Origin of the sequence: Synechococcus sp. H55.10 (assembly GCF_047502715.1) — a bacterium.
Taxonomy (GTDB): domain Bacteria; phylum Cyanobacteriota; class Cyanobacteriia; order Thermostichales; family Thermostichaceae; genus Thermostichus.
On the sequence record NZ_JANSJJ010000044.1, the window covers coordinates 1 to 50,434 of the forward strand.

The window sequence follows — 50,434 nt, forward strand, 5'->3', positions numbered from 1 at the left end:
CTCCATAAAGCATCCTGTCGATAGCTGTATCCAGCCTACCGGTTCCCTGGCCCGCGTTTACTCTAGCTCAGATGGGGATCAAGTCGGGGCGGGGCTGGGATCCCAGCAGCTTTCTCAGCAACGAAGCTACAAAAAGCCCCATTTTGAACCAGAGCGTTGTCTTCCTCGGCTCTTATCCTCGATGATGGGCTGTGGCCGCTACCCCCCCCCCACCATGGATGAGCCGATCCCGCTGCTGGATTTGACGTTGCAATACCGCGCTCTGGCTGCCGACCTGCTGCCCCAGGTGGAAGCGTTGCTGGCCTCGGGGCAGTACATCGGCGGCGGGGCGGTGCGGCGCTTTGAGGAGCTCTTCTCCCAGTTTTTGGGCGGCGGGGATCTGGAGACTGTCGGCTGCAATTCCGGCACCGATGCTCTGGTGCTGGCTCTGCGGGCTTTGGGCATCCAAGCGGGCGATGAGGTCATCACCACTGCCTTTAGCTTTTTTGCCTCTGCCGAGGCCATCGACTTGGTGGGGGCGCGTCCGGTGTTTGTGGATGTGGATCCCTGTACTTTCAACCTGGATCCGCAGCTTCTGGAAAAGAGCATCTCCCCCTGCACCAGGGCGGTGGTGGTGGTGCATCTGTTCGGTCAGGCGGCCAACCTGACCGAGATTGTCGCCATTGCCCGCCGACATGGGCTGGCGGTGATAGAAGATTGCGCCCAGGCGGTGGGAGCTTGTTGGGGGGGCAGGCCGGTGGGCACCTGGGGCGATCTCGGCTGCTTCAGCTTTTTTCCCACCAAGAACTTGGGGGCAGCAGGGGATGGGGGGGCGGTGGTGACCCGGGATGCCCACTTGGCTCGCCAGGTGCGCATCCTCAAAGAACACGGCCAGACCCATCAATACCAGCACGAGTATATTGGCCTCAACAGCCGTCTGGATGCGCTGCAGGCGGTGATCCTGTCGGTTAAGTTGTCCCACCTGCGGGAGTGGAACTGGCGGCGGCAGGGGATTGCCGAGTCCTATCACCGCCTGTTGCACGGGATCCCTGGCCTGATCCTGCCCCAGGTGGCGGTGGGGGGCAACTCGGTGTGGCACCAGTACACGGTGCGGGTGCCTGGCTCCCACCCAACCGACTCACGGCGGCGCGATGCTGTGCAACGGCAGTTGCAGGAGCGGGGCATTGCCAGCCGCGTTTACTACCCCATCCCCCTGCATCTGCAGCCGGTGTACCGCAAAAAGTTGGGGTACAAACCTGGGGATTTACCCAATGCCGAACTCTGTGCCGCTCAAGTGTTGTCCCTGCCCTGTTTTCCTGAATTAACTCTCCGGCAGCAGGAGCGGGTGGCTGCAGCCATTGCCGAAATCTTGTCAGAAGAACCCTAGCGGCGCCGAACACTGAGGAGGGAGCTCAGGTGTTATTGAAGCTCAGCCGAAGACTACCTCAACTATTTCCGTTATTTCAATGGTCTCCCCGACCAGGAGCTGTTTCTGCAAAGCTGCCATCGAAACAGCGCGTTCGTTTTCTGCGCCGCTTCCGCTTTACCCGCATCGGGGGTCGGTTTGTTGGGATCACCCTCTTGGTGAGTATTGCCGCCTTCAACACCGGCAACAATCCCCTATACCTGGTGCTGGGGATGCTGCTCAGCCTCATTCTCCTCAGCGGCCTCCTCTCCGACCTCACCCTCAAAGATCTAGAGGTGAGCCGGCAGTTGCCCAGCCGCATCTTTGCCGGCCAGCCGGTCTTGGTGGGGCTGACGCTGGTCAATCGCAAGCGACGCCTGCCCAGTTTTTCGCTGCAGGTGAGCGAACGCATCGAGGGGCTGAAGCGGGCAGATTGGCCTTCCAGCTATGTTTTGCGCCTGGATCCGGGCGCAAAGCTGGATACTTTCTATCAACACACCTTTTCAAGGCGAGGGGTGTGGCGGCTGCAGGGTTTTGAGATTGCCACCAGCTTTCCCTTTGAACTCTTCCGCAAGGCAGTGGAAATCGAGGACCCGCAGACGGTGATTGTGTTTCCTCGGCCTGCCCCTGTCCAAAACCTGTTGCTGTGGGAACAATTGAGCGGTGGTAGCCAGTTGCGCCCTCAGGCCGGCCAGGAGGGGGACTACCTTAGCCTGCGGCCCTATCGTCCCCAAGATGATGTGCGCTCGGTGCACTGGAAGATCTCGGCCAAACGGGATCAACTGGTTGTGCGGGAGCTGGAGCGCCCCCGTTCCCAGGCCATCGTCCTCTGCTTTGAAAATCGCTGGCAGCCGCGGGGAGAAAGCCCTGAAGCCCATCGCAACAAGCTGGAGCGAGCCGTAGAGCGCTGTGCCGGGATCCTCACCTATTTGATTCGAGAAGGCTATCCTGTGGCGCTGGCCACCTTGCAGGAGCGGACTGCTTTTGCGGCGGATCTGGCCCACCAAGACCGGCTGTTAACTCTGTTGGCCCAACTAACGTTTGTCGGGGATCCCCAACTCAACTCTCAACTGAAAAGAGAGCCTGATCCCTCTGTTGGGTTTAACCTCACCCCCCACGATCGCTGTGTGCTGCTGGCCCATCCCGACCAGGATGGAAAATCTGCCCCGGGCTATCTCATCCACCCAGGATTGCTGTTGCAATTTATCCCAATCGAGTGAACTTCAGACCCGTTTTGATAGCGGGATCCGTCGAGAGGCGTTTGGTAAAGCTTGAGCCGCGGATCCCTTTAAAGCTTTAGGTTGAACCGCTGGAAAAGTGTTGGTTCACTGCTCCAGCTTTTGGCGCAATTCTGGAATGGCCCGTCGCATTTGCCGATAGCCTTCTCGAATAATGGCATCTGCCTGGTGGAAATCGAAGATGCTGTATTGGCTGAGCTTAGGTTGTAACAGTAAGTCCGGTGGATGTTCGGCCAAAATGCTGTGGGTTACCATTTGCTCCATGATGTTCAAAGTTCTGCCGATAATGTCAAAAATGTTGGGGCCAGAAGGCTCGTCTGGAAACCATTGACTAATTTTTTCCTGGATCGCTTGTTGTAGAGATTGGTACCGTTTGTGGATGCGGGTGATGAAGCTGGTTTCCTCCTCGATCACCTCTCCTTCGACATTGAAGCGCCGGCGTCTTTGAAAAGTTTCTTCTACCTCCGTTTCCTCTACCTCCGGCTCCACATCCGCAGGATCCACGTGGTTGGGGTTGACCGCCAAGACAACCTCGGCGCCCATTTCCCGCACCACCCGTACCGGCAGCGGGTTGACAATGCCCCCATCGCTGAGGTAGCGACCTTCGTGCTGAAAAGGAGTGAAAATGCCGGGGATGGAGATGCTGGCCCGCACCGCATCGGCCATTTTGCCGGACCGCAACAGCACCTCTTGGCCTGTAATCAAATCTGTAGCCACGCAACAAAAAGGGATCCCGGCCTCTTCAATGCACAGCTCTTGCAAATGTTCCGTCAGTAGCTCGTAGATTTTGTTGCCCTCCAGAAGGCCACAGGTGGGAAAGACTACATCAAATAAAGACAGGATCATCTTCCAGTTGAGCTCCCGCACAAAGTCCTCTAGCTCATCCAGTTCACCTGCGGCGTAAATGGCTCCGACGAAGGCGCCGATGCTCGTCCCGGCAATGTAATCGATCGGGATCCCGGCCTGTTCTAGCGCCCGGATCACGCCAATATGGGCCCATCCCCTCGCTCCGCCACTGCCCAGTGCCAAGCCCAGTTTTTTGCCCATGGTCGCTTGTTCAAAAAAAGCCCAAAAGATTCTAGTAATTCTAAACTTTTAGGTGCCTGCCCTTTGCCGCAGATCAGGCGGCAAATAGCTGCGTTCTCCCAAACTTTCCAGCAGGGGCCCATAGCGGTCGAACTTGACCACGCTGACCGAGGCAGCCAAAACCTCGATACGATCCCGGTAGCGGCCCAGGTCAATGCCCAGCAGGCTGCAGAGAAGAATCCGAATGGTGGCCTTGTGGGAGACGATCAAGACGTTGCCATCCGACCATTTTGCTTCGATCTCCGCCACAACCGGCAGGGCGCGGTTGGCAATTTGCACGGCGGTTTCGCCGCCTGGAGGAGCGTTCCAGGCCGGCTCGGTCATCCAGCGCCAGTAGGTTTCGGGATGGGCTTCGCGGGCCTCGGCGTGGGTTTTGCCCTCCCACTCACCGTAGTGGATTTCCCTCAAGCCCTCTCGAATCTGCATCTCCAACCCCGTCTTCTCTGCCAGCGGCCTGAGAGTAGCCAAGGTGCGCCGCATCGGGCTGACGTAGAGGGCCTGCCAAGGGATCCCGGCATAGGCGGCGGCAAAAGCTTCTGCCATCTGCTGGCCTTCGGGGGTGAGGTCGGGATCGAGGGCGCCACAAAAGCTACCGGAACGGCTGTAGGGGGTTTCCCCGTGTCTGAGTAGGTACAGTCTGAGGCTCATGGGAGAAGATTCCAGGGGAGTTAAACTCCGCTACTCTAGCTCCCCAACTTTAAGATCCCTTTATCCCCCCTCGGGGCGGTGGTTGGTGGTGGGGATGTAGATGCGGCTGCCGGCCCACTGCAGCTTTTCTCGCAAGGTGCGGAAGTAGGAGAGGTCTTTTTCTAGGATCATCAGCTTGGCCGGCAGGGGAGCCCGTTGAATTTGCACCCACTGGCCGGGGTTGACCGATTGAGCCAAGACACCATCAGTCCAGAGGCGGGTCAGCCCTTCCGGATCGGCAAGGGGCCAGATCTCCACCGTGGCCGTGCCGCTGATAACAATGGGCCGGCTGGACAAGCTGAGGGGACAAATGGGAGTGATGATGATGGCCTCAAAGGTAGGTTCCAGGATGGGGCCGTTGGCTGCCAAGGTGTAGCAGGTGGATCCCGTCGGCGTGGCCACCAGCACGCCATCTCCGTGGTACTGATCCAAAATCTCGCCATTGACTTCGATTTCCATGATGGCGGCGGGCAGGCGTTCCCGGTTGATGGGCTTGAGGCACATTTCGTTGAGGGCGTAGTAGACTTCGCTGACCGGGCGGCCCTGCCGCTTGCCCTCCCCAGGGATAGCTCCCTGCCCCAATTGCGCTTGCTCCCAAATCTGGGCCTGCAACATCATGCGGGCTTGCAGAACAAAGTCTCCCGCCTGGATGCGATCCCAGGGATCCTGATGCAGCACCCGCTCTGATTGAGCCAAAAACCCCAGCCTGCCCCCCGACTGAATGGGCAAAATCGGGATCCCGTGCGGGGCCAGGTGGCGGGCTGCCGCCAACACCGACCCATCTCCCCCCAGCACCACGACCAGATCGATGGGATCCGAAGTGGCCTCCAAAAAGACCGGGTAGGGGTTGTGGTGCAAGCCGGTGGGAGCGGTCAGCACCGTAACGCCGCGCCGACGCAATTGCTCCGCACACAATTGACAGGCGGCTTTGCTCTCCCGATCCCCCTCCTTGTAGGCGATCACCACCAAGCCCAAGTCCATAAGCCCTCGCCCAGGGATCCCTTCCGATCATCCCTCTTGGGGCTGAAGGTTGCCCAGAAGGCCTCATTTCCCCAAGCATTTCCTTTTGCTTTCTTCACATTTACTGGGGATCTTTAAAAAAATCTCTAAATAGTCATTCCAAATAGCAGTGAAAAACAGCTCGTCGCGTCGTTATTGCTAGGCAGCGCTGCCGCAAACGCGCCGCTCCAACTCCCCTCTCCCAGAGGGAGAGGGGTTGGGGGTGAGGGCTTGAGCGGCGCAGAGTTCCCAGAGCGTCAAAGATTGGGATCCCTGAGTTGGACGGGGAAATGAGCCGGTATAAACTCCAGCAATTGGTTTATCGTATGGACAGCCCTGCCCAAGCTGCTTCTTCGCTGCACCTGCAAACCTATGGCCCCCGATCTCACCGATCGCATTTTGGGTGGCCGCTACCAACTGATTCAAGAAATCGGTGGCGGCGGCATGGGATCCGTCTTCCGCGCTTTGGACTTGCACAACAACCGCCAAGAGGTGGCTGTTAAGATCCTGCATGCCCCTATGCTGCTGAGCCGGGGTGACGCCCAGACCGATCTGCGTCGCCGCTTTGCCGAAGAGATCCGCGTCAGCACCCTTCTGGGCCAGCATCCCCGCATCGTCAAAGTCTTGGATCACGGCCAAGAGGGGGAGCAGGCCTACTTGGTGATGGAGTACCTCAAGGGGCAGGATCTGGGCAAGCTGATTCGAGAAAAAGGGGCTCTGCCGCTCCGGCAAGCCCTTCGGCTGGCCCTGCAGGCCTGTGAGGGGCTGCACTTTGCTCATACATTTCAAGCCAAGGTCGAGGGCCGTGAGATTCGGGGCGTCATTCACCGCGACATCAAGCCCAGCAACCTGTTTGTTGAGCGGGTTTTTCGAGATGGCCAGCTCACGTCGCAACTGAAAATCCTCGACTTCGGCGTAGCCAAAACCTTGGCTGATCACACCCTTAGCCTGGGCACCCAAAAAGGGGGTGGATTTATCGGCACCGCTCGTTACGCCTCTCCTGAACAGATACGGGGCAAGTCTCTGGATGCCCGCTCAGACATTTACTCCCTGGGGGTGGTGCTCTACGAGATGCTGACGGGATCCATGCCCTTTCAATTGGAAACCGACTCTCTGCACAGTTGGATCCACGCCCATTGCTACGAAAGCCCCCTTGAGATCAACCCGGAGACAACCCCGCAGCCGATCCCGCCCGCCTTGGCAGCAGTGGTGATGGATTGCCTCAAGAAAAACCCCGACGAGCGGCCGCAGACGATGCAGGAGCTAGGGGAGCGGCTGCTGCAAGCCTATGAGCTGACGGTAGCCACTCAACTCTCCAGCAGCCAGGCCAGTACCGTGATTCTTCCCACCGGCGGTGCCAAGGCTCAAAACGAGGCTCCATCCTCTTCCGATCCCAGGCTGCCGCTCGCAACCACCAGCAATACAGGATCAACTGCTGGAGCCTTTGAAGATATCCGCGATGAGGATCTGGATCTCATTGAAGATGAGCCGGTCTCTCCCCCAGGTGCAGGGATCCCCTACTACATCGCCGGGCAGGAACCTCTCCCCTCAACTACCTCGGCAGAAGCTGCACCGGATCCCTCCTCTCAAGCTGCAGGCGAAACTCCCAAAACCCCCTCTACAGTCATCCCAGCCAGCAACACCCGCCCGGCTGCTCCCCCTCAGGATCCCCCCGTCCCACCACGAACGGATACTCCCCGCACCCGCCCTCTGCCGCAAGCTGCCCCCCCAACGGTTCTCCAGCCTTCTGGCAGCAGCCTGAAGTGGGTCTTGGCTGGGGGAGGCGCTGTGGCTTTGTTGGCCGCCTTTTGGCTCTGGCCGCGCCCAGCAACCCGCGATACCCAGGAAGAGCCGGAGCCGATCCCTACCGCCGCAGTCACCCCAACACCTACCCTCGAGCCCGCCCCCACTCCGGTGGCGACACTTACTCCAACTCCGGCACCAACACCCACTCCCACTCCGGTGGCAACGCCTACTCCAACTCCGGCACCAACACCCACTCCCACTCCGGTGGCAACGCCTACTCCAACTCCGGCACCGACACCCACTCCTACCCCGGTGGCGACGCCTACTCGAACTCCAGTACTGCCACCCACTCCCACTCCGGTGCCAACACCAACGCTTACCCCTATCCCTCGATTGACGCCGCTTGTTCCTCGTGCTCCTACCCCTACCCCAACTCCACCCCCGCCGCCCACCTCGACACCGGCCCCAGCAACACCAACGCCTGCGGCAGAGCTTGCCTTGAGCGGCCAGTGGCTCTACGAGGGAGGATCCTTTGTCTGGCAGGGATCCCTGTGTAAGGTTAATGTTGCAACCGGTATCCAGGAAACCGTCTCCATTCGTCAAGACGGCAACCAGATCAGTGTTTCCTCTCCCGGTTTTGCGGAGCGCAGTGGCCAGCTCATCCGCAACCAACTTTCTGTCAGCGGCAAGATAGGGGGCAGCGGTACCCCAACCATCACGTGGAGTGGCACTGTCAGCGCCGACGGGCGCTCCATTCGTGGCACGGCCACCTGTGGCAGCGCCAGCTTTGCCATCAGGCTCACTCGCCAGAGTTAAATACCCACGCCGCCACCTCGGTCACCGCCACCGCCGTTCTCCGGATCCTCCGGCTTCTGTTGCAAGGGAGGGAGAGGAGGAGGGGTGGCAAACGTTTCGCTCACCACCTGGAGGGTATATGGCCCTCGCCCAGGACTACCTGGCCCAGCGGTTGGGGAAGCATTTTGCGCCCAGTAACTTTGCACCTGGATCAAGTAGCAGCGGTCTTGCCGCACCGGGATCGTGAGCTGGGAGGTGGTAAAGTTGCCAGGAGCAGCATCATCGTTAACAAAAAGGACATTCCGATCCAAATTTCTACCGGTATCAAAGGCACCGATGACCAACAGCGGATCGAAAACCGGGCTGGTCAGCCGGATGGTAACTCCGGTAACGTTGGCTGCAGAAGGAAAGTAGAGAAACCCATCTGAGTAAAAGGTGAAGGTGCCAGGAGGCGGTGGAACTTCCCGGGCATTTTGAACCTCGCCAGCGCTATCGAAGTAGAACTCCAAAAGGCTATTCGGCCCCAAGGTTCCGCTGCGGCTATCTCCTTGGCGGCGCAGGCCAATTGATGCGAAAAACTCTGGGCTAAAGGCTTGCTCGCAAACATTGACCAGAGGCGGCACCGTCCCCCCACCCCCCCCACAGCCTGCCAGGAGGACAGTCGAGGCCAGAAGGCCCCAGAAAAACCGCACCTGGGATCCAGAAACCTTCAACGCTGACAATGACATAGACACTCCCCCGGCCACCGGATCGCTAACGTTCCTCTGGATCCAGATTAGGATGATTTGAGCAATTCGCACAAAATGAAGATCACTGACAGCCTTGCCCTACGTTCAGCACGGATGGCCTATCTCACTGCCCAGCTCGAGAAGGGCACGGCGGAACCATCGAGCCAGTCTTGTACCCATTTGCGGGAAGGGATCCGGAGCAAAGCCCTCTACTTGGGGTGAGCTAACCATAACCACTGCTGGCGTAGCGCTTCCTGGTGAGCAAGAAATGGGCCAGAGCTGCCACGCAGTCTCGATCCTCAAAAAGCAGGTCGCGCCGCTGTTGGATCTGCTGGGAGATTTGCTGCCGAAATTGGGGATCCGTTCCCAGTTGGACGGCTAACTCTTCGTAGCGCTGGAGGTCTTGGGCAATTAAGAGATCAAGGCCCATCCTTTTGAGAATGGCATAGGTGTGGCGGCCCCGCAGGAACCGGCCAGGGCAGGTCACTACAGGCAAGCCGGCAGCAACAGCTTCCAGGGTGGTGATCCCGCCCGACCAGCCGTAGGAATCCAGCATAATGTCGGCGCAGCGGTTGAGATCCAAGTAGTCTTGATGATCCAGTTGGGGCAAGATCAAGCAGTGGTCTTCCGCAGAAAGGCCATAGGCGGAGAAAGTTCGGGAAAGACGCTGCCAAAAGTGTTGGGCAATGGCAGCATTGGGCAACGCCAAGAAGACAAATTGAGCGTTGGGCACTCGCTGGGCAATGGCGGCAAAAAGATAGTCATATTGGGGCAGATACTTGCCCAGGTATTGACAGGTAAGATAAACTACTGCGTCTTGGCGCAGGCCAAAATCCCCACGATGACGCTTTTGCTGAGGTAAAACGGGCTTTTCAAAACAAGTACCCAGGCGGGGCAGCCGAACTAGGGTTTCGCTGTAGTGAGCCTGCCCATCTTCGGGCTCCATCAGGTCGCTGGAGAGAAAGTAGTCAATGGTTGAAAGTCCAGAAGTTACAGGATGGGCCCAGGTGGAGCATTGCACTGGGGCTAGCCGCAGAGATGCCAGTTGCAAAATCAGGGGAGAAAGGCCAATTTCCAGATACACCAAAACATCGAGCTGATCCTGCAAAATTTGGCGGGCAGCATCTTCAAAGCCAGTGGGAATGTGGCGAAATACATCGGCATACTGACGATATTGCTCTGTCATGAAGTCGGTTCTGGGATCCAAATGGTAGGCAAACACCAGAAAAGGCCACTGGGAGCTCGCCTTTAAGTACTTCACCCACCCCAAAGAGAGACGGCTGTAGGAGCAAGCGCGCATCGAGGCCGAGACAAAGCCAACGCGAATGGGATCCCCTGGTTGCCGGGGAAGAGAGTGCCAATTGGGGTAGCAAGATTTCACGATGCGCTGCACAAACTGAGCGTATTTTTTCTGCAGCTCCAGGTCGTCGCAGCCCTGGTACTGCAGATAGTGGGGCGTTCCCCAGCTTGACCCTAAAAAGGCAAGCCGCCGCTGCTCTTGGGTGTCCAAGGGCGTCTCCTCAATGAGGCGATCCAGGTGTTCTACAAAGCGAGAGCGAAATCTATGCAGCTCTTCCTCATCCTGATAGAGGGCGGGCAAATAGAGATGGTAAAGCCAGCGAGCTACCACAAAATTGGGATCCAAAGTCCACGACTTTTCCAGGTGAGCCAGAGCCGCGCTGTGTTCCCCTTGCTCACGATGGGCCATTCCCAGATAAAAATGCACCTCAGCCCAAGGGATCCCTGCTGCTGGATCTGGATTTTCTAACAAGGAGCCAAGCAAAGGGATCGCTTCTTGATGGCGGCGTAGGTTAACAAGAATCTTGCCGGCTTGCAAAGCAGAAAGGTAAGCCTTGGGATTGAGGCTCAGGCTCTGCCGATAGCAAGATAGCGCCTTTTCCAGTTGCCCCAAAGATTCATAGACAACGCCCAGGTTGTGATGATAGAGGGCTACGCAGGGATCGAGCGCAATGGCCTCGGCAATCAAAGCAGCCGCCCATTCCCCCTCTCCCTTGGCCTGGGCCACCGTCCCCAGCAGGTGCAGGGCATCAGCTTGATCCGGAAACTCCGCCAGAATTTCCGAGTAAATGGCTTCCGCTGTTCGCAAGTCGCCAGACTGCTGGGCCTGGATCCCGGCCAGAAGCTTACCCGTGGGGGTGAGATCCGACATCGACAACGAGGGAAGCTGGAGATCTTCCCCCACTATAGGCGCTTCAGCCCCCTGAGGCTCATGTTGTCAAAAGCACACAAAAACGGTATCAGCGGCTCTGCGAGCGCCTCGCCAAATCCCGCAAAGGCCGATTCTTTCGTTGACCCGCTCGATGCCTTGCGCCACAAGGCTTTCAGGCCTCTTGCCCCCCCTCTTCTAGGCCCTTTTTTGCCGTCTTCGACCGACCCCCTCGCAAATGGGTCTTGCATTCCTTGCCCCGCTTGGGTTTAATAGGGGTAGAGTTCCCCCTTCGGGGGGATCCCTAGAAATTGGAAACAGTAGGCCAGGGCCACCTTACCGGTGAAGACCAGTGGTTCCCCCTTCGGGGGGATCCCTAGAAATTGGAAACTAAAGAGCGGGTCCCAACCCTTGAGCCGGCGCCAGTCCGAGTTCCCCCTTCGGGGGGATCCCTAGAAATTGGAAACGGGGCCTGGTGGGTGGGTGACCTATTGGAGATTCTTGGTTCCCCCTTCGGGGGGATCCCTAGAAATTGGAAACAACCTTGGCATTTTCCTCTCCTCCTGACAGTTGATTACGAAAAGTTCCCCCTTCGGGGGGATCCCTAGAAATTGGAAACAAACTACTTAGAACCCCAACCTGTATTGGCCCTAGCCCTGTTCCCCCTTCGGGGGGATCCCTAGAAATTGGAAACTTTGAGCTTCCCGATTGAGCCGGGAGTTTCTAACTTTCTCAGTTCCCCCTTCGGGGGGATCCCTAGAAATTGGAAACCGTCGTGCTGCAGTACCGGCGTTCTTCGAGATTGCCAAGTTCCCCCTTCGGGGGGATCCCTAGAAATTGGAAACTTAAAACTAAGATTGTCCGAGTTGGAGCTCGAGGCGAGCTCCAGTTCCCCCTTCGGGGGGATCCCTAGAAATTGGAAACAGGTCGGGCCATACCCGAATAGGCTCCCCCTACTCATGTTCCCCCTTCGGGGGGATCCCTAGAAATTGGAAACCTGAATGCGTTATTCCAGCTTAATTCGATAGTTGGATGTTCCCCCTTCGGGGGGATCCCTAGAAATTGGAAACCTAACCCGGCCTAGGTTAGCCTTTACTGCGCGGTTGGTTCCCCCTTCGGGGGGATCCCTAGAAATTGGAAACTAGTGTAGTACCTTTTGAATCGACATATGTTTCGTAGTTCCCCCTTCGGGGGGATCCCTAGAAATTGGAAACAGCTGCGCTTACCTTCCCAAGACACGTGGGAAGGTCTAGCGTTCCCCCTTCGGGGGGATCCCTAGAAATTGGAAACTGTTTTAGAATCCTCCTCATACTTCCGGAGAATCTCAAGTTCCCCCTTCGGGGGGATCCCTAGAAATTGGAAACGCCAGGGGGGAGAGTCCTGGCAGGGCGATGATGACTTGTGGTTCCCCCTTCGGGGGGATCCCTAGAAATTGGAAACACACCATTGAGTCATCCAGACACTGCGCCTCTTCCACCAGTTCCCCCTTCGGGGGGATCCCTAGAAATTGGAAACATGACTTCTTCACCAGTCACTGGGTTTAGCCGCTCTTGTTCCCCCTTCGGGGGGATCCCTAGAAATTGGAAACCAGGACGCTGGTCTCGATGTGGGGGGGCAAGAACTCCAGTTCCCCCTTCGGGGGGATCCCTAGAAATTGGAAACTGGTAGGTCATAGCACCCTCACTGAGTGATTACACTCGTTCCCCCTTCGGGGGGATTCCTAGAAATTGGAAACAGACGCAGACTTGTACCCACGGCCTAGAATCCCGTTTGGTTCCCCCTTCGGGGGGATCCCTAGAAATTGGAAACTGCCAAAACAAGATGGATTAGAGCTAAGACAGAGTTTGTTCCCCCTTCGGGGGGATCCCTAGAAATTGGAAACAAACCAATTGCAATAAAGCTGCCGCTGCTCAGCAGTAGACAGATAGCGCTGTTGGTAGCCGGGCCACTCCTGGAGGGCTAGCTTTTGTTGCTCTTGGAGAAGGGTTTGCAGTTCTGAGTCTGCGGGCAGCTCGGCTTGCAAAACCTGCAAGTCGTTAAAGCGGCCCAGTTGGTCTTGCAGGCGCTTCAGGGTCGCTATCCAATCTTGCATGGCTTCCCCGTAAAAGGGCGCAAAAAACTCCACCTGATAGCGCAGCCGTTTGGTAGCCTTGCGCAGCTCGTGCAGTTGCTCAGCTTGAGCCTCCGTCCTGGGAAAAGCAGGGATCCGCCAACCCGGTTGCAGCAGCCACTCGGCCAGCAGAGGGGTCAGCAAATGGGGCAAGCTTTCCAGTAAAGGCAGCTCTGCCTGAGGCTTGTAGCGCGGGTGAGCCAGCCACTGCTCGCAGGCGGCTTGAAACTCCAGAAAGTCAGAATCTTCGAGGATGCGACGGGAGCGCTTCTCAGCTCGGGCTCGACGTTGCCGCAGATCTTGCCTTAGCTTCTCCAGCTCCGCTTGCTGGGCCGCCGGGATCCCTTCCCACCACGGCTCCTGCAGGATTTCCAGCAGCACGTCCAGATCCCGCTGTTTGCCCAAAGCCCTGGCCAACTTTTGCAGGCGTTTGGGCTTAAGAGGTTTGGGCAGCCGGACAGATCCCTGAAACACCTCCACCCAGGTGCCAATACGGCGCAGGATCACCCGGATTTGATGCAAGGATTCTACTGCCTCTGGATGCTGGGCCAGAACTCGCCGCACGTGTTTTTGCAGTCGCTGCCATTGCTGGCTCAACAGTTGGTGGGCTTGGAGCGCCAGAGAGGACGAGGACAAAGGGGAAAGCATGATCTGGTTCTGTTCACCCTTTTGCTCGGTACCCAGCAACATCGCATCTATAGACAGGTCTCCCTTTCCAAAAGCCCAGCGAAGCAATCGAAAAGACAAAACTCTCGCCCGCGGAGCCGCCCAGCCAACCTAACCTAGGAAGAGGTAGAGCGGCTTTGCTTCTTAACCTAATTTTAACCTTAAGAGGGCGAGAGGGGAGAGATACTAACTTGCACTGTTGTCGCGCCGGGGTAGGCGGGGCTTCACCACCGACCAAATCCGTGCCGCTACCTCGGCAGGGGATCCCTGGGCCGGAACGCAGACAATCCGCTGCGGTTCTGCAGCGGCCAGGGCTTGGAACCCTTGGTAGACGCGGCGGTGGAACTCCAGGTGCTCCTGTTCCAGTTTGTCGCCAAGATGGGAGCGCGCTAGCCCCACTTCGGGAGCAAGATCCAGCCACAGGGTGAGATGCGGCTGCAGCCCGCCGGTGGCCAAGTGGTTGAGCTGGCGGATCTGCCCCAAATCCAGCCCCCGACCGTAGCCCTGGTAGGCCAGGGTGGAATCGGTGTAGCGATCACAGATCACCACTTGTCCCGCCGCCAGGGCCGGCGCGATGACCTTGCTCACGTGTTCAGCCCGATCCGCCGCGTACAGGAGCAGCTCGGCCAGCGGCGTCATGGGATCCCCGTGCAACAGCAGCTCCCGCAGCACCTTTCCCAGTGCTGTGCCCCCTGGCTCGCGGGTACACAGGCAAGCATAGCCCTCTTGTTGAAGCTGCTCGGCCAAAAGGGACTGCTGAGTGGTTTTGCCCGCTCCTTCTCCACCTTCTAAGGTGATGAACACGTCCTCGCCCAGGAGAGTGTGTCAAAGGATTGTTTGAGGGGCATGGCTAGCGCAGGTTGAGTTGAGGCTGCAAATTGAAGGAGTGCCCCGGCACCATCACGTACACATCGGGGATGTTGGTGGGCTCCAGGCCTTGCAAGGCCAGCCCTTCGATGTTGGAGCGCAGGGTGTTGTTGATGGTGGTTTCCAGTTGGGACAAAACCTGGGCCTCGTTACCCTGGGTGGCTAAGCTGGGAAACTGGTTGTAGATGGCGCGGGCCAAGCCGCTGGCGAGAGGGAGCTGGATGAGGGTGAGGTTGGATCCCCCCAATTGTGGGCCTAAGGTGTCTGCCCGCCCGCGGATGCCCAAGGCCTGCAGGGCGTTGGCGGTTTGGCTGACGGGGATGGTGCAGGTGTCCATCTTGTAAATGGGCACCGAAGCCATGGTGAGGGCGGAAACGCTGGTCAGTTGCACCACGGTAAAGGAAGCCGTGCCATTGTAGGCAAAGCAAAAATCCCGGAAGGCCGCCGGCACGTTGGCCGCGCGGATGGGACGCTCATCGTCGAAGCCGCCCGACTCGGCAAAGATGTTGCGGATGGCAAACCCGCCGAAGAAAGCCAGCAAGGCCACCACCAGCAGGATTGTCAGATCCGAGGAGGAGACTCCCCCTGAGGAGCTGCTGCTGCGTCCTCCACCTCCATATCCTCCACTGCCGCCGTAGCCGGCGGTGTAGCCGTAAGTTGCAGACCGGTAGGAGCCGGCATAGGCAGAAGAGCGGGCGGATCCGTTCCGGCTGCCGGAGACAGAACGGCGGGGAACTAGGGCCTGTCCAGAACGCTCACCCGCTCTTCTCTGCTCACCCTTTTCGTTGTCTCGGCTGCGGCCAGAAGGTCGCGAAGCCCTGTGGCTATCCCGCCCATTCTCCTCATCCAGCCAATCTTCTGCGCCCGCAACAGTTGAGCCCTCTTCCGGCAAAGGGGGCGGAGAACGACGGCCGCCCGCTGCTCCGCTGGAGTTTGGACTGGAAGTAGAATCTGGAGAACCACGGCCAGCAGCCTGCTCTGTCGCGGCGGTGGGATCGCGATCCTCAAACTCGGAGAAGCTCATGTTGCCTCAAGTACTCCCTTTCGGCTGCCAACGCAAGAGGGTTTTCCCTGTCCCAAACCCTCAAGAATTGGACTAGTGTATCCTAGCAGCTCCCAAGCCTTTGGTGAGTCTAGGCTAGCCCAGACTGCCCTCCAAGGCGAGCAACTGCTCCTTGAGGGCGCGTAGGGCCTGGCCGCGGTGGCCGATGGCTTCTTTTTGCGCCGGGCTCATCTCGGCAAAGGTTAGCTCCACCTCCGGCACCCAAAACAGCGGGTCGTAGCCGAACCCCCCCTTTCCTCGCGGCTGGGTCAAGATTTCCCCGTGGCAAAGGCCTTCCACCAACGCCTGCACCTGGCCCTGGGGATCCACCAGGGCGATGGCGCAGTGAAAGGTGGCTCGGCGATTTGGGATCCCTTCCATCTCCTGCAGCAGCCGCTGGATGCGGGCGGCATCGCTGTTAGCATAGCGAGCCGAGTGGATCCCGGGGGCGCCGCCAAGGGCTGCCACCGCCAGGCCGGAATCGTCGGCAATGGCCCACTCTCTCAGAGCTTTGGCCACGGCCTTGGCTTTGAGAAGGGCATTCTCGGCAAAGGTGGTACCGGTCTCTTCCACCTCAATTGCTGCAGGCAGACGGAGCAGCTCCCAAGCGGGGGCATGGACTTGGAAAAAGGCGTTGAACTCGCGCCATTTGCCAGGGCTGCTGCTGGCCAAGATCAAAGAACGGGGCATGAAAGGGATCCTAGCGCAAATCCAAGGGATCCCTGCCTAATCAATCTCGAGAACCATGTTGTGCAGAGCCGCGTTGATCACCAGGGTGGATCCCCACCGCTCTACCTTGCCCCCATCCCAATGCATGTGTCCGCAGATGTAGTAGCGCGGCTGCACCTGTTCCAATAAGGGGCGCAAAGTGGGCGTGCAATGGTGATACCATTTTCCGCCTTCATCCAAAAGACCTTGCGGCGGAGCATGGGTCAGCAGCAGGTCAATGGGCCGGGGGGGTTGACGGTAGAGGTGGAGCAGCTCCTGCAAATGGCCGGAGGTGAGAGACCAGCTCCAACCACAGGGGGGAGTCCAGGGCACAGCCAAAACCTGTAACCCCAGCCACTCAAAGCAGCAGGACTGGGTGATGGCCCGCCCCCAACTGCCAGCCAGCGAATCCAAAACCGCAGCCGCCGGATCGTGGTTGCCGGGCAGGAAGAGCCAGGGCTTGCCCAAACTCTCCACCGCCGCCAGAAAAGATTGCAACTGGGCTACCTCGGCTTGCGCTGCCGGATGAAAGCCCTGGGTGGCTTTACGGGAGGGCTTGCCGGCCTTGGAACAGAAATCGCCGCAGTTGATGTAAGCATCCACCTGTGGCAGATGGGCCAGGGCCTGCCGGATCAGCCGGTCGCTGCCGTGGTAGTCGGAGCCCAGCAGTAGCTTAATTCCCATGCTGCCCTACACCGCTGGCGCAAAAGGAATCTGCAGCAGCCGGGCGGCCACTTGCTGCCAGGAGCTGCGGTACCAAGCTTGCTGGGCCTCCAGTTCTTCGTCCAGGGATCCTGTGGGGCCAAAATCCGAACAGGCATACCCCAGGGAGCGCAAGCCTGCCACCAATACCGCCGGAGACAGCCACCATTGCTGGGCCAAGCGCAGCAGATCCACCTGGCTGTGGGTTTGCAGGTATTGGCGGAGCTGGCGTTGCAAGCCGGTGGCGGAGGGTAGGGGCACCGCTTGCCGATGGACGGCGATCAGCAGCTCACTGCTGGGAGTACCCCAGAGCAGCCACTTGAGGTGATCCACAGAAGGAGGCCAACTCCACAACCAGAGTTGATCGTAGCGGTGGCCGGTTTGGGGGCGGTCGTAGTGGAGAGTCAAGTGCCGCCCAGAAGACAGGACAAGCGAAGGGCGGCGGAAGCCGTAGAACAGGATGGTTCCCCGCGCCCGGGGCAAGAGGACAGAAAACCGGTCTACAGCTTGCCAACGCAAAGGCTGGGTGGGCTGGGGGGTGGGTCGCCAGATCAACAGGGGTGAGGACTCGGTCTCGCTCTGGGAGTGGGACATGGAAGGAGCAGCGTCCAGAGGAAAGGGGGGGGTGCGGGCAGCAGCCTCTTGGGCAGGTCGGATCCCGACAATTTCCAGCTCCAGTTGGGTTTCTCCCTGCCACGTTTTGGCCTTCAGAGTGTAGGCGAGGTCAACTCGGTCGGGCAGGGGATAATTCTCAGCCCCTCGCCAGCGAATGGCCCACAGGGGACGGCTGCGGGCTTTGGCGGTTGAGGCTAGTGAGGGTTCTGCTCGGTTGCCAAAGGCAGAAGTGTCGGGATCCTGAACCAGCAGCTTCAGGTGGCTGGGGGTATCCCCAGTAACGGCCCTTGCGCCAAAGCGCTGCTGTTGCAGCACCTGCAGGTTGCGGCTGCAGAAGACCGGCTCAGGGTTGCCGATGCCACAGGGCTGCAGATGCTGAAGCTCTCGATAGAGGTCAAGGGTGAGATCCGCCAGTGCCACCTCCACGTCGATCTGTACCAGCGGCTGGATCTGCTCCGGCTGCAACTGCTGTTGGGCAAACTGCCGCAGCCGCTCTTCAAAAAGAGGCCAGTTTTCCGCCCTCAGGCTAAATCCCCCTGCCGCCGGGTGGCCGCCGTGTTTGCTGAACAGATCTTGGCAAAACTCCAACGCCTGAAACACGTCGAACTCCGGGATCCCCTGCCGCGCCGAGCCGCTGACCTCCCCTTGCCGCGACTGGCTGCCGATGAACACCGGACAGCCCAAACGCTCTGCCAAGCGCGAGGCCACGATGCCGATCACCCCTTTGTGCCATTTCTGCTGCGGGGATCCCAAAATCGTCAACACCCGTTCCTGCCGCAGATCCCGACCTTGCCGGGCAATTTGCTCCAGGGCCTCGGCCTCGATGCGGCTGCACATCTGCTGCCGCACCTGGTTGAGGCGTTCGCAGCGGCGGGCCAGTTTCTCCGCCTGCTGCGGGTCGTCGGTGGTCAGCAACTGGATCCCCATTCTCGCCTGGCCAATCCGCCCAACGGCGTTGATGCGCGGCCCCAGGCCAAACCCAATCCACTCAGGCCGCAGCTCCTCTGGGGATCCCTGCACCCCCATCACCTGCAACAGGGCGCGGATCCCGGCCACCTGGGAAGTGGGCAAGAGGTTCAGCCCCTGCCGCACCCAAAGGCGGTTGATCCCTGTCAGCGGCGCCAAATCGGCAATGGTGCCCACGGTAAACAGTTCCAGCGCCACCCGCTCCAAATGGCCGTCACCGCGCCGCTCCGCCAGCGCCTGGGCCAGGAGGTAGGCCACCCCCACCCCGGCCATCCCTCGATAGGGAGAAGAGAGCGGGAGCTGTTTGGGATTGAGGATGGCGTCGGCAGGGGGCAACTGGGGCGGCAAATCGTGGTGATCCGTCACGATCACCGTCAAACCTAGGGCTTTGGCCAGTTGGATGGGCTCGTGGGCAGAGATGCCGTTGTCCACCGTGAGGATGAGGCGCACCCCCTCGCGGTGCAGCTCTTGCACCATGCGGCTGTTGAGGCCATAGCCCTCGGTCATGCGGCTGGGAATGCGGTAAACCACTGGCGTGCCCCGCAACGCCCGCAGCAGCAGAGCCGTGCTGGTCATGCCGTCGGCATCGTAGTCGCCGCAGATGGCAATGGGCTCTTGTCGGCAAATCGCCCCATCCAGCAGTTCCACCGCCAGCGGCAAATCGGCAAAATCCTGGCTGGGCGGGGGCAGGTGGGCGGGATCCGGCTGCAAATACCGCTGCACAGCAGCAGGGCTAGAGAGGCCGCGATTGAGCAAGATCTGAGCTAACGCAGAGGAGACCCCCACTGCCTCGGCCAAGTTCTGGGCAGCCAGTGTGTCTGCAGAATGAAACAGCCAGCGTTGGGCAGGGATCCCGGCCATTGCAATCGGTCTTCAGGTAGCAGTGCTACAGTTGGCCTATGGGCTATCCTTTTGACATTAACTCAAAACGCTCCTCTGCTCTTTCCTGCCGCCGATGTATTCTCTGCTGCTTACCTATGGCCTCAACCCGCTGACAGGCTGGAAGCTATTGGTCAAGTCTCCTGAGCAAGCCTCTCTGTGGACGTTGGCCCGGCAGCTTTGGAGCCGCCCTGGATCCCGGCGCCGCAGGCCGCGCCTCCAAATCTCTCTCGGCCGCCTCGTGCCCGAACAGACCGAGCGCCTGTCTAAACTGGAGGTGCTGCTGCGTCTAAGATTTTTCATCGCCCTCGAAGCCGAAACCCCGGATCAGCCCTTGCCAGCTCTTCCCTCCGGCCAGGGATCCGCTATTCAGCTTGCCCACTACACAGAGGGCTCGCAGCAGTACAAGACGGAGATCATCCGCTTTGCCCTGGGGGGATCCCGCACCCTGACTGCTCGGCGCCGCCGGCGCCGCCGCTTCTGAAAACCCCTGGGCCGCAAACCATTCCCGCCAGGGGTGGAGTTCTGCCGACCTGTCTATACTAGAGATGCACCCAAAAATGCGCTAAGTCTGTGCTTATCCCGTGAACGCCGGGCTGTTTCAGTGCCGCAGATGGCTTATAAACCAAAGGGCTGCTCCAGGGTGGCAGGGGCTCCCTGCTCCACGGCTGGGGATGACAGCGGCCCTCTTGGCCGGATCCCTGGCGGCTTTTGTCCTCGCCCTGCCTGCTGCTTTGGCCTTGACCCGCTACCAGGTACATGTGCTGGCCAACGAGGCAGCCGCTCTAGCCCAGGTGCGCGGCCAGGTGCCGGATGCCTATTTGGTGCAAGGGGACGGGCAGGTGTTCATTTTAGCGGGGACGTTTATCAACCGCAACCACGCCCAACGCCGCCAGGCTGAATTGGAACGGTTGGGCTTGCCGGTGCGGGTGGTGAGCCGTCAAGATACGGATCCGCCCCTTTCGCCCGCTTTTCCCGCCCAAACAGCGCCCGACCGCCCCTCCCCCAGCTCTGAAAACCCTGCCCCGCCGGCGCCAACGGCTCCCCCCTCCGATCCCCAGCGGCCCTTTGCCACCTATGTGCCCAACCCCAGCAGGGATCCCCGGCTGGAAGAGCGGGTGCGCCGCTTTTTTCCAGGAGCTGCTGTGGTGCAGTACCGCGGCCAGGCGGCTTTGCAGACGGGCACCTTCTCCCGCCTGTCGCTGGCGCAGGATCAGGCCCGCTGGCTGACCGCCCAGGGCTTGCCGGCAGTGGCGGTGTCGCTGGCAGGGGAGGAAGCTGTAGGGGATCCTGACTCCAATCCACCTCAGGGGGAGCGCTACTGGGTGTTGGTGGCGGATCCCAGCGGTGAGAAATGGCCTGCACTCAAACAACTGCTAGAGGGATCCCTGCCTTTGATCTACGACGACCTGCGGGTGGTGCGCACGGGCGGGTTTGCCGATCCGGCTGCTGCCGCCGAACAGGTGCGGTACCTGGCCGACCGAGGCTACGAAGCCGGGATCTTCCCCGCCGATCTGCGCCGCTCTCGACCGCTTCTGGTTCAGGATCCCACCCCCTCTCCCGCATCCCTGCGCGAAGAAGGCACAGGCGGATTTTGGGTGGTGGTATCCGCCGGCGCAGAGGCGCTGCCCAAGCTGCAGCAGTTTGCCCCTGACGCTTTTGTGCGCGGCTCTGTGATTCAGGTGGGCACTTACCGGCAGCGGGCCAATGCCGAACAGGCGCGGCGCGCCCTGGCCGAGGCGGGGTTTGACGCCCGCATCCTGCCCGTGGAGTAGCAGCAGCCAGCTTCAGCTCCTCACCCCCAGCCCCTCTCCCTGAGGGAGAGGGGAGGTCAGGAACCGTCCCGCTGCTGTTGAGAATAGCCCCATTGGGCCTCGCTGCCCTTTGCACCGCTTGTTGGAATCGCCAGGGATCCTTCTGCGAGTGAGATCGCCACTAGGGTGAGGCGCAGGGTTTCCGCCTGCAATTGGGGCGGGCTGGCCAGGGGATAGGCCAACTGTTGCACCACGTGGGGGCGATCCCCGCCGCCAAGATCTAAGCTGGGATCCAACCAGTCCAGTTGCCTTTCGCAGGGGCTGGACAAGATGCTGTGGACATCCTCCACCCCCCGATTGGCCCCGGTGAGGCGGAGCCAACGCCGAAAGCTGGGCCAAAGGTGCTGGGGCAAGGGTCGCACCTGACCCGGCACGGCCCTGTCGAAATAGATGAGAAAGTCTGCCTTCCAGCCGTTGCAGGCCGGGCAGAGGGGCTGCAAGTTGGCAGCCGTGTTGGGCCCTCCGCGGCTGAGGGGGATGATGTGATCCTGGACAGGAGCGGATCCCACCTGTGACCATGGCCTGCCACAGCAGGGGCAACAGGGGTACCAGCGCAACAGTTGCCAGAACTCGGCAGCAGCAACTTGGCCCGTCAGGTCGTAGCTGCCCCGCTTTTCCTTGGCGCGAGCGGCCCGCTGCTTCTGGCGTTGTCGGCTGGCACAGGTGGGGCAGGGATCCGGTCGAAACAGGAACTCATCCCCACACTCCGGGCAACGATAGGGACTCGACATCAGGACCTAAGACCCTGAACGGGCTAAAGAGCTTGTTTGGCCTGTTGCAGCGTCTGCTCAAACACCTCCAGCGGCTGCGCCCCCGAGAAGGCAATGCCGTTCAAGATGAAATAGGGCGTGCCGCCAATGCCCAGTTGAGAGGCCAGATCCATATCCCGCTGAATGGCTCGCTCTGCCGCCCGGCTGCGCCGATCCCGGTTGAACTTCTCCACGTTCAGGCCCAACTTCTCGGCAGTGGCCACATAAAACGCATCTCCAAGCTGGGATTGGTTGGCGAACAGCTCGTCGTGAAATTCCCAGAACTTACCCTGGCGCTGGGCAGCCCAAGCCGCGCGAGCCGCCGCCATCGCCTCCGGGTGGATGCTGGTCAAGGGCAGGTGCTTGTACACCAAGGTCACCTCGTTCCCGTGCTCGGCCATGAACTGTTTGAGGGTATCGTGGGCGCGGGCGCAGAAGGGACATTGAAAATCGGAAAACTCCACCAACACCAACCGCAAAGCCTCGGATCCCAGTTGGGGAGAGTCTCCGATGACGGCACGCGGGTTCTCCCGCAACTGACGGCCAAATTCTTCCGCCAACTGCTGCTGCTGCTGCTGTTGCTCTTGGTACTGTCGCTGCTGGTATTCCTGGACAGCCTCTAGGATCACCTGGGGGTTCTTGCGAATGATCTGGAGCACCTGCTCTTCCAAATCTGCCGGGGCCGCCGCCGCCGGCAGGAAAACCGCAGCTCCACTTCCCACTCCCAGCAGAACCATTAGCCCAAGCAAAAGTCCGGCCTGAGCCCAAGCGCGAAAAACCCTCACCAGCCTATTCATCCTAACCCCCCTCTCAGACATGCCCAGAACTCCACACAGCCTACCGTCGGATCCCAACGGTGTCTATCACTCCTTCGGGGGGATCAGGAATTGGTGGCCTGCAGAAGCTGCTCCTTGATCCGCTGCAACTGGCTGGCCCAGCGGGGATCCGGCTCAGAGGCTGCCTCGCTGGCGGCAGCGACAGTGGCGCGCCCGCCTTTGTTGCCGCGCTGGCGTTGCTTTTTGCTGGGAGCAGAGTTTCCTGCTGATGGATCTTTAGAGCCTTTGGCCTCAGAATCTCTGGATGCTCTGGAATCTTTAGACTCCTTGCCAGACTCTTTGGCTGAGGGCTCAGGAGCTGCCGCTTTGGATGGGGCCTCTTCCCCTCGGTCGCGCGGCTGGGCGATCTCAATGCGCAAGTTAACATCCCCAAAGCTGTGGCCATTGAACTTTTCGATGTACTGCTGCGCCTGCTCCTCGGTGTTCACCGTTACAAATCCGAAGCCGCGACACTTGCCGGTCTTGCGATCCCGAATCACCTTGGTGGAAATCACCTCGCCGGCAGAGCGAAAGAGCTTCTCCAACGCCTGACGATCCACCTCTTCCGGCAGATTTCCGACATACAGACGCACAGACATGATTCAGTGAAGCTCCTAATCGAAATAACAAAAGGCGACCAAAAAGCAAGGTGCTGGGTCAAAGGCGCTCAAGTCGGCACAGTTGGAGTCCAGAACCCAATCGTTAATTGTCACACCACAGCGCGACACGAAGCACAACCTTTGCAAATCACAGAGCTATTCTTTAATCTACCCCAACCTGGAGCCGCCAAGACGAGGAGAACGGTTTTTATGAACGCTTGCCTCATAACCTTTCCGGGGCAGGCCCTGTCCCCTAGGCCAAACCGGTGTTGTTCAGACGATCTCGATGTTGAAAAGGCCGGGCCTGCGGGCCTGTATAGTCGGCTACAAGATGTCCTTGCCCTCGCAGTTGGTAGCGGTAGGTCACCAAGCCCTCCAAACCCACCGGGCCGCGCGGCGGCAGTTTTTGGGTGCTGATCCCCACTTCTGCCCCAAAGCCGTAGCGGAAGCCGTCGGCAAAGCGGGTGGAAGCATTGTGAAAGACTCCTGCCGCATCCACTTCATCCAGAAATCGACGGGCGGCGGCGGCATCTTCGGTTACGATGGCCTCGGTATGGCGGGATCCGTACTGCTGGATGTGGGCAATGGCCTCGTCAAGGGAGCCGACCATCTTGATCGAGAGGATCAAATCGGCGTACTCGGTGCTCCAGTCGGCCTCAGTGGCCGGGATCAGATCCGGCACCAGCTCGCGGCAGCGGGGATCCCCGCGCAACTCCACCCCTTGCTCGCGCAGCGCCTGGACCGCCGGGGGCAAAAACTGGGGGGCAATGTCCGCGTGCACCAGCAGGGTCTCGATGGCGTTGCAGGCGGCGGGGTACTGGGTTTTGCTGTCCAGCGTCAGCCTCACCGCCATCTCCACATCGGCAGCCCGATCCACGTACAGGTGACACAGGCCATCGGCGTGGCCCAGCACCGGGATGCGGGTATTTTCCATGATGTAGCGGACAAAGCTGCTGGAGCCGCGGGGGATAATTAGATCCACCAGCCCCTCCAGTTGCAGCAGGGCTTTGATCTCCTCACGGCTGGTGAGCAGCTGCAAAGATCCCTGGGGAAAGTCCGGGATCTGCTGCAGCCCCGCTTGGATGGCCGCCATCAACGCCTGACAAGAGAGCAGGGCTTCGGATCCCCCTTTGAGCAAGACGCTATTGCCCGTTTTCACCGCCAGGGCGGCAATTTGCACCAGAGCATCGGGCCGCGACTCGAAGATCACCCCCAGCACTCCCAAAGGATAGGTGCGCCGCTCCAGTACCAGCCCCTCGTCCAGCTCTCGGATCAGCAAAGCTCGGCCCACCGGATCCCCTAGCCGGATCACCTGCCGCACTCCGGCCACCATGTCCGCCAACTTGTGGGGATCCAGCTTCAGGCGGGCATAGGCGGCTGCCGACAACTCCCCGGCCTCGACCCTCTCTGCTGCCTGCTCCAAATCCGCCTGGTTGGCCGTCAAGATGGCCTCTTGGTGTTCCAGCAGGGCGGTGGCCATGGCCTCCAGAGCAGCATTTTTAATAGCAGTGGGCAAGGTGGCTGTGCGCTGGGCGGCAGCGCGGGCCAACTGCACTTGGGACAGCAAAGGCCGATCGAAAGCGGCCGCAAGCGAGTTGGGGCAGTCGGTGGAGAGGGACATAGGGTCAAGAAGGCGGCACAAGCGCCCATCCAGAACAAAGAGCGGCAATTGGGTTGGGATGTGTGATGAATGGGATCCCAGGAGCGCCCTTGTGGGGATCCCTATGCTAGGTTAGGCACATTCGGGCTGTGCCATTTGCAGCCTACCAAACTTTGGATCCCACCGGCTGCGGCGGGGTACTCCTCCTTCATCTCCGATGCTTCTGGGATGAGGGCGGACGAGAGAAAGCTTTTGCTTGCACTTCCGTTCCCGGACGGTTAGCGATCCACCTCGTCAACCTCGACTTTTAGCACCTTGTCTTCCAGGAGAGCCAATGAGAAAGCGTGGGTTTGTGGTGAGTGCAACGGCTGCGGTAGTCACAGCCGTGTCGCTGGTTGGCGTGCAGCTATCCAGTCCGGGTTGGGCAGGGTTTCGCCGGGATCCCAAAGAAGTGGTGGACGAAGTTTGGCAGATCGTCAATCGCGAGTACGTCGATCCTTCCTTTAACTCCGTCGATTGGGAGGCGGTGCGGCGGGATCTGCTCAGCCGAGAATATGCCACCCGAGAAGATGCCTATGCGGCCATTCGCGAAGCCCTGAAGAAACTGAACGATCCCTACACCCGCTTTTTGGATCCCGATCAGTTCGCCAGCATGCAAATTGATACATCCGGCGAGCTGACCGGGGTGGGGATCACGCTGGGCATGGATCAAGAGACGAACGAGCTGGTGGTGATCTCCCCCATCGAAGGGTCCCCCGCCGACCGGGCCGGGATCAAATCCAAAGACGTGATCGTGCGCATCGACGACAAATCCACCGAAGGCATGGACACCAACGCCGCGGTCAACCTCATTCGGGGCGAGCCGGGTACGCGGGTGCGGCTGACCATCCGCCGCGAGGGAGAAGGGCTGAAGGTGTTCGACCTGGTGCGGGAGAGAATCGAGCTGGCCACCGTGCGCTACGAGGTTCACGAGGAAAGCGGCCTGCCCATCGGCTACATCCGCATCACCCAGTTTTCCGGCAACGCTGCCGAGAAGATGCGCCAAGCCATTCGCGAGCTGGAGAAACGAGGGGTGGCCGCCTACGTTCTCGATCTGCGGGCCAACCCAGGGGGGCTGCTCTACTCCAGCGCCGAGATCGCCCGCATGTGGATCGACCGAGGCAGCATTGTCTCGACGGTGAACCGGCAAGGGGAGCAGGATCGCCTCACGGCCAACAACACCGCCCTCACCGACAAGCCTTTGGCCGTTTTGGTGGATGGGGGATCCGCCAGCGCCAGCGAGATCCTGTCGGGGGCTTTGCAAGATAACCGTCGCGCCGTGATCATCGGCACGCAAACCTTCGGCAAGGGCCTGGTGCAGTCGGTGCATCCCCTGTCGGATGGGTCGGGCCTGGCGGTGACCATCGCCCGTTATCGCACCCCCAACGGCACCGACATCGATCACAAGGGCATCACCCCCGATATTTTGGTGGAGTTGTCTGAAGAAGATCTGAAGCGGCTGGGCCAGAACCGGGAGTTGGTGGCCACCTCGGCCGACCCCCAGTATGCTGCCGCCATCCAGGCCCTCCAGGCTCAGATCTCGGCCCGTCGGCAACAGGCCCAAGAGGCCATTCGTTCCTCTTCGCGGTAGCCGGATCCTGAGGCCGTGGTCGAGCTGAGGCTCAAAGACCAACGCGGGGTTGGCAATGCTGGGTTGTTCGTGGAGGTGGCGCGCGGCACTATGGCCGAGTCGAAGACCGTGGGATCTGTGAACTTAGCCGGGCGGGATCTGCTCCGGCTCAGCGACCTGACATCGGCAGAGCTATCGGCCCTGCTGGCTCAAGCGGCGGAACTGAAGCGGGATCCCTATCGGGCGGATCTGCGGGGTCGGGTGCTGGGGCTGTTGTTTCAAAAGGCTTCCACCCGCACCCGCGTCAGTTTTACTGCTGCCATGGCCCAGTGTGGGGGCAGCACCCTGGATCTGGTACCGACGGCGCTGCAGGTGAGCCGCGGCGAACCCCTGCCGGATACGGCCCGCGTCCTCTCCCGCTACCTGGATGTCATTGCCATTCGCACCTACGACCAGCGAGAGCTGGAGATCTTTGCCGAGTATGCCGAGATCCCGGTGATCAACGCCCTCACGGATCAGTTTCACCCCTGTCAGGTGTTGGCCGATCTGCTCACCATCCAGGAGAACTTCGGCCAACTGGCGGGCCTGACCTTGGCCTATTGCGGCGACGGCAATAACGTTGCCCATTCCCTGCTGCTGGGCTGTGCCATGAGCGGGATCCACATCCGCGTCGCCACACCCCCCGGTTACGAGCCGGATGGGGCGGTGGTGGCAGAAGCGCAAGCCCTGGCCCAGGGATCGCAGGTGCTGGTCTTACGGGATCCCTACGCAGCAGTCGCAGGAGCTCAGGTGGTCTATACCGACGTGTGGGCCAGCATGGGCCAAGAGGATCAGGCCGAGGCCCGCAAAGCCCACTTCCTGCCCTACCAGGTCAACGCCGCGCTGATAAAACAGGCGGATCCCGAGGCTATCGTGCTGCACTGCTTGCCTGCCCACCGGGAAGAGGAGATTACTGCCGAGGTCTTAGAGGGATCCCAGTCCCGTGTGTGGGATCAAGCAGAAAATCGCCTCCACGTGCAAAAGGCGCTGCTGATCCAACTGCTGGGGGCAGGGTGACCCCAGAGAGAGGGAAGGTGTCAACGGTTATTGGCGGGGCGGCGGGCGGCAATGGCCAGGCTGACGTTGGGCAGCCGCTGCAGGGTATCCATCACCTCTACCACCTTGCCGTGGGAGAGGGCCAAATCGGCGTTGATCACCACCAGGCGGCGCCCTTCAGCCGGCTTCTCGGCCAGGATGCGTTCCACCGTCGGGATCAGAGCGGAGATATCGGCGATCTTCTCCTGGTTGACGGCGATCTGGCCTTCTGCCGTGATGCTCACCGTTACATCCGGCTGTAGACGAACTTGGGCCGTGGTTGCGTCCGGCAGGTTGACATCCAGCGCTTCCGAGCGGGTGAGCACCAAGCTGGCGATGACAAAAAACACCAAGATCGAAAAGATGACATCGATCAAGGGCACAATATTAATCTCGCCGGAGCGGAAGTTTTCTTCGGGGATGCGCATGGCTTAAGAGGGCTCAAGCGAAGAGTAGGGCGGAAGGGTGGAGCTGCCACCGGGTCTGGACTGCGTGTAGGGGTACTGGGAAAGTTGCTGGGCTTGCATCTCTTGCCGCTGCCGATGCAGCAACTCCAGCTCGCCGCCGTACTCCTGGATCTTGGAAAGTTGCCGCAGGTAGAGAGAGCGGAAGACATTGGAGATCAGCAAGGTGGGAATGGCCACGATCAGCCCAAAGGCGGTCGAGTAGAGGGCTTCGGCAATCCCCTGACCCACCCCCTGTGTGTCGGTGCCGCCGATATCTCCCAGTTGGATGGAGCTGAGGATCTGGATGATGCCGGTAACCGTGCCCAGCAGTCCCAGGAAGGGGGCAACGGTAATGACAGTGTCGAAGACCGTGTTGAAGCGCTTCAGCAGGGGCACCTCTGCCGCCAGGGCTGTTTCCAGGGCCAACTTAAAATCTTCGGGGCTGGCTTCGTTCAGCTCCAGGCCGGCCAAAAAGATGCGAGCAATGGGCAGGTCGGCATTTTGTTCCAGCAGATACTGGGCAGCGCGTGGGTTGCGGCGGTACTGGCTGAGGGCTTGCCGCACCACCTCCTCCTGCCGGTGGGTGACCTTCCACCAGAACAAGGCCCGCTCGATGCAACAGGCCACCGAGAAGACCGAGAACGTCAGCAGGGGGATGGAATAGTACCAACCCTGGATCAGGAGCTGCAAAACTCTATCCATACGACCCTGACTTCCCCCTTCTTCTTCGCTCATCTTGTCATAGCACTTTCTCGGCAGGGCTGGGATCCCTTCTTGCGCGGCGAAGGTTGCACCTTTTGGCAATTTTGCCCCAATCCCGGATCGCATCTCGTCAATCGTCGATCCAGAAGGCATACTGGTTGCAACCATTTTGGTTTGGATCCCGAGGGCGTGAATTATGAAATTCAGACGCTGGTTGGGCCTTTGCTGCGCCGGACTGATGGCACTGCTGTTGACGGCTTGCGGCAAGGGATCCACCCCCTACGACAGCATCGTGGTCAACTTTGTTAATACGGCCACCCCCAGCCAGATTGCCGCTATCGCCAAAGAGTATAATTTGACGCTCCGCCCCAGCAGCGACAGCGCTTTTGCCCGCCAAGAAGCGATCTACCTATTTGACGTGGATGCCGACCATCTGGGATCCACGCGGCGGCTGGTCAAGCGGCTCACCAACGAAGCTTTGATCGAGTACGCTCACCCCAACTATCAATTCCAGGCGGCCTTTGTGCCCAACGACCGCCTCTATCCCCAGCAGTGGAATCTCAGGGCCATCCGCATGCCGGAAGCCTGGGACATCTCTCAGGGGGAAGGGGTGACGGTAGCCGTGGTGGATACTGGGGTGACGCGAGTTCCCGACCTGGCCCAAACTCAATTTGTGCAGGGCTATGACTTCGTGGACGATGATGAGGACCCGGAAGACCTCAACGGCCACGGCACCCATGTGGCGGGAACCATCGCCCAATCCACCAACAATTTCTTGGGTGTAGCCGGCATCGCCTTCAAGGCCAAGATTATGCCGGTGCGGGTGTTGGATGCCAACGGCTTCGGCTCCCTGTCGGATGTGGTGGAAGGGATCCGCTATGCTGCCGACCACGGGGCCACGATCATCAACCTCAGCCTGGGTAGCCGCGCTTCGGCCCGACTGATGGAAGAGGCCGTAGCCTATGCCCACAGCAAAGGGGTGACGGTGATCGCAGCCGCCGGCAACGAAAACTCCGACCAGGTGAGCTACCCGGCCCGCTACCCGCATGTGATCGCTGTCTCGGCCACCGGCCCCGATGGCAGCAAAGCCCCTTACTCCAACTATGGGGTGGGGGTGGACATCTCTGCCCCGGGCGGCGCCAAAACCCCCGATCACCCTGAGTACGGCATTCTGCAGCAGACCATCAACCGCCGCAACCCCAACGAGCCGGTCTTTGCCTACTTCCAAGGCACCAGCATGGCCACTCCCCACGTGGCCGGCGTGGCGGCGCTGATCCAAGCCCAGGGCATCAAAGACCCGGACAAGGTGGAAGAGGTGCTGAAGATGTCGGCCACCCCGGTGCCCGGCGACAAACAGAACTTCTACGGGGCCGGTCGTCTGGATGCTGCCAAGGCGCTGGCCCGAGCCACCGGTCAGCAAGAGGAGAACCCCCTGGTGCTGTGGCTGAAGGACTTCCTGCAATACCTGAACAACAACGGCTACCTCAACCCGCGCTTCTGGTTTGATGGCGGCCCGATTGCCCTGGTGCCCAAGCTGCTGATGGTGATAGGCGGCTACATCATCCTGGTGCTGATCCGCTGGTGGCTGGCTCCCAAGCCGATGCGGGCAACAGTGCCTTTGCTGGCCGGGATCCTCTTGGGCAGCGCCGGCCTCTTCCCACTGCAGGGCTTGGCCATTGTGGGTGCCCCTCGCTGGCCCTTCCAATTGGCGGGGAGCTCCCTGCCGGAGCTGGGCACCGCCTTGGCCCAAACCAACGCTTTGAACCCCTTGTTTGCCAGCGTCTTGATCCCGGGCCTGTTGCTGGTGCTGCTCCTGGGCCATCGGCGCTGGCGCTGGGCGGTGATCGGCCTCTCTATCGGCATGGCCTCCCATCTGCTCTTGTCCGGATCTCTGTTCTATGAGGGGGTAGTATGGCTTGGATCCTCTGCTTGGCTGGGTCGCTCCTTTTTGCTCTTCAATGGCCTGCTCTGCCTGGGCCTGGCCTATTTGGGAGCACAAGCCATCCTGGAGTCCCAGTCCAACAGCACCGGTCTAGCGCTGAGGCGGTGATGGAAGAATACAGCGGTACCATCCAGTTCCTGGATATCGAAGGAGGGGTGTGGGTGCTGACCCTGCCTTCCGGCCAGCACTATGCCCTCTTCCGCGCCCCCAAAGAGCTCTTACAAGAGGGGTTGGAAGTCACCATCCAGGGACAGCTCAAAGAAGACATGGTGACGGTGGCTCAGGTGGGGCCGGTCTTGGAGGTGAAGAGCTTCCGACGGCAGCCCTAGCTTGGCCCAGATACAGATCGATCAAACAAATCGGGGATCCCCGCTCAGGGATCCCCATTTTTTCTAACTTTTTGGGATGTTTCGCTGCGCCAGCGTCTTCTGGATCCCTCACCCCCAGCCCCTCTCCCTGAGAGACATCCCTCACCCCCAGCCCCTCTCCCTCAGGGAGAGGGGAGCTGGGGATGAACGTAACGAACCGTTTCATTGCCGTTTGAAATGACGGTCAGCTCAACACAGCCTAGGAAAACACGGCCTCCAACTCTTGCAACGTCTTTTTCACCTTGGCCTGGGCTGCTTCCACCTCCGGTTGGTCATAGGCTTTGGCGGCAAAGTCCAGTTGTTCCAGGCTACGGCCCATCTCCTTGGCCAGGCGCAGCACTTCCCGCTTTTGCCGATCCGGCAAGGTGGCCGCCAGGCCGGTCAAGGTCTTGCGGGTCAGGCCCATCGGTCCGTGGATGTAGGAGCGGATCTCCAACCAGTCCTCCGCCTCCACCAGGCTTTGCAGCCGCTCCACCTGTTGCTCCAGTTGTTGCAGCTCTCGGGGCAAGCCTGCAGCCGCCTGTACAGGAAGCGATCCCAGCCACAGCCCCAATGTCAGGATGGCAACCAGCAACACACTCCGCCAGCGACAGATCATCACGTACCTCCCACATGCCTGCAACAGGCTTGATTTCAAGGACTCCGTCCCGCCGACACGATCGGCAATCAAATCAATAGTTTACCTGCTGGCTGCACCCCAGCTCCTCGGCTACCTCTCAAAGAGCAGAGCAAATCGGCTAGGCTAGAGCTATCCTGTAAAAGAATGTAAATGGCGCTCTCATGCAACGCATCATCCTCATGACCGGCAAGGGTGGGGTCGGCAAAACCTCGATGGCAGCGGCGACCGGCTGGCGTTGTGCCGAGATCGGCCTGAAAACTTTGGTGCTGAGCACCGATCCGGCCCACTCGTTGGCCGATAGCTTCGATCAGCCCTTGGGCCATGAGCCGGTGGAGGTCAAACCCAACCTTTGGGGCGCGGAGCTGGATGCCCTCAACGAGCTGGAGCTGAATTGGGGATCCGTCAAAACCTACATTACCCAGGTGTTGCAGGCGCGTGGGCTGGATGGGGTGCAGGCGCAGGAGCTGGCCATTTTGCCGGGGATGGACGAGATCTTTGCCCTGGTGCGGGTCAATCGCCATTACGACGAGGGCAAGTTCGATGTGCTCATCATCGACTCAGCCCCTACGGGCACGGCTCTGCGCCTTTTGAGTTTGCCGGATGTTTCCGGCTGGTACATGCGCAAGTTCTACAAGCCCCTGCAGGGCTTGGCGCAGATGCTGCGTCCTATTGCCGAGCCAATTGTGAAGGGACTGACCGGGATCCCCCTGCCCAATGACCAGGTACTGGATGCCCCCTACGAGTTCTACCAGAAGATCGAGCGGCTGGAGGGCATCCTCACCAACAACCGCATCACCTCGGTGCGGCTGGTCACCAACCCCGAAAAGATGGTGATCAAAGAATCGCTGCGGGCCCACGCCTACCTCAGCCTTTACGGCGTCGCCACCGATTTGGTGATTGCCAACCGCATTCTGCCGGATGGAGTGGTGGATCCCTACTTTGCTGCCTGGAAGGCCGCCCAACAAAAATATCGCCGGGAGATCCACGAGAACTTTGCTCCTCTACCGGTGGTGGAGATCCCGCTGTACTCCGAGGAGTTGGTGGGGTGGGACGCCCTGGCCCGCCTGAAAAAAGACCTTTGGGGAGAGCGCAACCCGGCGGAAGTGTTCTACACCGAGCAAACGATGCATGTGGTCACCGACAACGGCCAGTACCGCCTGGATCTGTACTTGCCCGGGATCCCGAAAGAGCAGGTGGAACTGAGCAAAACTGGGGATGAGCTGAACATCCGCATCGGCAACCACCGCCGCAACCTGGTGTTGCCCCAGACCTTGGCAGCCATGACCCCGGCCCGCGCCAAGATGGAAGAAGACTACCTGCGCATCCATTTTGCCGCTTGAGCCTGTAGCCCTCTGCCGAAGAGGTATCCTCAAATAGCAAACAGCCAGCTAACCCGGAGCGGATGAGCTACTACATTGCCCCCACCTTCCTCAAGGTCGTCGCCCTGCACCTGACGAAGAATCATCTCCCTTTGCCGGACGTGCCGGTTCCGCTCATCTTGGGCATCCACGGGCGTAAGGGTGAGGGCAAGACCTTTCAGTGCAACCTGATTTTCGAGCGCATGAAGGTCTATGCCGTTCACATCTCCGGCGGTGAGCTGGAAAGTCCCGACGCCGGGGATCCGGCTCGCATGATCCGTCTGCGCTACCGTGAAGCTGCCGAGCACATCCGCAAATTTGGCCAGATGGCCGTGCTGATGATCAACGACCTGGATGCCGGTGCTGGCCGTCTGAACACCATGACCCAGTACACCGTCAACACCCAACTGGTCAGCGCCACCTTGATGAACATCGCCGACAACCCCACCAACGTGCAGCTTCCCGGCAGCTACGATCCCAAGCCTCTGCCACGCGTGCCCATCATCGCCACCGGCAATGACTTTTCCACCCTCTATGCCCCCCTCATCCGCGATGGGCGCATGCGCAAGTTCTATTGGGAGCCCAGCCGCACCGACCGCGTTCACATCGTTCACGGCATTTTTCAGGCTGACGGGCTGTCGCTGGAGGAAGTCGAGCGCCTGGTGGACACTTTTCCTGAACAGGCCATCGACTTTTTCGGCGCCCTGCGCGCCCAACTTTACGACGAGCAGGTATGGCAATTGATCCAACAAGTGGGCCTAGAGGGCATAGCCTTTCGCCTGCTCAAAAGCAAAGAAGGCGCCCCCCACTTTCCGCCGCCGCGATTTTCTCTGGAGCAGTTGATCCAGGCCGGCCACCAGCTCAAAGCCGAGCAACAACAAGTAGAAGCCCGTCGCCTCTCCGAAGAATACCTTGGCCTCAAGCGCTCCGCCTCCCAGGAGCCGCCTCCCGCTTCCCCGCCATCCCCTCCTGGGGCTGCTCACTCGGTCGATCCTCCCCCCGTTCCGCTCAACCCAAAAGTGCAGGCCCATATTCGCCAGATCCTGGCGCAAGGATACGAAATCCAGGTGGAGCACGCGGATCCGCGCCGCTACCGGGTTCATTCCTGGCAGGAGTGTGGAGTTGCCCACCTGAAAGAATGGGCCGCTGCCTGTCAGACTGTCGAGCAGTGCCTCAGCCGTTTTCCCAAGGACTACATCCGGCTGGTGGGCGTAGATCCAGTGAAAAAACAACGGCGGATCGAGACCATTATCCAACGTCCATGAGGGGATCCCATCGCAAACTGGAAGGGGGAGTGCGGCGCCAGAGCAAAATGGCACAATGAGGGAGCCCCCTCTTTGCTCGACAATCCTCTCCAAATCATGCTGTGGCTGCGCCTTCTCCTGGTGGCTTTGTGCGTCGTGTTCATGGGCTGGTTGTCTCCGCCTGCCAATGCCCTCCTCAACGACGACCGCTACGACGGCAACATCTTTGCCCTCTACGGCTCCAACGGCGGCATGATCCCCCCTCGTGTCTCCCTGAAGCAGGCCAAAGAACAAGGGATCCCGGCCCTCCTCGTCTACTACATCGACGACAGCAGCGATTGCAAAAAATACGCTGCCACCCTGGCCAACCTGCAAGTTCGCTATGGGCTGGGAGTCTATTTCATCCCTTATTCTGTCGATTCCCTCTTGCCCGGGGATGAGCGCGGCCAGTACTACAGCGGTCGCGTTCCCCAAACCCTTCTTTTTGACTCCCAGGGCAACATTGCTTATCAATCCATCGGCAACCGCCCCATCACGGAAGTGGAAAACGCCATTCGCGCCCTCTTCCACCTGGATCCCGTCCCCCCAGGGGTGATCAAAGCCAAGCCCTTCAACGAGATCCAAACCGGATTTTCCCGACCCCGTTCCCCCGCCCCCCCAGCCGAGGCACAGCCGTGACCGCCCCTCCCGATTCCCCGGATTTGCTTGAGGCTCTGCAAGCCAAGCTCGAGAGCTTGCAAGCGCGGCTGGCCGATCTACGCGAGCTGGAGCGCCTGTCCCAGCTTTCCCCCGAACACTGGGCTGAAATTCAGGCGGAAGTCAGCCAATTGGAGCAACGCCTGCAAGCCTACCTGTTGGAAGTGTTTAACCCTGTCCCCGCCACCTTTTGGCAGGTGCTGCGCTTTGGCGGCCTGGGCCTGCTTCTTGGCATTGCTCTCCAGCGCTGGGTGCTGAGCTAGCACCCGTTAAGAACGATCAAAAGTCTTGGATCCCGGAGCCCTTTCCCATGCGCCTGCGACGCCCTAGGCCCTTCAGCTCGAGTACGTCCGCAACTTGCCTGACGATATCCAAACCATCGTCAGCGAGCAAAACACCATCCTCAATCTCGGCGACTTTCTCAATACCACCAAATAATCGATACCGAAGTGGCCCCCAGCCCCTCTCCCAAGCTGAGAACTAGAGTTACTCCCACCATCCAACTTCCCCACACCCCCAGAATCTGCCGCAGCAGCCCCAGACTTTCCCGCACCACCTGGGGGCTCAAGGGACGGGCTGGGATCCCCACCTTGGGCTTCTCTTTGGGGATCCCGCGATAGCAATTGGTGCCTCCCAACTGGATCTGCAGCCGCCAGGCAAAGGCCGCCTCGCTCCACCCCGAATTGGGGCTGGGATCCGCCCGCCCGTCGCGGCGACACCGCTGCCAAAACCCCCAGGGATCCCCGCTGAACAGGGCCAGCGTCAACACCGTCAGCCGGCAGGGCAGCCAGGTCAACACATCCTCACAGCGGGCCGGCACCGTGCCCAGGTAGGTAAAGGGGGCATGGCGATAGCCCACCATCGAATCAAGCGTGCTGCTGGCCTTGTAGGCCAAAGCCAGGGGCGCCCCTCCCAAAAAGGCATAGAACAAAGGGGCCGTCGCCCCGTCCGGGGTATTTTCCGCCACCGTCTCGATCACCGCCCGCAAAATCTCCGCCGCCGTCAGGTGCTCTGTATCCCGGCCCACGTAGCGGCTGAGGCATTGGCGGGCCTGCAGCAGATCCCCCTTTTCCAAGGGATCCAACACCTCCAAGGCGGCAAAGCGCAGGCTGCGCCCCCCCAGGCAACTGGCCATCAGGATGGCGTGCATCAGGATCCCTGCCCAGGGGTGGAGAGCCTGGGCAACGGCGATCAGCCCCCAGCCTGCCGCGTAGGATCCCGCCAGCAGCGCCAGTGTCAGCATTGCTCCGCCCCACCGTTGTGCCTGTGGGGTCGAACAGTGCTTGAGGATACAGCCTTGTCCCCAGGCGATGACCGCCCCCATCACCCGCACCGGATGGGGCCACCCCCAGGGATCTGCCAACCAGTAATCCAGACCCAGCGCTGCCGCCAGCACCAGCGCAGCAGCCGGCTGAGTCGGGAAAAAGGGCAAGCGCTCCATCCTGCCCATCAGACCACAAATCCACTCTCCTGATCCTGAGCCGCCTGCCAACTGCGGGCATCAAAATACAGATCCTCCAGAGTGGTTTCCTCCAGCACCTGCTGCGCCCGTCGGGCGATCCGCTCCCAGAGAGCCGCTGTCACCCAGTCCAGCCGCTCCGTCGAGCCTGCCTGAGGCACGGCTGAAGCTTTGGAACTCTCCACAAGCGGATCCAGAGATTCTCCCACCGCTGCCAAAATGGCGCTGATCGGGATCCGCCGCGGTGCTCGTGCCAGCCGGTAGCCCCCCTGCGCCCCCCGCTGCGAACAGACCAAACCGGCCTGGCGCAGCTCGATCAACAGCTTTTCCAGATAGGGGGCCGGGATCCGCTGTCGCTCAGCAATGGCCCGCACCGAGGCCATCTGCCCCGCGCCGAGCATCGCCAGATCCAGCAAAGCCCGGATGCTGTAAGTAGCTCGCGTGGTCAGCCGCACCTGCTCTCTCCCGCCAGTCTCTCCCGATCCTGCCACAGGGATCCCGGCTAGAGGGGTTAACCTAGAAAGCAGTACCCGCTCAGCTCTGGCCTCGTCGGGATGGAGCGCCCCACCGTCGGCCTCTACTTGGTGGCCACCCCTATCGGCAACCGCGAAGACATTACCCTGCGGGCGCTGCGGGTTTTGCGGGAGGTGGACTGGGTGGCAGCAGAAGACACCCGCCACTCCGGCCAGCTTCTCAAACACTTTCAGATCTCCGCCCGCCTCATCAGCTATCACGAGCACAACACGGCACAGCGGATCCCGCAAATCCTGAAGTATCTGGCGGCAGGGCAGTCGGTGGCTCTAATTAGCGATGCCGGCACACCCGCCATCTCCGATCCGGGTGAAGAACTGGTGCGCGCCTGCATCCAAGCCGGGATCCCCGTGATCCCGGTGCCTGGCCCGGTAGCGGCAGTGGCCGCCTTGGCTGCTTCTGGGCTGGCCACAGGGCGGTTTGTCTTCGAGGGTTTTTTGCCGCTCAAAGCCAGCCAGCGGCAGGCCCGTCTGCAACAACTGGCCCAAGAAGAGCGCACCATCGTCCTCTACGAAGCCCCCCACCGCCTGCAGCAAACTCTGCAAGATCTCCTGGCTCACTGCGGCCCGGAGCGGCAGATCGTGCTGGCCCGTGAGCTGACCAAGCTGCACGAGTTCTTCTGGCGGGGATCCCTGGCCGCCGCTCTCGAGCATTGCACCGCCCAGCCACCGCGGGGAGAGTTCACCCTTGTTCTAGAGGGGCGACCTTCCCCTGAAAAAGATGCAGAAACCTCCCCTTCCGAAGCGGAAGTTCGCCAGGAGCTGGCCCGCCTGCTGGCCGAGGGCCTTCCCCGCTCCGCCGCCAGCCGGCAACTGGCCCAGCGCTTCCAGGGATCCCACCTCTGGACGCGGCGCCGCCTTTATGATCTCTCTTTGCAACTGGAGCCGCCTCCCGGCTCGGATTCCTCCCTGACCCCTCCGGCAACCGACGACGAGACAGACTCCTAGAGCATGGCGCGCATCTTGTTGGTGGACGACGAAGTGGAGTTGGCCGATTCCCTGGCCCAGCACCTGCGGCGAGAGGGGCACAGCGTGGACGTGGCCTACGAGGGAAACAGTGCCTGGGAGCTGCTGCAGAAGCCCCCAGCTCCACCCTACGACCTACTGGTACTGGACTGGATGTTGCCGGGACTGTCCGGCCTCTCCCTCTGCCAACGGATGCGCCAGGTGGAAAAAACTGCGTCCCGCGCCACCCCCATCCTCTTCCTAACCGCCAAAGATACCCTCGACGACCGGGTGGAAGGGCTGGACGCCGGCGCCGACGACTACCTGGTCAAGCCCTTCGAGCTGCGGGAGCTGCTGGCGCGGGTGCGGGCCCTCTTGCGGCGGGCCGCCAGCCCCGGCGAAGGGATCCCTCGCCTGCAAATTGGGGATCTGGAGCTGGATCGGGAGAACCAAGTGGCCTACCGCCAGGGGCGGATGATCCACCTCTCCCAAAAGGAATTCCGCCTGCTGGAGTACTTCATGACCCACCCTGGCCAGTTGCTCACCCACGAGCAGATCTACGAGCGGGTGTGGGCCGGCGAGGATCCCCCCAGCAGCAACGTCCTGGCCGCCCAGGTGCGCCTGTTGCGGCGTCGCCTGCGCTTGCCCGGCTCCCCCGAGTTGATCCACGCCGTCTATGGCAAAGGCTACCGCTTCGGGCCTGTGGCCGAGGATCCCTAGCAGTCATCAACTCCCCTCTCCCGCCGGGAGAGGGGCTGGGGGTGAGGGCATTACTTAGACTTGAGTTTCTCCGCCTTCTCGATGGCCTCCTCGATGGTGCCCACCAGGTAAAAAGCCTGCTCCGGCAGATCGTCCAGTTCTCCCGACAAAATGCGCTGGAAGCCCTTGATGGTGTCCTCCAACTTCACGTACTTGCCGGGCGAGCCGGTGAACACCTCCGCCACAAAGAACGGCTGCGACAGGAAGCGCTCGATACGGCGGGCGCGGGCCACCACCAGCTTGTCTTCTTCCGACAGCTCGTCCAACCCCAGAATGGCGATGATATCCTGCAACTCTTTGTAGCGCTGCAGCGTTTGCTTCACCGCCCGAGCGGTGTTGTAGTGCTCCTCACCCACAATGTCTGCCTGCAAGATGGTGGACGAAGAATCCAGAGGATCCACCGCCGGGTAGATGCCCTTGGCGGCCAAGCTGCGCGACAGCACCACTGTCGAATCCAGGTGGGCAAACGTCGTCGCCGGTGCCGGATCCGTCAGGTCATCGGCGGGCACATACACCGCCTGGACCGAAGTGATGGATCCCTGCTTGGTAGAGGTGATGCGCTCTTGCAGGTTGCCCATTTCGGTGGCCAGGGTAGGCTGATACCCCACCGCCGAGGGCATGCGGCCCAACAGCGCCGACACTTCCGACCCGGCCTGCACAAAGCGGAAGATGTTGTCGATAAACAGCAGCACATCCTGCTTGTTGACGTCGCGGAAGTACTCCGCCATCGTCAGGGCGGTCAGGCCCACCCGCATACGGGCGCCCGGCGGCTCGTTCATCTGGCCGTACACCAGCGCCACCTTGTCCAGCACCCCCGATTCTTTCATCTCGTTGTAGAGGTCGTTCCCCTCGCGGGTGCGCTCTCCCACGCCGGCAAACACCGATAGGCCGGAGTGCTCCTCGGCGATGTTGTGGATCAGCTCTTGGATGAGCACCGTCTTGCCTACGCCGGCGCCGCCAAACAGGCCCACCTTGCCGCCCTTTTTGAAGGGGGCCAGCAGGTCGATCACCTTAATGCCCGTTTCAAAGGGCTCTGGCTTAATCGTCAAATTGACAAACTCCGGCGCGCTGCGGTGGATGGGGGCAAATTCTTGAGCTTGAACGGGCTCCCCTTGGTCAACCGGCTCTCCCAGCACATTAAAAATACGACCTAGGGTGGGCTGCCCAACCGGTACGGTAATCGGAGCGCCCGTATCCACCACTGGCATGCCCCGTACCAAGCCATCGGTAGAGGACATGGCCACCGCCCGCACGCGGTTGTCTCCCAGAAGCTGCTGCACCTCGAAGGTGATGTTGATCTTCAGGCCACTTTCGGTTGTGCCCTCCACCTTGAGGGCATTGTAAATTTCGGGCAGCTTGCCGCTGGGAAACTCGGCGTCGATCACAGGGCCAATGACCTGTGTAATGTAGCCAACATTGGTGGCAGTAGCGGTGGCAGTAACCATAGTTGAGGCTCAGCTCCTTGTGTGCGCAGCTATCGACTCAGCAAAGCCGGGTTGATGTTGATAAGTCATTAATCATCATACAAATAAAGGGATCCAGTTGCTGCTGCGCTTGTTCTGCGACAGAGTAGGCTTTTCTTCGCTACCCTAGAGCTAGGCAAGACAGGGGAATGGCAGCGATGGATCACTACGGAGGGCGTACTGCACAGCTTGGCTCCGTCCGCTTGGGAGGACGGCGTCCTCGCCCCCGGCGCGGCCCGGCTCTGCAACTGGGGATCCTCGGCTTTTTGCTGGGGTTGGGGGTGATGGGGGGAGCTTGGTGGTACAGCATCGGGCCGCGGCAAACCCTTTCTTTGTACTGGCTGACCAGTGCTGACAATTCCATCTACTACGTGCAGCAGGAGCGCTCCCTGCGCGCTTTTGACACCCAAGAGGCCATTCGTCTGGCCTTGGAAGAGCTGATTGCCGGCCCCCGGGATCCCCACCTTGCCACCGCTATCCCCTCCCAGACGCGGCTGCTGGATGTGCGGGTGGAAGGCAACGATATTTTCCTCAATTTCTCTTCTGAATTCACGCAAGGGGGGGGATCCACGGCGATGATGAGCCGGATCGCGCAGGTGCTCTACACGGCCACCAGCCAGAACCCCGGCGCGCGGGTGTGGATCTCCGTCGAGGGGCGCGCCCTCGAGGTGTTGGGGGGGGAAGGGCTAATTATCGACCAACCCTTGACGCGGGCCTCGTTTGTGCCCAGCTTCCAGCTGCCGGCAGAACCTGAGGCGAAGCCGTCAGCCGTATCAGCCTCTTGAAACCCTTGAGACAAAGATCATGAACTGGTTGCAGCGGGTGGGCAGCAGTTTTCTCCTGGCCGGTCAGGTGATCTTGCACCTGCTGCAAGGCCGTATTCATCGGCGCAACACCCTGGAGCAACTGGCGACAGTGGGGCTGGAGTCGCTGCTGATTGTTTTGATCACGGCGGTGGTGATCAGCGGCGTTTTCACCATTCAGTTGGCACGCGAGTTCATCAATTTCGGGGCCTCTTCCCTCATCGGCGGGGTTTTGGCCATTGCCCTGGCCCGCGAGCTGACGCCGGTGGTGACGGCGGTGATCCTGGCCGGACGGGTGGGATCCGCCTTTGCCGCCGAGCTGGGCACCATGAAAGTCACCGAGCAGATCGACGCTCTGCTGTTGTTGCGCACCGATCCGGTGGATTACCTGGTGATCCCGCGGGTGGTGGCTTCAGGGCTGATGCTGCCGGTGCTCACCATCCTCTCCTTGCTAACCGGCTTAGTGGGAGGGATGATCATCTGCGCTTCGGTCTACAACATTCCTTCCGCGGTGTTTCTCACCTCGGCTCAGAATCTCCTGGCCCCTTGGGACTTGCTCGTCTGTTGTTTGAAGGCGATGGTGTTCGGGGCTCTGATCGCCATTGTCGGCTCCAACTGGGGCCTTTCCACCAGCGGCGGCGCCAAGGGGGTGGGGCGCTCCACCACCGATGCTGTCGTCACGGCGCTGCTGGGCGTGTTTGTTACCAACTTTCTGATCTCTTGGCTGTTGTTTCAGGGGCCGGGTAGCGCCCTCAGCCGCGCGCTGTAGTCGCGCCTGCCCACGCTGCCGCTAAGATGGGATCCCCTGCCCATTCTCCGGATCCATGCGAGTGGAATTTCAGATTTTGCGACAGTTGCCGCCGGAGCCACCCCGCTGGCAGTCTTTCTGGCTGGAGACATCCCCTGGCGCTACCATTCTCGATTGCCTCAACCGGATCAAGTGGGAGCAGGATGGCAGCTTGGCCTTCCGCAAAAACTGCCGCAACACCATCTGTGGCAGTTGTGCCATGCGCATCAACGGCAGGGCTGCTTTGGCCTGTGGCCGACAGGTGGGCGAAGAGCTGGATCCCCGCAGCCCTCAGCCCATTCGCATCGGCCCTTTGGGCAACCTGCCCGTCCTGCGGGATCTGGTGGTGGATATGCAGCCCTTCTGGAACGATCTCAGCCGGGTGGATCCCTTTGTCAGCACGGCGGGGCGCCGCATCCCGGAGCGGGAATTTTTACAGTTGCCTGCCGAACGGGAGCATCTCAACGCTGCCGGTGGCTGTATTCTCTGCGGGGCCTGCTATTCCGACTGCAACGCCAAAGAGGTGAACCCGGAGTTTGTCGGCCCTCATGCTTTGGCCAAAGCCAACCGCCTTGTCCAAGACAGCCGCGACAGCCGACGGGAACAACGCCTGCAAGCTCAAGATAGCTTGGCCGGCGTCTGGGGCTGTACCCGCTGCTGGAACTGCAACAGTGTCTGCCCGATGGGTGTAGCGCCCCTGGATCAAATCACCGAGCTCAAGCAAGGGATCCTCTCCCGAGACCAGACTCCTGTTTTGTTGGGCAACCGTTCTCGTGCCCAGGACATAGCCATCCGCCACCGCAAGACCCTGGTGCAACTGGTGCGCTCCGGTGGTTGGGTGGATGAGCGCCGCTTCGGCCTGCAGGTGGTGGGGCGGGAGGGGCTGCTCAGCTTGGTGCCTTTGGGGCTGCGCCTGCTGGCCAGGGGCAAATTTCCCTTGCGCTTCAAGCCCTCCTCAGGGACGGCGACGGTGCGGCGGCTGATCGATGCGGTCAGACAGGAAACGAACGGTGGCGCCGCGGATCCCTAAGCCCCATTTTTGAGATTTTCCTGGCCTGAGATCAGCCGGGCGCTCAGGATCTGGTCCCCTAGCTTGATCTTGCGCAGCACCTCGGTGCCCTCGGTAACATAACCGAATACGGCATAGCGGCCATCCATGAGGTTGAGGCCGGCAGGGGTGAGATCCGGCTCGGCCATGAAGATGAAGAACTGAGAAGAGGCGCTGTTGGGATCATCGGGATAGCGGGCCATGGCCACCGTCCCCTCAGCAGCAAAGGGCAGGGCCGGCTCTACATCCCACAGGCCCAGTTGATCGAAGGTCTGGCCGTAGCGGGGCACCACCTCGCCTTTGGCGCGGATCTCCATCGGGATGGTGCGAACCTTGCCGGTGGCCGGATCCACATAGCCGTCGGCAGGGCCTGGGGGATCCCCCGCTTGCACCAGGAAGAAGTTCTCCACCCGGTCAAAGGTCAGGCCGTCGTAGAAGCCCCGCTGCACCAAATCGGCAAAGTTGCCGGCGGTGAGGGGGGCGCTATACCCATCCAGCGTGATCACCATGCGCCCGGCGGTGGTGTTCAGCTCCACTTCCGCCCGGCCCAGGAGCTGCGGCTTGTCAGCGTATTCGGCAGGGATCGCGTAGGGAAAAGCCCCCACCCAGTGGTTTTCCAGGGATCCCAGCTCGTCTATGAGGCGGTCGTAGGCGGCGCGGGCCTCTTCCTTGCCCTTGGATTTGCGCTCCGTGGCCTGGCCGATGGTTTGCAACTCCTGGCGTAGAGCGGCAACTTCTCCAGCGGCGGCAGCAGCCTGCTCAGGGGGCAACTCCGCCAAGAGGGGATCCGTGTAGCGATCCAGAAGCCGCTCCACCTGGCGCACATCTCCCCGCACCGCCGACCAGCGGTTGTACTTCAAGTCGCTCTCAATTTTGGTGATGGCCTCATCGATTTCCCAGATCCGGCTGTCTTGGATGGGCAGCGCCCGCCGCAAGAGAGTACGCGGATCCGTAATGGCATCCCCTTGCGGCAGCGCCAGGGCCGGGATCCCACCCAGCCAAACCACCCACAGCAACACAGCAGCTAAGACAAGCCGGAGCGATTTTCTCCCCCACTCCCACCGATTGCTGCCAACTGCGGATCCCTGCTGGGCACGCTGCGCCATATCCTCACCTGTTGCCGACACTGCTTTTGCTCTCAGCCTGGCATTCTACCGTTGCTGGCGGCAAGCGTTGCTGCAAGAGAAGAGAATGCAAAGGTCAAACGGCCAGGAACCGGCTGCGTCCCCCTCCTACCTGGGAACGACGGCCTCACAGATCCAAGGGTGTGGCGCGAAATTGATCCAAAAGCCCAAAAACAGCTAAGAAGCGACGGGACTGGGGATCCAAAACCAACAGGCTGCCGGAGCCGTCCATGAGGATGGCCATGAGCAAAGGCTGACGGGCCAGCTCAGCTCGAGGGTTCTCGATGCGGGTGGGGCTTAGAGTTACTGTGGCTGACTGCGGGATCCCTTGCAGATCGGTTATGCGGTTAACTTGCAAGCTGACCTGGGCAGGAGAAAGCTGGGTGACCGGCTGAGGCGGATCCCCTGCTTGCAAGAGGGCAATGTTGAACTCCATCTCCCCCTGGGTGGTGCTGAAACTGCGCGTCAGAGCCCCGTTGAAGGTCAAGCGCGTTTGGGATCCCAAAGAAGCAGGGTCGATCCCTGTGCTACTGGAAGAGCCACAGCCGGTTATGGAGATCCCCAGCAGGATCAAGACAATTGCCCAGCCAGTTTCTCGGTTTTGGGGTCTGCTAAGCTGCATTGTTGAAACCTGAAGAATATAGCCGATAACACAGACAAGCTTGAGGACAGCAGCGTAAACCTACCATGAGAAGAACTCAGGAGCATCGCGGAGAAAAGAACCCAAGTGTACAAGAAAGTACACTATAAGCTTGTTTTCGGGTCGATTGCTTCTATCGACGACGTTTCTGCAAGCTAATTGCTCTCCTTTAACCTTGGCTAGGAAACCTTCTCTGTCTCCATTTGGGGCAGGGCAGGGGCGACGGCGATTGTCCCTGCAGAGGTGCCTGTAGCCCGCCTGCGGGTGTAAGCTCTAGAGGGATCCCTCTGGGTGAGGAGGACGGTCGGACATGGCGGCCAAGCAACTGAAGTTCTACTGGAGCCCGCAGTACCAAATCTTTAGCTGTGACGGGGCCAAGCTGGAGGGGCACGGCGCCATTCAAACCAATCCCTCGCATGACTTGGTGCATCTGTTTATCGCCGCCAACGGCAATATGCCCTGGCAGCCGGTAGAAAGCCGCGAGCAAACCTGCTTTGCCGAGTACAACGCCGTGCTGCTGGAGCACCTTTTGGTCAACTGCTTCAACGCGGCGGCGCTGGGATCCATGGCCCCGGAGCAGGTTGTTCCGGAGGCGCGCAAGTTTTTGCAGTGGTTTGTTTCCGAGCACTACGCGCCATTTCCGGTCTCTGAAGAAGAGGCTTTTTGTTGCTTTGCAGCACACCTAGATATCGAGCGCATGGTGCGGTTATTCCCCTACTTCTACAGTTTGCGCGCCTGGGAGTGCTTCAGCCCCGATTACCGCAACGAGGTTTACGACTTGGAATTTACTTCCGAAGACGATCCGGTCAGGGAAGCCCCGGAATGGGCGGCGGATCCCAATATCTTGGAGACCCAAGAGCTGGTGCGGCAGAAGCTCGCTGAAGCTGTGGCGGAGGCGAGATCGATCCGGCCCAAGGCGGAGCCCGTTTTCCCGCCAACCTTGTTGGCTTCACCGCTGTCCAATCCCCCAGCCAAGACCAAGCAGAAAAAAGCCGGGCTCGGTTTCAAGCCCACCCCCACCCGTTAATGGTTGATCCCCCCTTCCCGGTCTCATCAAGGGAGAGGGGTTGGGGGCTGACTACTCTGGGCCCACCACCAAGCGGCGGAAGGCCTTCTTGCCCACCTGGAGAACCCGCCCGACCAGGTCAGAAGCGTTGGCAAACTCCAAGTCGGGATCCTCCACTTTTTGTCCGTCCAGCCGCACGGCGCCTCCTTGGATTTGCCGACGGGCCTCGGCGGCGCTCTTGCACAGGCCGGACTCGCGCAGGATGTAGCTGAGTTTTGCCGGGTAAGACAAGCCCTCGACGGCAAAGGTGGGGATGGATCCCGTCTCGACGAGATTGCCTTGCAACACCAGGGCTTGGGCGGTGCGCTGCGCCTCTTCTGCCGCTTCAGGGGAGTGAAATTGGGCCACCAGAGTTTTGGCTAGGAGAATCTGGCGCTGACGGGGATCTGCCGGCAGCTCTGAGGGGGGCACCGCCGTGAGCAACTCAAAATACCGCTCCACCAGGTGATCCGGCACCTTCTCCAGCTTGGAGTACATGGTGAGGGGATCCTCGGTCAGGCCCACGTAGTTGTTTTTGGACTTGGACATTTTCTGGTAGCCATCCAAGCCCTCCAGAAGCGGCACCGTCAGGCAAAACTGCGGGGTTTGGCCTTTCCAAAGCTGCAGCTCCCGGCCAACCAGGAGGTTAAAGCGCTGGTCGGTTCCCCCCAGCTCCACGTCGGCTGCCAGGGCCACCGAGTCGTAGCCCTGCAGGAGGGGGTAAAGAAATTCGTGCAAGTACACCGGTGTTCCAGCTTGGTAGCGCTGGGCAAAGTCTTCTTTGGCCAACATCTGCCCCACCGTCATCTGGGCCTGCAGCTCGATTAGCTCGCTGAGGGTGAGGCGGGCCAGCCACTCGCTGTTGCGGCGCACCTCCAGCCGGCCAGGGGTCGCAAAGTCCAAAATCTTGCCAGCCTGCTCCAGATAGGTGCGGGCGTTTTCTTCCACTTCTGCCGGCGTCAGGCGGGGACGCGCCTCCGACTGGCCAGTGGGATCCCCCACCAGCGCCGTAAAATCCCCAATGAGCAAAATGGCCACGTGGCCGGCATCCTGAAACTGCCGCAACTTGCGCAAGACCACCGCGTGGCCCAGGTGCAGATCTGGCCGCGTCGGATCGATGCCCAGCTTGACCCGCAAAGAGCGATCCGTTGTGGCCAAGCGCTCTTCCAGAGCTGCCGCCCCCCCCGGAAAGATCTCGGCCACCCCCCGCTGGGCGATCTCGGCGATGCAGGGATCCCTTGGGGCCGACGAGAGGGCAGTTGGCGATGTCCCTAGAGTTGATTCCATCCCTTGGATCGAGGTGCACCATGAGCCATTTTAAGCCTATCCACCCACCCGGCTTCGCCCCACCCAGAAAGGATCCCCTGCCGGCCCAAGAAGCACCGCCCTATAATGGGTCAGACTTGCGGTCGCTCCGCAACGCTGAAGTGACGGAGTTTTTGACGTGACCTACGGTCGCAGACGCTCGGGGGCTCGCGGCCATCTCTCCCCCCGCTTGGGGTATGGTGAGTACGCCGGCGCGGCCCCACCCACCCGCCCCTCCTGGAGGGCTCAGGTTGCCGCCACGGTGGGCAATCTGTTGCTGGGATCCCTGCTGTTGGGATCTACGGCGACGGCCGCCGGCTTGATGGGGTTGGCCATCAGCTTCCGCAACCTGCCGGATGTACATCAATTGCGGGACTACGTGCCGGTGGCCACCACCCACATTGTCGATATTCGCGGCGAGCCGATTGCCAGCTTGCATGGGGAAGCCAACCGGGAGGTGATCTCGCTGGACGAGGTCTCGCCGGAGATGAAAAAGGCGCTGCTGGCCATTGAAGATAGCCACTTCTACACCCACCCCGGCATCAACCCGGTCAGCTTGGGCCGGGCCCTTCTGGGCAGCGTTGAGGGGGGCTTGGGCTCAGCGGGAGGCGGCTCCACCCTGACGATGCAACTGGTGAAGAACCTGTTTTTGAGGCCGGAGCGCACCCTCAGCCGCAAAGTAGCCGAGGTCGTGCTGGCGGTGCGGCTGGAGCAGGTCTTTACCAAAGACGAGATCCTGGAGATGTACCTCAACCAGGTGTACTGGGGGCACAACCTCTACGGCATCCAGGCGGCGGCCCGCAGCTACTTCAACAAGGATGCGGCAGAGCTAAACTTGGCGGAAGCGGCGATGTTGGCCGGGATCCTGCCGGCTCCAGAAACCCTCAGCCCCTTCCGTAACCTGGAGGGAGCCAAACGCCGGCAGCGGCTGGTGCTGGATCGCCTGGTGGAGCTGAAGTGGATTACCCCGGAAGAAGCCCAGGCAGCCCGCGAGCAAGAATTGACCTTGGGCCGCATCACCTCCTTCCAGAGCAACGCCCCGGCGGTCACCGACGTCATCGAAGCCGAGCTGCGGCGTCGCTATGGCGAGCAGGCAATTCTCCAGGGGGGGCTGCGGGTGCAGGCCACCATCGACCTGCGGCTGCAACGCTTGGCAGAGCGCATTGTCAACGAAGATGGGCCCCGCATTGGAGCTGCTCGCCGGGCCGACCAGATGGCCCTGGCGGCAGTGGATCCCCGCACCGGCTATGTCAAGGCCCTTGTGGGCGGCATCAACGCCCAACGGGGCCAATTTAACCGCGCCACCCAGGCTTTTCGCCAAACGGGATCCACCTTCAAGCCCTACGTGTACTACGCGGCCCTGGCCAGCGGGTGGTATTCTCCTGGCAGTATCCTGGAAGACACCCCTGTCACCTATCCCGGCTCGCCCCCCTACAGCCCGAAAAACTACGACAACACCTTTTACGGCCCCCTCACTTTTGCCCGCGCCTTGGAGCTCTCCCGCAACGTGCCCACCGTCAAGCTGGCAGATGAGGTTGGGATCCGCAACGTCATTGCAGCGGCCCAGGCCACGGGCATCAGCGCCGAGATGTTCCCCAACCTGGCCACGGCCCTGGGCTCGGCCAGCATCAGCCCCCTGGAGATGGCGGCCAGCTATGCGGTGTTTGCCAATGGCGGCTACCGGGTGGAGCCAACCTTCTTGGCCCAGGTGGTGGATCGCAACGGTCAGATTCTCTTCGAGGCCAAGCCCCAGCCGCAGCAGGTTTTGGATCCCTGGGCGGTGGCTACCCTCAACCAGATCCTCAAGGGGGTGGTGACCCAGGGCACCGGGACCGCGGCCCGTCTGGACGATGGGCGACCGGTAGCAGGCAAAACCGGCACCACCTCCGACTTTCGCGACGCCTGGTTTATCGGCTATGTGCCGCAACTGTCCACCGCCATTTGGATCGGCAACGACAACAACTCCCCCATGCTGCCCGGCACGGCAGGGGGCGCTTTTGTCGCCCCCACCTGGAAGCGCTTCATGGCCGAGGCCCTGCAAGGGATCCCACCCCAAGACTTCCCTAGCCCTCAGCAATTTTCCCCTCCCCGGCCATGAGCAATAGCGAGGAGCGGCTGGCGCGCATTGAGCGCACCATCGAGGCCAATGCTCAGGCCATCGCCCAACTGGCCCGGCAAAACCAAGAGCTGCTGCAGACCATTGCCGGCACCGAAGAGCGCATCGCCAGAGCTGAGGAACGCATCGCCAACGCCGAGGAGCGCGTCGCTAAGGCAGAAGAACGTCTGGAAGCCGAGGTCAAACGCTGGGACGAGCGGTTTTTCCAGCTCAGCCGCGACACCCTCAACTTCACCCGCAATGTGGTTACCATCGCCGCCATCACAGCGGTTTTGATCCCGCTGCTGCGGGATGTCGCCCCCCTGCTGATCGAGCTGCTGCGGCAGGGATCCCGTTAGCCCCCGGTCATCGAAGGGCCCAGGGGATCCCAAAGCGTAATCGTTCTGAGTTACACTAAGACTGCAAAGAAAGGTAACGCCTTTGTCTGGTTTACCCTTAGCCTTGGCCGCGTTCTTTCTTGCATTCCTTGCACAAGACACAGAGGACAGACGATTATGGCTTTTGAACTCCCAGCTCTGCCCTACCCTGCCGACGCCCTCAAGCCCTATATGTCGGCGGAAACCTTCTCCTACCACCACGGCAAGCACCACGCCGCCTACGTGGCCAACCTGAACAAGCTGATCGAGGGCACCGATCTGGCCAATAAGTCCCTGGAAGAAATTATCAAGACCACGTTTGGGGATCCCGACAAAGTGGGCATCTTCAACAATGCTGCCCAAGTCTGGAACCACACCTTCTTCTGGGAATCCATGAAGCCGGGTGGGGGCGGCGCGCCGACGGGGCCCATCGCCGACAAGATCAACGCCGACCTGGGCGGCTACGACAAGTTTGTGGAAGCCTTCAAAACGGCGGCGGCCACCCAGTTTGGCAGCGGCTGGGCTTGGCTAGTGCTGGACAACGGCACCCTCAAGGTCACCAAAACCCCCAACGCCGAAAACCCGCTGGTGCACGGCCAAGTGCCCTTGCTCACCCTGGATGTGTGGGAGCACGCCTACTACCTGGACTACCAAAACCGGCGTCCCGACTTCATCAGCGCCTACCTGGAACACCTGGTGAACTGGGATGCCGCCAATGCCCGGCTGGCAGCCGCCTGACTGACCCTCTTCTGGGATCCTCTGACGGGGGATCCCATCGAGGACTAGCCTTGCCCAGCTCTTTGCCAGGGGATCCTCAGGGATCCCTTTTTTTCGGCTTAGTCCTTCCCCAAGCGTTCCCGCTCTTCGCGCAGGCGTTGTAGGAAGCTGGGCGTAGGGTTTTGGGCAGGGGTGGGAAAGGCAGCAGCAGGAGGAGCGGCCCGGTTGATGGGGGGAAAGAGGGGGCGATTGACCGGCTGGGGCGGCAGGGGGGTGCTGGGAATGGGAGTGGGCGGGGGGGCCGGCGCTGCAACGGG

The 50,434-nt window shown here is 60.8% G+C and carries 45 protein-coding genes, 2 pseudogenes and 1 CRISPR repeat array; of the genes and pseudogenes, 22 read left to right on the forward strand and 25 right to left on the reverse strand.

Annotation, left to right across the window (positions count from 1 at the left end; genetic code table 11):
* The first annotated feature begins 214 nt into the window (after nt 1-214).
* A complete protein-coding gene (locus tag NW858_RS04015) occupies nt 215-1,366 on the forward strand; it encodes a DegT/DnrJ/EryC1/StrS family aminotransferase (protein ID WP_414335912.1) in 1,152 nt (383 codons plus the stop codon).
* 197 nt (nt 1,367-1,563) lie between these two features.
* Nucleotides 1,564-2,604, forward strand: coding sequence for a DUF58 domain-containing protein (locus tag NW858_RS04020; RefSeq protein WP_414519936.1), 1,041 nt, complete (start codon nt 1,564-1,566; stop codon nt 2,602-2,604).
* 105 nt (nt 2,605-2,709) lie between these two features.
* Here the strand turns inward: NW858_RS04020 and NW858_RS04025 are convergent, their stop codons facing one another.
* Genes NW858_RS04025 through NW858_RS04035 form a run of 3 tightly spaced genes read right to left on the reverse strand, consistent with a single transcriptional unit; the run spans nt 2,710 to nt 5,376 of the window.
* Nucleotides 2,710-3,669: a patatin-like phospholipase family protein gene (locus tag NW858_RS04025; protein WP_414519898.1), complete on the reverse strand. Its 960-nt coding sequence runs from the start codon at nt 3,667-3,669 to the stop codon at nt 2,710-2,712.
* 48 nt (nt 3,670-3,717) lie between these two features.
* Entirely contained in the window at nt 3,718-4,356 is a 639-nt protein-coding gene (locus NW858_RS04030; RefSeq protein WP_414335909.1) for a histidine phosphatase family protein, read from the reverse strand.
* A 60-nt stretch (nt 4,357-4,416) separates the two neighbouring features.
* Nucleotides 4,417-5,376: an NAD(+) kinase gene (locus NW858_RS04035; protein ID WP_414335911.1), complete on the reverse strand. Its 960-nt coding sequence runs from the start codon at nt 5,374-5,376 to the stop codon at nt 4,417-4,419.
* Between the two features lie 390 nt (nt 5,377-5,766).
* Here NW858_RS04035 and NW858_RS04040 point away from each other — a divergent pair, with 390 nt between their 5' ends.
* On the forward strand, nt 5,767-7,956 hold the full coding sequence (locus NW858_RS04040; RefSeq protein ID WP_414519901.1) for a serine/threonine protein kinase: 2,190 nt from the start codon (nt 5,767-5,769) through the stop codon (nt 7,954-7,956).
* Here the strand turns inward: NW858_RS04040 and NW858_RS04045 are convergent.
* From NW858_RS04045 to recJ, 8 genes and pseudogenes are all read right to left on the reverse strand, one after another.
* Nucleotides 7,953-8,663, reverse strand: a complete 711-nt coding sequence (locus NW858_RS04045) for a hypothetical protein (RefSeq protein ID WP_414335926.1) — start codon at nt 8,661-8,663, stop codon at nt 7,953-7,955. The genes NW858_RS04040 and NW858_RS04045 overlap by 4 nt on opposite strands.
* Before the next feature lie 223 nt (nt 8,664-8,886).
* Nucleotides 8,887-10,833, reverse strand: a complete 1,947-nt coding sequence (locus NW858_RS04050) for a tetratricopeptide repeat protein (protein WP_414519903.1) — start codon at nt 10,831-10,833, stop codon at nt 8,887-8,889.
* A 280-nt stretch (nt 10,834-11,113) separates the two neighbouring features.
* Nucleotides 11,114-12,712: direct repeats of the CRISPR family, unit length 36 nt; unit sequence GTTCCCCCTTCGGGGGGATCCCTAGAAATTGGAAAC.
* Nucleotides 12,713-12,850: 138 nt separating this feature from the next.
* Nucleotides 12,851-13,630 (reverse strand): annotated as a pseudogene (locus NW858_RS04055) (CHAD domain-containing protein); the annotation flags it as partial.
* Nucleotides 13,631-13,792: 162 nt separating this feature from the next.
* Nucleotides 13,793-14,410 (reverse strand): dTMP kinase, encoded by a 618-nt coding sequence (gene tmk, locus NW858_RS04060; protein ID WP_414519905.1) that lies wholly within the window; start codon nt 14,408-14,410, stop codon nt 13,793-13,795.
* A gap of 46 nt (nt 14,411-14,456) precedes the next feature.
* Nucleotides 14,457-15,497, reverse strand: coding sequence for a hypothetical protein (locus NW858_RS04065; RefSeq protein WP_414368339.1), 1,041 nt, complete (start codon nt 15,495-15,497; stop codon nt 14,457-14,459).
* A 114-nt stretch (nt 15,498-15,611) separates the two neighbouring features.
* Nucleotides 15,612-16,205: an RdgB/HAM1 family non-canonical purine NTP pyrophosphatase gene (gene rdgB / locus NW858_RS04070; protein ID WP_414348475.1), complete on the reverse strand. Its 594-nt coding sequence runs from the start codon at nt 16,203-16,205 to the stop codon at nt 15,612-15,614.
* A gap of 36 nt (nt 16,206-16,241) precedes the next feature.
* Nucleotides 16,242-16,907: a metallophosphoesterase family protein gene (locus NW858_RS04075; RefSeq protein WP_414334766.1), complete on the reverse strand. Its 666-nt coding sequence runs from the start codon at nt 16,905-16,907 to the stop codon at nt 16,242-16,244.
* A 6-nt stretch (nt 16,908-16,913) separates the two neighbouring features.
* Complete coding sequence (recJ, locus tag NW858_RS04080) at nt 16,914-19,367, reverse strand: single-stranded-DNA-specific exonuclease RecJ (protein ID WP_414519908.1); 2,454 nt, start codon at nt 19,365-19,367, stop codon at nt 16,914-16,916.
* 94 nt (nt 19,368-19,461) lie between these two features.
* Between recJ and NW858_RS04085 the strand changes: the two genes are divergently transcribed.
* Nucleotides 19,462-19,869 carry a hypothetical protein gene (locus NW858_RS04085; protein WP_414334768.1) on the forward strand — a complete coding sequence of 136 codons (408 nt, stop codon included), beginning with the start codon at nt 19,462-19,464 and terminating at the stop codon, nt 19,867-19,869.
* Nucleotides 19,870-20,059: 190 nt separating this feature from the next.
* Complete coding sequence (locus NW858_RS04090) at nt 20,060-21,160, forward strand: SPOR domain-containing protein (RefSeq protein WP_414348472.1); 1,101 nt, start codon at nt 20,060-20,062, stop codon at nt 21,158-21,160.
* A gap of 56 nt (nt 21,161-21,216) precedes the next feature.
* Here NW858_RS04090 and NW858_RS04095 read toward each other — a convergent pair whose 3' ends face one another.
* The 4 genes from NW858_RS04095 to NW858_RS04110 all read right to left on the reverse strand — a co-directional run bounded on the left by NW858_RS04095 (nt 21,217) and on the right by NW858_RS04110 (nt 24,983).
* The gene (locus NW858_RS04095; protein ID WP_414519910.1) at nt 21,217-21,930 is read right to left on the reverse strand and encodes an HNH endonuclease; all 714 of its coding nucleotides are present in this window, start codon (nt 21,928-21,930) and stop codon (nt 21,217-21,219) included.
* 23 nt (nt 21,931-21,953) lie between these two features.
* Nucleotides 21,954-22,745, reverse strand: coding sequence for a DsbA family protein (locus NW858_RS04100; RefSeq protein ID WP_414348466.1), 792 nt, complete (start codon nt 22,743-22,745; stop codon nt 21,954-21,956).
* 83 nt (nt 22,746-22,828) lie between these two features.
* A complete protein-coding gene (locus tag NW858_RS04105) occupies nt 22,829-23,362 on the reverse strand; it encodes an RNA recognition motif domain-containing protein (RefSeq protein WP_414334772.1) in 534 nt (177 codons plus the stop codon).
* A 253-nt stretch (nt 23,363-23,615) separates the two neighbouring features.
* Complete coding sequence (locus tag NW858_RS04110; RefSeq protein WP_414334773.1) at nt 23,616-24,983, reverse strand: glutamate-5-semialdehyde dehydrogenase; 1,368 nt, start codon at nt 24,981-24,983, stop codon at nt 23,616-23,618.
* A 313-nt stretch (nt 24,984-25,296) separates the two neighbouring features.
* On the opposite strand from NW858_RS04110, the gene ctpC reads away from it, so the two are divergent.
* Together ctpC and argF are read left to right on the forward strand one after the other, a co-directional pair.
* Nucleotides 25,297-26,592 carry a carboxyl-terminal processing protease CtpC gene (ctpC, locus tag NW858_RS04115; protein ID WP_414334774.1) on the forward strand — a complete coding sequence of 432 codons (1,296 nt, stop codon included), beginning with the start codon at nt 25,297-25,299 and terminating at the stop codon, nt 26,590-26,592.
* Nucleotides 26,593-26,709: 117 nt separating this feature from the next.
* Complete coding sequence (gene argF / locus NW858_RS04120) at nt 26,710-27,627, forward strand: ornithine carbamoyltransferase (protein ID WP_414334778.1); 918 nt, start codon at nt 26,710-26,712, stop codon at nt 27,625-27,627.
* A gap of 20 nt (nt 27,628-27,647) precedes the next feature.
* Here the strand turns inward: argF and NW858_RS04125 are convergent, their stop codons facing one another.
* Nucleotides 27,648-28,073 carry an ExbD/TolR family protein gene (locus NW858_RS04125; RefSeq protein WP_414334775.1) on the reverse strand — a complete coding sequence of 142 codons (426 nt, stop codon included), beginning with the start codon at nt 28,071-28,073 and terminating at the stop codon, nt 27,648-27,650.
* 3 nt (nt 28,074-28,076) lie between these two features.
* Entirely contained in the window at nt 28,077-28,769 is a 693-nt protein-coding gene (locus NW858_RS04130) for a MotA/TolQ/ExbB proton channel family protein (protein WP_414334779.1), read from the reverse strand.
* Nucleotides 28,770-29,031: 262 nt separating this feature from the next.
* On the opposite strand from NW858_RS04130, the gene NW858_RS04135 reads away from it, so the two are divergent.
* Both NW858_RS04135 and NW858_RS04140 read left to right on the forward strand, forming a co-directional pair.
* Complete coding sequence (locus tag NW858_RS04135) at nt 29,032-30,843, forward strand: S8 family serine peptidase (protein WP_414348464.1); 1,812 nt, start codon at nt 29,032-29,034, stop codon at nt 30,841-30,843.
* Nucleotides 30,843-31,064, forward strand: a complete 222-nt coding sequence (locus NW858_RS04140; protein ID WP_414334777.1) for a hypothetical protein — start codon at nt 30,843-30,845, stop codon at nt 31,062-31,064. Before NW858_RS04135 ends, NW858_RS04140 begins: the two co-directional genes overlap by 1 nt.
* Nucleotides 31,065-31,302: 238 nt before the next feature.
* On the opposite strand, the gene psbQ is transcribed toward NW858_RS04140, so the two are convergent.
* Nucleotides 31,303-31,701, reverse strand: coding sequence for a photosystem II protein PsbQ (gene psbQ / locus NW858_RS04145; RefSeq protein WP_414335259.1), 399 nt, complete (start codon nt 31,699-31,701; stop codon nt 31,303-31,305).
* Between the two features lie 182 nt (nt 31,702-31,883).
* On the opposite strand from psbQ, the gene NW858_RS04150 reads away from it, so the two are divergent.
* The 4 genes from NW858_RS04150 (at nt 31,884) to NW858_RS04165 (ending at nt 35,283) form a co-directional block, all read left to right on the forward strand.
* A complete protein-coding gene (locus NW858_RS04150; protein ID WP_414335260.1) occupies nt 31,884-33,062 on the forward strand; it encodes a TRC40/GET3/ArsA family transport-energizing ATPase in 1,179 nt (392 codons plus the stop codon).
* Nucleotides 33,063-33,124: 62 nt separating this feature from the next.
* Nucleotides 33,125-34,345, forward strand: a complete 1,221-nt coding sequence (locus NW858_RS04155; RefSeq protein WP_414519912.1) for a ribulose bisphosphate carboxylase small subunit — start codon at nt 33,125-33,127, stop codon at nt 34,343-34,345.
* 72 nt (nt 34,346-34,417) lie between these two features.
* Entirely contained in the window at nt 34,418-35,002 is a 585-nt protein-coding gene (locus NW858_RS04160) for a thylakoid membrane photosystem I accumulation factor (RefSeq protein WP_414335264.1), read from the forward strand.
* A complete protein-coding gene (locus NW858_RS04165; protein ID WP_414519914.1) occupies nt 34,999-35,283 on the forward strand; it encodes a hypothetical protein in 285 nt (94 codons plus the stop codon). Before NW858_RS04160 ends, NW858_RS04165 begins: the two co-directional genes overlap by 4 nt.
* 158 nt (nt 35,284-35,441) lie before the next feature.
* On the opposite strand, the gene cbiB is transcribed toward NW858_RS04165, so the two are convergent.
* Both cbiB and NW858_RS04175 read right to left on the reverse strand, forming a co-directional pair.
* On the reverse strand, nt 35,442-36,470 hold the full coding sequence (gene cbiB, locus NW858_RS04170) for an adenosylcobinamide-phosphate synthase CbiB (RefSeq protein ID WP_414519916.1): 1,029 nt from the start codon (nt 36,468-36,470) through the stop codon (nt 35,442-35,444).
* Nucleotides 36,470-36,934: an Rrf2 family transcriptional regulator gene (locus NW858_RS04175; RefSeq protein WP_414519918.1), complete on the reverse strand. Its 465-nt coding sequence runs from the start codon at nt 36,932-36,934 to the stop codon at nt 36,470-36,472. Before NW858_RS04175 ends, cbiB begins: the two co-directional genes overlap by 1 nt.
* A gap of 99 nt (nt 36,935-37,033) precedes the next feature.
* Here NW858_RS04175 and rsmI point away from each other — a divergent pair, with 99 nt between their 5' ends.
* Nucleotides 37,034-37,957: a 16S rRNA (cytidine(1402)-2'-O)-methyltransferase gene (rsmI, locus tag NW858_RS04180; RefSeq protein WP_414519920.1), complete on the forward strand. Its 924-nt coding sequence runs from the start codon at nt 37,034-37,036 to the stop codon at nt 37,955-37,957.
* 3 nt (nt 37,958-37,960) lie between these two features.
* Nucleotides 37,961-38,674, forward strand: coding sequence for a two-component system response regulator RppA (gene rppA, locus NW858_RS04185; protein WP_414519922.1), 714 nt, complete (start codon nt 37,961-37,963; stop codon nt 38,672-38,674).
* A gap of 50 nt (nt 38,675-38,724) precedes the next feature.
* Here rppA and atpD read toward each other — a convergent pair whose 3' ends face one another.
* Nucleotides 38,725-40,158, reverse strand: a complete 1,434-nt coding sequence (gene atpD, locus NW858_RS04190) for a F0F1 ATP synthase subunit beta (protein ID WP_414335276.1) — start codon at nt 40,156-40,158, stop codon at nt 38,725-38,727.
* Between the two features lie 176 nt (nt 40,159-40,334).
* On the opposite strand from atpD, the gene NW858_RS04195 reads away from it, so the two are divergent.
* From NW858_RS04195 to NW858_RS04205, 3 genes are read left to right on the forward strand one after another with little or no spacing between them, the layout of a single operon-like run.
* Complete coding sequence (locus NW858_RS04195) at nt 40,335-40,961, forward strand: GerMN domain-containing protein (protein WP_414335278.1); 627 nt, start codon at nt 40,335-40,337, stop codon at nt 40,959-40,961.
* Between the two features lie 16 nt (nt 40,962-40,977).
* A complete protein-coding gene (locus NW858_RS04200; RefSeq protein WP_414335284.1) occupies nt 40,978-41,748 on the forward strand; it encodes an MlaE family lipid ABC transporter permease subunit in 771 nt (256 codons plus the stop codon).
* A gap of 55 nt (nt 41,749-41,803) precedes the next feature.
* Nucleotides 41,804-42,796, forward strand: a complete 993-nt coding sequence (locus NW858_RS04205) for a succinate dehydrogenase/fumarate reductase iron-sulfur subunit (protein WP_414519924.1) — start codon at nt 41,804-41,806, stop codon at nt 42,794-42,796.
* Here NW858_RS04205 and NW858_RS04210 read toward each other — a convergent pair.
* Nucleotides 42,793-43,920 (reverse strand): peptidylprolyl isomerase, encoded by a 1,128-nt coding sequence (locus NW858_RS04210; RefSeq protein ID WP_414519926.1) that lies wholly within the window; start codon nt 43,918-43,920, stop codon nt 42,793-42,795. The genes NW858_RS04205 and NW858_RS04210 overlap by 4 nt on opposite strands.
* 145 nt (nt 43,921-44,065) lie before the next feature.
* On the reverse strand, nt 44,066-44,560 hold the full coding sequence (locus NW858_RS04215; RefSeq protein ID WP_414519927.1) for a hypothetical protein: 495 nt from the start codon (nt 44,558-44,560) through the stop codon (nt 44,066-44,068).
* Between the two features lie 328 nt (nt 44,561-44,888).
* Here NW858_RS04215 and NW858_RS04220 point away from each other — a divergent pair, with 328 nt between their 5' ends.
* Nucleotides 44,889-45,605: a hypothetical protein gene (locus tag NW858_RS04220; RefSeq protein ID WP_414519929.1), complete on the forward strand. Its 717-nt coding sequence runs from the start codon at nt 44,889-44,891 to the stop codon at nt 45,603-45,605.
* A gap of 51 nt (nt 45,606-45,656) precedes the next feature.
* Here the strand turns inward: NW858_RS04220 and tyrS are convergent, their stop codons facing one another.
* A complete protein-coding gene (tyrS, locus tag NW858_RS04225) occupies nt 45,657-46,910 on the reverse strand; it encodes a tyrosine--tRNA ligase (RefSeq protein WP_414519931.1) in 1,254 nt (417 codons plus the stop codon).
* Nucleotides 46,911-47,067: 157 nt separating this feature from the next.
* Here tyrS and NW858_RS04230 point away from each other — a divergent pair, with 157 nt between their 5' ends.
* The 3 genes from NW858_RS04230 to NW858_RS04240 all read left to right on the forward strand — a co-directional run bounded on the left by NW858_RS04230 (nt 47,068) and on the right by NW858_RS04240 (nt 50,138).
* On the forward strand, nt 47,068-49,026 hold the full coding sequence (locus NW858_RS04230) for a transglycosylase domain-containing protein (RefSeq protein WP_414519933.1): 1,959 nt from the start codon (nt 47,068-47,070) through the stop codon (nt 49,024-49,026).
* On the forward strand, nt 49,023-49,382 hold the full coding sequence (locus tag NW858_RS04235; protein WP_414426943.1) for a hypothetical protein: 360 nt from the start codon (nt 49,023-49,025) through the stop codon (nt 49,380-49,382). Before NW858_RS04230 ends, NW858_RS04235 begins: the two co-directional genes overlap by 4 nt.
* A gap of 156 nt (nt 49,383-49,538) precedes the next feature.
* Complete coding sequence (locus NW858_RS04240; RefSeq protein WP_414335503.1) at nt 49,539-50,138, forward strand: superoxide dismutase; 600 nt, start codon at nt 49,539-49,541, stop codon at nt 50,136-50,138.
* A 98-nt stretch (nt 50,139-50,236) separates the two neighbouring features.
* Here NW858_RS04240 and NW858_RS04245 read toward each other — a convergent pair.
* Nucleotides 50,237-50,434: pseudogene (locus tag NW858_RS04245) on the reverse strand (serine/threonine protein kinase); the annotation flags it as partial.

What these genes read in the sequence shown, in the direction of transcription:
- NW858_RS04015 (WP_414335912.1), top strand. Translation starts at nt 215, where the DNA reads ATGGATGAGCCGATCCCGCTGCTGGATTTGACGTTGCAATACCGCGCT.
- NW858_RS04025 (WP_414519898.1), bottom strand. Translation starts at nt 3,669, where the DNA reads ATGGGCAAAAAACTGGGCTTGGCACTGGGCAGTGGCGGAGCGAGGGGA.
- NW858_RS04030 (WP_414335909.1), bottom strand. Translation starts at nt 4,356, where the DNA reads ATGAGCCTCAGACTGTACCTACTCAGACACGGGGAAACCCCCTACAGC.
- NW858_RS04035 (WP_414335911.1), bottom strand. Translation starts at nt 5,376, where the DNA reads ATGGACTTGGGCTTGGTGGTGATCGCCTACAAGGAGGGGGATCGGGAG.
- NW858_RS04040 (WP_414519901.1), top strand. Translation starts at nt 5,767, where the DNA reads ATGGCCCCCGATCTCACCGATCGCATTTTGGGTGGCCGCTACCAACTG.
- NW858_RS04045 (WP_414335926.1), bottom strand. Translation starts at nt 8,663, where the DNA reads ATGTCATTGTCAGCGTTGAAGGTTTCTGGATCCCAGGTGCGGTTTTTC.
- NW858_RS04050 (WP_414519903.1), bottom strand. Translation starts at nt 10,833, where the DNA reads ATGTCGGATCTCACCCCCACGGGTAAGCTTCTGGCCGGGATCCAGGCC.
- NW858_RS04065 (WP_414368339.1), bottom strand. Translation starts at nt 15,497, where the DNA reads ATGAGCTTCTCCGAGTTTGAGGATCGCGATCCCACCGCCGCGACAGAG.
- rdgB (WP_414348475.1), bottom strand. Translation starts at nt 16,205, where the DNA reads ATGCCCCGTTCTTTGATCTTGGCCAGCAGCAGCCCTGGCAAATGGCGC.
- NW858_RS04075 (WP_414334766.1), bottom strand. Translation starts at nt 16,907, where the DNA reads ATGGGAATTAAGCTACTGCTGGGCTCCGACTACCACGGCAGCGACCGG.
- recJ (WP_414519908.1), bottom strand. Translation starts at nt 19,367, where the DNA reads ATGGCCGGGATCCCTGCCCAACGCTGGCTGTTTCATTCTGCAGACACA.
- NW858_RS04085 (WP_414334768.1), top strand. Translation starts at nt 19,462, where the DNA reads ATGTATTCTCTGCTGCTTACCTATGGCCTCAACCCGCTGACAGGCTGG.
- NW858_RS04090 (WP_414348472.1), top strand. Translation starts at nt 20,060, where the DNA reads ATGACAGCGGCCCTCTTGGCCGGATCCCTGGCGGCTTTTGTCCTCGCC.
- NW858_RS04095 (WP_414519910.1), bottom strand. Translation starts at nt 21,930, where the DNA reads ATGTCGAGTCCCTATCGTTGCCCGGAGTGTGGGGATGAGTTCCTGTTT.
- NW858_RS04100 (WP_414348466.1), bottom strand. Translation starts at nt 22,745, where the DNA reads ATGAATAGGCTGGTGAGGGTTTTTCGCGCTTGGGCTCAGGCCGGACTT.
- NW858_RS04105 (WP_414334772.1), bottom strand. Translation starts at nt 23,362, where the DNA reads ATGTCTGTGCGTCTGTATGTCGGAAATCTGCCGGAAGAGGTGGATCGT.
- NW858_RS04110 (WP_414334773.1), bottom strand. Translation starts at nt 24,983, where the DNA reads ATGTCCCTCTCCACCGACTGCCCCAACTCGCTTGCGGCCGCTTTCGAT.
- ctpC (WP_414334774.1), top strand. Translation starts at nt 25,297, where the DNA reads ATGAGAAAGCGTGGGTTTGTGGTGAGTGCAACGGCTGCGGTAGTCACA.
- NW858_RS04125 (WP_414334775.1), bottom strand. Translation starts at nt 28,073, where the DNA reads ATGCGCATCCCCGAAGAAAACTTCCGCTCCGGCGAGATTAATATTGTG.
- NW858_RS04135 (WP_414348464.1), top strand. Translation starts at nt 29,032, where the DNA reads ATGGCACTGCTGTTGACGGCTTGCGGCAAGGGATCCACCCCCTACGAC.
- NW858_RS04140 (WP_414334777.1), top strand. Translation starts at nt 30,843, where the DNA reads ATGGAAGAATACAGCGGTACCATCCAGTTCCTGGATATCGAAGGAGGG.
- psbQ (WP_414335259.1), bottom strand. Translation starts at nt 31,701, where the DNA reads ATGATCTGTCGCTGGCGGAGTGTGTTGCTGGTTGCCATCCTGACATTG.
- NW858_RS04150 (WP_414335260.1), top strand. Translation starts at nt 31,884, where the DNA reads ATGCAACGCATCATCCTCATGACCGGCAAGGGTGGGGTCGGCAAAACC.
- NW858_RS04155 (WP_414519912.1), top strand. Translation starts at nt 33,125, where the DNA reads ATGAGCTACTACATTGCCCCCACCTTCCTCAAGGTCGTCGCCCTGCAC.
- cbiB (WP_414519916.1), bottom strand. Translation starts at nt 36,470, where the DNA reads ATGGGCAGGATGGAGCGCTTGCCCTTTTTCCCGACTCAGCCGGCTGCT.
- rsmI (WP_414519920.1), top strand. Translation starts at nt 37,034, where the DNA reads ATGGAGCGCCCCACCGTCGGCCTCTACTTGGTGGCCACCCCTATCGGC.
- rppA (WP_414519922.1), top strand. Translation starts at nt 37,961, where the DNA reads ATGGCGCGCATCTTGTTGGTGGACGACGAAGTGGAGTTGGCCGATTCC.
- atpD (WP_414335276.1), bottom strand. Translation starts at nt 40,158, where the DNA reads ATGGTTACTGCCACCGCTACTGCCACCAATGTTGGCTACATTACACAG.
- NW858_RS04195 (WP_414335278.1), top strand. Translation starts at nt 40,335, where the DNA reads ATGGATCACTACGGAGGGCGTACTGCACAGCTTGGCTCCGTCCGCTTG.
- NW858_RS04205 (WP_414519924.1), top strand. Translation starts at nt 41,804, where the DNA reads ATGCGAGTGGAATTTCAGATTTTGCGACAGTTGCCGCCGGAGCCACCC.
- NW858_RS04210 (WP_414519926.1), bottom strand. Translation starts at nt 43,920, where the DNA reads ATGGCGCAGCGTGCCCAGCAGGGATCCGCAGTTGGCAGCAATCGGTGG.
- NW858_RS04215 (WP_414519927.1), bottom strand. Translation starts at nt 44,560, where the DNA reads ATGCAGCTTAGCAGACCCCAAAACCGAGAAACTGGCTGGGCAATTGTC.
- NW858_RS04220 (WP_414519929.1), top strand. Translation starts at nt 44,889, where the DNA reads ATGGCGGCCAAGCAACTGAAGTTCTACTGGAGCCCGCAGTACCAAATC.
- tyrS (WP_414519931.1), bottom strand. Translation starts at nt 46,910, where the DNA reads ATGGAATCAACTCTAGGGACATCGCCAACTGCCCTCTCGTCGGCCCCA.
- NW858_RS04235 (WP_414426943.1), top strand. Translation starts at nt 49,023, where the DNA reads ATGAGCAATAGCGAGGAGCGGCTGGCGCGCATTGAGCGCACCATCGAG.
- NW858_RS04240 (WP_414335503.1), top strand. Translation starts at nt 49,539, where the DNA reads ATGGCTTTTGAACTCCCAGCTCTGCCCTACCCTGCCGACGCCCTCAAG.